This window comes from Pseudoalteromonas sp. P1-30, assembly GCF_001400005.1.
GTDB lineage: Bacteria > Pseudomonadota > Gammaproteobacteria > Enterobacterales > Alteromonadaceae > Pseudoalteromonas > Pseudoalteromonas atlantica.
This window is the reverse complement of sequence record NZ_LKBC01000009.1, coordinates 1-55,560: the sequence shown is the minus strand read 5'-3', so window position 1 is coordinate 55,560 and position 55,560 is coordinate 1. Positions and strand designations below refer to the sequence as shown.

The window sequence follows — 55,560 nt, the reverse complement described above, 5'->3', positions numbered from 1 at the left end:
GTTCTATGATCGATGTAACGCTTAAAGAAGGCATCGAGAAAGAAATGATTGTAAAGTTTGATGAAATCACCGGTGTTGCCGACATTACCGAGCACCAAGCGGGCGATCACTCTTATTACTAAGCAATAATGTTAAAGCCGCTTATTTATCGCTTAGGGAGCAACCCTAAGTTGAGTTTAACGCGCTTTTTTCGCGGCTTAGCACTGTTTGTGCTAGCCGTGATATTTATTGCCCTTGGCTACTACACTCACTTTAGTTTACAAATTATAGGTGTGGTTATTTTAATCCCGGCATTATTTTTTGCTGCATGGGGTTATAGCGGTATTTTTGCCAATCGTTTCTCGCAAGTTTTAAAAGATATGGGGCCAAAAGATCACGACCCCGACCTATGGAAATGACACGTTCGCTTAATCTAGCAGCTGATTAGTTGCTTTTAACTGCAAATACTTAATAATTAACGTAACGCCGCGCATAAGCATAAAGCAACTCATAGCCAGCCATAACGCATTATTTTGCCACTCTATAAACACCCAAAACACCCCAAAAAAGCCAACAGCAGCTGAAAGAATCATACTGTTACGCATATTTTTTGCCCGTGTGAGCCCTACAAATACGCCATCAAACAAAAAACAGCTCATTGCTAACATAGGCAATACTATTACCCACGGTAAGTAATTTGTCGCAGCTTCTATCACCTCGGGTACATTGGTTAAAAGCTTAATAATAGCGCTGCCAAACACAGCAAAAAATACGCTGTATAACACGCCAAAAAGCATACCCCAAAACACACTTATTTTTACCCACAATCTAATGTTATTAACGCTTCGCTGACCTTTAGCTTGACCAACTTTGGCTTCGCTTGCATAGGCTATTCCATCAAGTGCAAAGCTTACTAACATTAAAAAATTAAGTAACACGGCATTTGCTGCAAGCGTTGTTTCGCCTATGCGGGCGCCATAAAAGGTCATAAAGCTAAAGCATAATTGCAAAATTAAAGAGCGAATAAATATATCTCTATTTAAACTAAGTAGCTCTGCCATTTTGCTAACACTGAGCCAGTTGGGCACGCTTAGCTCCACGCCTTGCTTTTTAGCGAGCTTAATCACTAGTAGCAACGCAAAAGCCAACGCGCTGTAATCTGCAATTAACGACGCCCACGCAGCTCCCGCTACTGCCCAGTCTAAATACACCACAAAATATATATCGAGCACTATGTTGGTAATATTGGTCACTAACAGCAAGTAAAATGGCCCTCGCCCATAATGTACGCCAAGCATCCAGCCAAGCAGCACTAAATTACAAAGTGCGGCAGGGGCACTAAATATACGAATACTAAAATACTGATATGCTTGAGCAAGAACCTCACTATTTGCGCCTGATAAAAATGCAATGGCTTGTTTTATCAAGGGCGATAAGGCAATAAGCGCTAACGCCACACACACGGCAAGCAATAAGCTGCGTTTTAAAAGCGCTGCCAACTGTGTTAAGTTATTTTGCCCGTATGCTTGGGCCACTAACCCTGTGGTGCTCATACGTAAAAAACCGGCGAGCCAAAATAAAATAGAAATAACAGCTGAGCCAAGTGCGATGCCCGCTAAGTAATGTGCGCTACCTAAGTGGCCAATAACAGCGGTATCAACAATTCCTAACAGTGGGACAGTAATATTTGATAATATCATTGGACCCGCTAGCAACAGCAAGCTTTTATGGTGTGCCTTATTATGTTTAAGAAATTGTTTCATTTAGTTTTAATTACTCTCATTTGTTTATCAGTACGTGCTCATGCGGCGGTTATTTTACAGTATCACCATGTAAGCGAAACCCTTCCCGCTGTGACCAGTGTAAGCGCAAATACGTTTACCAAGCATTTGAGCTACTTAAAAGAGCATAATTTTAATGTTATTGCACTAAATGAGCTAATAAGCGCTATACAACAAGGCAAAACATTACCTGAGAAAACAGTCGCTATCACCTTTGACGATGGTTACAACAATAACTACGAACAAGCTGCGCCTATTTTAGAAAAATTTGGTTACCCCTATACTATTTTTGTAAACCCTACCCTTATTGATGAAGGCAAAGGCTACGTAATGGGGTGGGATAAATTAAAAGAGCTCGCAGGCAAAGGGGCGTTAATTGCCAATCACACTGCCCAGCATGACTACCTGCATATTAAGCTAAAAGATGAGAGCGATGCACAGTGGCAAGCACGTATAAAACAAGATATTTTGCATTCTCAACAGCGTATTAAAGAAGAAATAGGCCACGACTATAAATACCTAGCGTACCCGTATGGTGAGTTTAATAACAAACTACAAACGCTTGTAGAAGAGCTTGGCTTTATTGGCATTGGTCAGCACTCAGGCGCTGTAAATAAAAACGCTAACTTTACCCGCTTACCGCGTTTTCCAGCCTCTGGCTTTTACAGTAAATTAGATACGTTAATTACAAAATTAAACTCTCGGGCGTTTAGTATTAAAACCCTAGATTACCAAGACAGTGTAACCTCACAAAACCCACCAACGCTCAGCATTGAGTTTGAAATGGGTGATTTTCATAAAAGTCAGTTTGCGTGTTATGTATCAAGTGTTGGGCAGGCTAAGTTAACTTGGGTAAGCGACACAACTGTAAAAATTGACTCGCCAAAGGCGCTAAATAAAGGCCGTTCACGCTTTAATTGTACCGCCCCTTCTATTGAGCACCCTGGTAGTTACTATTGGTTTTCGCAGCCGTGGGTTATTCAGTAGCAATTACACTTTTATAGTCTGATGCAATAAGCGCTGGGTCACTTTATCAAGCGCAACAATTTCGTGAGCGGCACCTAAATCAACCGCCGCTTTGGGCATTCCCCACACCACAGAAGAAAACTCATCCTGTGCAATGGTGTAACCACCCGCTTGTTTAATACTAAGCAAGCCCTTTGCTCCATCGCTCCCCATACCGGTTAGTAACGCTGCCACAATGTTTTTTGCGCCGCACTCAAGTAAAGAGTTAAATAATACATCTACTGCCGGTTTATGGCGGTTAACAGGCTCAGAATCATCAAGCTCGCAATATAAACTTGCCCCTCTTTTTTTTATGCTTAAGTGCAAACCACCTGGGGCTATATAAGCCCATCCCGCAGTGAGCTTGTCGCCGTGCTGCGCTTCTTTTACGTTAATTGCACAGGTGCGGTCCATACGCTGGGCAAACGAGGTACTAAATACCGGAGGAATATGCTGGGTAATCACAATCGCAGGGCAATTGGTCGGCATTTTTATAAGCACTTCTTTTATTGCTTCTGTGCCCCCTGTTGAAGCCCCTATCGCTATTACCTTGTTTAATAAAAATTGTGCATTGCTAGGTAAAGGCTCACTTACGGTGCTTACCTTTTTAAAACTTCTTACCCTTGCACCTGCCGCCACACGCACTTTTTGCTGCACAACATATGCATATTGACTCATTTGCTGCTTAACATTCACAGTTGGCTTGGCAATAAAATCCACTGCACCAAGCTCAAGCGCTTCTAAGGTGATAGGCGAGCCTTGCTGGGTTAGTGTAGAAATCATCACAACGGGCATAGGTCTTAAGCGCATTAAGTTTCTTAAAAAGCTAATGCCGTCCATTTTTGGCATTTCTACATCGAGGGTAAGCACATCCGGATTGAGCAATTTAATCATTTCTCGTGCTTGATAAGGGTCTTCAGCACAGCCAACAACCTCGATATCGCTAGCCTGAGATAATATTTCGCTCAGCAAACGCCTTATCAGTGGTGAATCATCTATTATCAGAACTTTAACCATTACGGCTCCTAAAACAGCTCTATGTTAGTCTCGGTGGCTTTATCTTGTTGCTTAAGGTTTTGCAGGTAACGCACTTCGCGTTTTTCAATTGTATTGTTGTGCAAATTCTTCAGCTTTTTTACGTGGACTTTGCCCGTATGCGGATGAAAAAAAATTTTTCGAGGCCACGGCCCCCCCATATCTTGTGCAACAAGATTGAGCGACTCTTCCTGAATATACGCATTGGCAAAGCTAATATTACCTATCCCTATGTCGGTCATTGCGCTAATTATTTTGCCGCCACCAAAGAGTTTTATTTTTAAATTTTTTCGCGCAGCACCACCTTTGAGTACTTCGTTGATCAGGTATTCCATTGCCCAATTTCCGTAGCGGCAGCTCAAACTATGGGCACTGTTTGATTCTAGGCCTTTTTTTACCGGCAACATAAAATGATTTACGCCACCTATACCGGCTTTTTCATCGTAAACACACGCGGCTATGCACGACCCAAGCACTGTGGAAATAAGCTCATCATTTTTTGATACATAAAATTCGCCAGGTAATATTTTTGCCACCACGCTTGTGCGCCCTGCATCCCAGTAACGTTTTATATGTTCAAACCCTGGGAGCACCGGCCTAAACTGTGCGTGCATTGTGTTGCTTTTGATACATGGTTTTCCCTAAATTTTTAAACTCAGAATGCTCTTTTCCCATACTCTCTGAGTGCCCTAAAAACAAATAACCGTCACGATTAAGTGCATTTGCATAACGTTTAAACAAGGTGTCTTTTGTTTCTTTATCAAAATAAATAACCACGTTACGACATAAAATTAAGTCAAACTGCCCTTTCATAGGCCATTCTTGTAAAAGGTTAAGGCGTTTAAAAAAAATGTGCTTATTTAACTGTGGTTTTACTTTATATGTTTGCCCATCTTTGCTTTTTAGAAACCACTTTTTAAGTACATTGTTTTCTAAGCCATTTACATTAGCCGCGGTATAAATACCCGCTTGTGCTTTGGCTAATACATTAGAATCTAAATCGGTTGCTAAAATTTTTACATCCCAAGAACTTGGGAATAAATCGGCAAGGGTTATTGCTAAGCTGTAAGGCTCTTCGCCTGTAGAGCAACCCGCTGACCATACGCGTACTCGTTTTGTTACTTTGTTACTGCTAAGTAACTGCGGCACTATGGTGTTTTTTAAAAACTCAAAGTGGTGGGGCTCTCTAAAAAAGGAGGTTAAGTTAGTGGTAATAGCATTAATAAATGCGTCAAACTCAGCCTCTTTATTATTGTGTAAGTACTCTAAGTATTGAGAAAAGTTTTTAAGTTTATGCTCTCTTACCCTTCTTGCTAAGCGGGAATACACCATTTCGCGTTTATGATCGCCAAGCACAATTCCGCACGCGTTATAAACTAAAGTGGCAATGTCTTTAAAATCTTTATCGGTACATAAAAATTCTTTCATTGTCATACCATCCCTTGTAAAGCAGGCTTGCTAGGATATTAACTAGCAAGCCAGTAATGACTAAAACTCTTCCCATTCATCTGCTGAGTCTATAAAGTTTTCGCCTTTGGGTTGGGTATTTTTTAAATAGCCACTAGGTTGGCGCGCAGGGGGCGCTGAGCGTTCAAAGTGCGTATTTGGCAATGTGTTTATGCCTTGCTGCCCGAGTGAAAAAAAGTGCAATAACTGACGCATCTCGTTTGCTTGCTCAGCCATTGACTCGCCCGCCGCAGACGCTTCTTCTACAAGTGCCGCATTTTGCTGGGTCATTTCATCCATTTGGGCAACCGCTTTATTAACTTGCTCAATACCTGCGCTTTGCTCTTCAGAGGCTTCGGTTATATCCGAAATCATTTGCGTAACACGTTGTACGCTTGAAACAATTTCTCTGAGTGTTTCGCCCGACTCATTTACAAGCACAGAGCCATCGGTAACTTTTGCAACGCTGTCTCTAATAAGCTCTTTAATTTCTTTGGCTGCTCCAGCTGAGCGCTGCGCTAAATTACGCACCTCACCAGCAACAACGGCAAAGCCACGGCCTTGCTCACCCGCTCTAGCTGCTTCAACGGCGGCGTTAAGTGCCAGTAAATTAGTTTGAAAGGCAATTTCATCAATCACGCCAATAATGTCTGCAATTTTTTTACTCGACTCGTTAATGGCCGACATACTCGTTACAGCTCTATTAACTACTTCACCACCTTGAATTGCTTTCTCGCAGGTTTCTTCGGCTAAATCGTTAGCGACTTTTGCGTTATCTGCATTTTGCCTTACGGTACTGGTCATTTCTTCCATACTTGAGGCGGTTTCTTCAAGTGATGAAGCTTGTTCTTCGGTACGCTGGCTTAAATCAGCGTTGCCTTGCGAAATTTCCTCTGCGCCACTGGCTACTAACGTGGCCGATGAGTTAATTCGGTTAATCACATCGGTCAATTTATCTGCTGTGGTATTAGCATCTTGCTTGAGCTTATCGAACGAGCCTTGATACTCTTTTTCTATGCGTTTTGATAGGTCGCCATTGGCCATTGCATCAAGCATTTGCGCGGTATCACTAACGGCATCATCCACAATTTCAACTAAGCTGTTTAAGCCCTGCGCTAAGCGTAAGAAAAAGCCTTCTTTACCTTTTTCATCTACTCGGGTTTCTAAATCGCCATTACCTGCATCGCTGACTAATTGTGCAATTTCTTTTTCTATTGCAACTTCGCCCGTTCTATCTTCCCACTCAACTACGGTGCCTATGCGTTCTTGTTCTGGTGTAAAAATAGGGTTTGCAACTAAACCAAAGGTACGCCCGCCTACTTTTATTTCGGCTCGGTAAGTTGTTGTAAGCTTAGCTAGTAGGTTTTGTTGATGAGCCGGATTTTTATGGAATATATCAATGTTTTGCTGCATTAAATTGGTGCTATCAAAGTTTGGCAGCTCCTTTTTCAAATCATCTTCAGCAATATTCATCATCGATTTAACCGCGTTGTTCATGTATACAATTACATTTGAAGCATCGGCTATCATGGTGTTTGTTGCTACGGTATCAAGGGCTTGTTTTACTCGTAAGTTTTCTTGTGCTTCAGCACGTTCTTGCTCTGCTTTTGCTACGCTATCGGTAATATCTTCCCACTCAACAATGGTGCCTAAATGCTTACCTTCATGGTTTATCCACGGTGTAGCAATTAAACTAAAAATAAGCCCCGCTAAACGTAACTCAGTTTTATAAGGTTGTTTTAAGTTTTTTAATAGTTCGCGTTGATGAGCTGGGTGCTTATGAAAATCATCAACACACGTGCCTATTAAATTATCAACAGAAAAACTAGGTAGCACACCTTGCAACTCAGTTTCTCGCGCTTTGAGCATTAACTTAACCTGATCGTTTACAAATACAATATTTAGGTCTTTATCGGCAATCATCACATTGGCTTGGCAAACAGTTAACGCACTTGCTAAATCGGCAGCCTTTTTAGACTCTCGCTCTAGCTGTTTTTGCGCGGTGATATCACTGGCGTATTTAATAACTTTATAAGGCTTGCCGTTTAAATCGAAAATAGGGTTATAAGAGGCTTGAATCCATATTTCTTGCCCTTGTTTGCCTATTCGCATGTACTCGCCCGAGTCGTACTCGCCTCGTCCTAACTTATCCCAAAATTGTTTATACTCGTTTGTTTTAGCGTATTCTGGGTCGACAAATAATTTATGATGCTGGCCTTTTATTTCGCTAAGTTGATAGCCTAAACCATTTAAAAAATTGTCATTGGCAGTAATAATTGTGCCATCAAGATTAAACTCAATCACCGCCTGAGATTTACTAATTGCCTCAAGTTGGCCTTGCGCTTCAGCGGCCTGTTTCTTTTGTTCGGTAATGTCGGTAGCAAATTTAATTACTTTTAGCACTTGCCCTTGGCTATCAATAATTGGGTTATAGGTAGCTTGGATCCATACTTCTCGCCCTCCATTAGCAAGACGCTTAAACTCATTAGAAATAAACTCACCACCGCGCAAACGTTGCCAAAAATTTTTATACTCGCTGCTTTGTGCTTCATCTGGTTCAACAAACATAGAGTGGTGCTGCCCTTGCACTTCCTCTAAACGGTATCCCATTGCATTTAAAAAGTTTGAATTAGCCGTAATTATTCTGCCACTGGGTTCAAACTCAATAACCGCTAATGATTTATTTAATGCATTAACGATTAAGTCATTACTTGATTCTGACTGCTTCGGATTACTAAACCATCCCATGCCCATCACCACCTTTATGTTTGTTTTTGTTGCTACATAGCGCTGTGGCTATATATCCATTGTTCTTTGTAAATCTATTAACGAGACCATTTTTTCGCCCACGTTCACCAACCCTGCGACATATTCACAATTACTCGAATCAGACAGGCTAGGGACGGGCTTGGCGTCTTGCTCTGCAATGCTGTAAACATCTGACACCGCATCTACTGCGATGCCCATTATTTTTGAATCGTTTTCAAAAATAACTTTTACAACAATAACAACTGTTAATGGCCCATATTCAGTGCTTGGCAGGCCAAAACGTAAGCGTAAATCTATTATTGGCACTATGGTGCCGCGAAGGTTTATCACTCCTTTAACAAAATCCGGCGCGTTGGGCAGTACGGTAATTTTTTCCCAGCTCCTGATCTCTTGCACGGTTAATATATCTACGCCGTATTCTTCGCTAGCCATAATAAAGGTTAAAAACTGCTTAACGCCTTGCTGTTGCCCTAAATGAATTTTGTTGTTTAGCTCGCTTTGTTCACTAATCATGAAGCCTCCAGAGGTGTTTTAGATTCTATGATTAGCTCTTGGCTACCTGGTTTTTTAAGCCCTGATAATTTTATTAAGCCGCTAATATCAACAATTAACGATACACGCCCGTCGCCTAAAATAGTTGCTCCAGACACCCCATCTACTTTTTGGTAATTAGCCTCTAAACTTTTTATGACTACCTGCTGCTGCGAAAGTAAGTCATCTACCAGCAAACCCACTTTTTGGTTGTCGGTTTCAACAACCACCAACAAGGTTTTGTCTAATGACTCTATGGCGTTTTGATGATTAAAAATTTGATATAAGCGTAAAATAGGAATGTATTCGTCACGCAGCCTTAGTACATCTAAGTCTTTACCCACTCGGCTTACTTTAGTGATATCAATCTGTAGTGATTCAACAATAGAAATAAGCGGAATAATATAAGTATGCTGGGCAACTTTAACTAATTGACCATCTAAAATGGCAAGCGTAAGGGGCAGCCTAATTGTAAAGGTAGAGCCAACGCCAGGGGCTGATGAAACCTCAACCGAGCCATTTAAAGATTGAATATTGCGCTTAACAACATCCATTCCTACACCACGCCCAGATAAGTCGCTAACCGCATCGGCGGTAGAAAAGCCAGGCATAAAAATAAGCTCGTTAATTTCATCATCTGTTAAATTACAATCAGCGGTGATCAGCTCATTAGCAATGGCTTTTTCTTTAATTTTTTGCGTATTTAAGCCCTGCCCATCGTCCATTATTTCTATCACGATATTACCGCCTTGATGAAAGGCATTTAAGGTCACGGTGCCCACTGGGTCTTTACCTGCGGCAACCCGCTGTTCAATTGTTTCAAGGCCATGGTCGAGCGAATTTCTGACTAGGTGCACCATAGGATCAGATATTTTTTCCATTACCGTTTTATCTAGCTCGGTTTGCTCACCTAATAATTTTAACTCCACCTGCTTATTTAGTTTTTGCGCTATATCGCGTACTAAACGCGGAAACCGGCTAAATACAAAGTTAATCGGTAACATACGAATACGCATAACATTTTCTTGCAGGTCTCGGGTATTGTGCGCCAGTTGTGCCAAACCTTCTTGTAATGACGTAATGGTTGATTCGCTAATTTCTTGCTCGCTCAACTGATTTAACATGGCTTGTGTTATCACCAGCTCACCAACCATATTTATTAACGAGTCTACTTTGTCTATTCCTACTCTTATGGAGGTAGACTCTGGTGCTGATGTTGGCTTTTTATCGGCTGTGGGTTTGCTTTTAGGTTTGTCGGGTGCTTTTTTAGCATCGCTAATAGGCTGTGTTTGAGCTGTGCTGTCGTTGCTCTTTTCATCAGCGTTTGCGGTGTGAGACGTGTCTTCATCAAATAACCCGCCACAAAGCTCTATTTTTATATCGGCATCATCTTCTACCCATTCAAATACCTCTTTAATGGCGGCTTCTTTTTCGCTGGTATTTAAAAAAAAGCGCCAGTGTAAGTAGCACTCGTCACTGCTTAAATCTTTAATATCTGGGATATCGTCTAAAAAGGCCTGTGTTTCAAGCTCGCCGAGTTCAGCTAGTTCGCTGATCATAAATAAAGGCTCGTTGCCTGTTTTAAAAAGGTGATGATGCGGTTTAAAATCAATTTGAAAGGTATTTACCTCAGCAGCAGCCGTTACTTCGCTTGCCTCACTTGGGGCTGAATCAGCTTGCATTTCCAGTACAATTTCAAACTGTTTTTTTAAGGTTGTAGCGTGTGATAAATCAGGCTCTTGCTCTGCTTGCAGCTCACCGAGCAACCCACGCAAGCAATCAACAGCTTTAAGCAATAAATTAACGTGCTCGGTGGTGAGTTCGCGCTCACCTTGGCGTATTTGATCCAGTAGGGTTTCTAGCACATGGGTAAACTCAGCAACAGAGTTAAAGCCAAAGGTGCCACTGCCCCCTTTAATTGAGTGCGCAGCTCTAAAAATAGTATTTATTGTTTCTAAGTCTTCTTCGCCGGGCTCTAAATTTAATAGCTCGGCCTCCATTGTATCTAGGCCTTCAAAACTTTCTTCAAAGAACACTTCAAAAAATTGACTTAAATCTATACTCACGCCGCACTCCTCAGTTAACGAATTACTTTTTTAAGTACCGCTAGTAACTGATCCGGGTTGAAAGGCTTTACAATCCAGCCTGTTGCGCCAGCTGCTTTACCTTCTACTTTTTTATCTAATCCTGACTCTGTGGTTAGCATAAGTAGCGGCGTAAACTTGTAATCAGAAAGGCCTCTGAGCTCTCTGATAAGCGTAATGCCATCCATAATGGGCATATTTACATCTGAAATTACCGCATCAAAACTTTGCTGCTTGGCAATCGCGAGGGCTTCGCTGCCATCTTTTGCTTCGGTAACATCAAAACCTGCGGTTTTAAGCGTAAAGCTCACCATTTGACGCATTGACGCAGAATCATCAACCGCTAAAATTTTCTTCATATAAACCTCTAACCTTTACTTTCAAGTGTTAAATATTGACTTAAGCCAAGTTGATTAATGGCGTTTTGAAGTGCATCACTGCTGCCTACCCATACAATTTTATGATGTATGGTAAGTAGGTGTTTTTGTAAGGCACACAAAAGTTGAATTGACGCGGTATCGGCTGAAACAACCTCACTGACATCTAAACAAATATCGTTGTTGCTATTGAGTTCTTGTAATAAATCTTGGTGAAGAGTCTCTACTTGCATAATCGCAAGTTCGCTTGGAAGTTTTAGCATTTTTTCAGGACTTTCCCTGTCAATTCAATTCATAACAAAAGCTTAGCCTTAGTTATTAAAATTGCCATAAAAGGCTCAAAAAAATTAATAAAACTTTTAAAAGTGGCGCTAAAAAGCAAAAAAGGAGCCTAAGCTCCTTTTAAAATGCGTGAAAAGTTTAAAACTAGTTTTTATAGTAATCCGCTATTTGTTTAAATTCGCTAATAAGTTGAGTGGTATTAATAAGGGGCACATTTCCTTGTTGGAATTCAGGCTTAAATATGGCTCTTACCGCTCCATTTGCATCAACTAAAGCCACCGAAGCACTATGATCGACCGCATATTCTGATTCTTGCGAGTCACTAATGGCATAAATTAGACCAAGCTCTCTAACCACCGGGAATAGGTTTTTGTGCTCACCCGAAACAGCTAAAAAGTCAGGGTTAAAATAATCAATATACGCTTTGCGCTTTACCGGCGTATCGCGTTGAGGGTCTACCGACATAAACCAAATTTGCAGTGGGTATTCGTTATGTAACTTTTTATACACGCTGTTTAGTTTAGCAAGCGTTAATGGGCAAATATCTGGGCAACTGGTATAGCCTAAAAACACTAAGTTCCACTGCCCCAAAAATTGCGCTTTGGTGACTAACTCAGCGTTTTGGTCGTTAAGTGTAAAATCAGAAAGAGGCTTTGCTTGCTCATACACTAAGGCTTGCACATCGGGTGCACTATTTTGTTCTGAGCAAGCGACTAATAAAAACGAAAAAATTACAACTAAGCTAATCCGTAACTGCTTCATAAAGGGAGCCATTTATCTATAAATAAGATCACGAAGAGTACCATTAAATGCACAATTGAAAAGCGAAATAAGTCCATTGCGGTATCATCGCTAGGGGCTAATTTAAGCTTAACCGCTTTATACAAAAAGAGTGCATTGAGCACACATGCGCCTGCTAAATAAATACCGCCCGACATACCAATTAAATAAGGTAATACACATACAAGCGCCAGTAATATGGTGTAAGCCACAACACAGGTTTTGCAAAAATCGATACCGTGAGTTACTGGCAACATAGGAATTTTAGCGCGTTCGTAATCGCTTTTGCGTGCTATTGCCAGTGCCCAAAAATGCGGTGGGGTCCACGTAAATATAATCATTACGAGTAACCATGGCGCGGCTGCCATTTGATTGGTTTCAGAAACCCAGCCCAATAAAGGCGGCATTGCCCCAGCCAAGCCACCAATTACAATGTTTTGCGGTGTGGCACGCTTTAAAAAAGAGGTATAAATAAAAGCATACCCAACTAATGCAAACAAAGTAAGTACGGCTGTTAGAGTGTTTGCCCAAAGCATTAGCATTATAAAACCAGCAACCCCTATCACGCCTGCAAAGCTTAGCGCATGGGTTTTACTAAGCCGGCCTTTGGCTACAGGGCGGTGGCGTGTACGCGCCATTTTTGTATCTATTTCGCTATCAACAACATGATTTATTACCGCCGCAGCGCCAGAGAGCAAACCAATGCCTAATAAACTAATAAATTGTACCGCAATGCCTCGCCCTACATCAGGCGCCAGTGCCAAGCCAACCCAAGCAGTAAGTACCAACATAGCCACTACTTTAAACTTGCTAATAGCTAAGTAATCTTGCAGTAAATTATAAGCACGCTGAATAAAAGGGTGTGCGCTAATAACCTGTAGTTCTTTTTTGTCGAGTGTGAGTGCCATAATTATTCCCCTTTAAGTGCGTGCTTTTAGGTAGTAACACAACCTAACCATAGTCAATAACAAGATAGCTGCCATTAAATTGTGCGCCAGCGCCACTCCAAGCGGAAAGTGCCAATGCACCACCGCAAGCCCCAAACTAATTTGGCAAAGTAGCGCAACAAGCACGCTGACAGTACAGTGTTTTATTTTTGCAGATTGCGCCTGACTGTATATACGCCACATAATTAGCGCCAACACAATACATGTAACTAGCGCCCAAATTCTGTGTAGTAGATGAATAGACATACGCGCCTGTTGCGATAGCACTCCGTACTCATAATTACTGTGCTCAAGCGGCAACTGAAACACACTACTGAGTGAAAATGGCTGCGCATAACTACATAGCGGTAGGCCATTACAGTGTGGCGCCGCATAATTTGCTGCAAGCCACCCACCTAATGCAATTTGAATAACCAACACAGCCAATGCAACTAAGCTCAATGAAAAATAGCCTTTAGCGCTACTATCTCCGCCCTCTATGGGTTTAGTAGTTAAACGTAGGTATAAAAGAGTGATTAGCGATAAAATACTAAATCCCCCCAGCAAATGCCCCATTACAATGAGCGGTTGTAAGTTCATAGTAACGGTCCACATACCCAGCGCAGCCTGAAATATAACTAACAATAATAAGGCTAGCGGTAACTTAACCGGCGTGTTTGAGTAATGGCGCTTTACAAAAGCCAATACAAATAGCGCTAAAATAAGCAACCCCAGCGCGCCTGCAAAGTAACGGTGGATCATTTCTTTCCACGCTTTGGCGGTTTCAAACATCATATCTGGATAACTTTGGGTAGCTAGTGCGATATCGGCTTCATGCTTTGGTACAGTTAAAAAGCCATAGCAACCGGGCCAATCTGGGCAACCAAGACCTGCGTCACTTAAACGTGTATAAGCACCTAGCCCTACCACCAACAGCGCAAGTAACCCCGTTGCAAGTACCCAGTTTTTATAATTTTTATACATAGGAATCTCCCATTAACAATGCCCTATTAATTAGCTTGAACGAGAATAGTTAAGTAGTTTTTTTAAATCTTTTAATAAACCTTTTTGCACTAAACGGTTTTCTTGTGGCTGCTCTTTAAACGGATACTCAAGCACCACTAACCCCATATGATCGATTAAATATAGGCTAGCGGGCTGCAAATTTTGTTGCGCGTTAAAGGTTTTCCAAGGAATGTTTTTAACTTTAGGCGCTCCCATTACAGCCATATCAACCTTGCCCTGATTTTTTCCTAAGGCGATATATAAGTTATTAAGCGCATTGAGCTGTTCATTGCACGAAGCGTTACATTTATTGGAGTAATTAAGCGCAATTGTCCATTGCTTAGGGTTATGTTGCTGCCAGTTTTCAAGCTTTACTTCGTGCTGTAAAAACTCGCCATTATTGGTAATGGCGCTTGGCAACCAGTCTAGCTTTAGCGCACCGTATGCAAGTATTAGCGGTACAGCGCAACATACAACAAACAAAACTAAGGGGTTATTTTTCATTGTTAGTCCTCTTTTTACTGGCAAAAATGGCCACCACTACACAGGCTAAGGCTATTAAAAACCATTGCACTGCATACGCTTGGTGCTTTTGCGGACTCATCACCACCGCTTTATAATGCGGTATAGCTAGCGCATCTCCTGCACCTTGACGATAAGCCATAAAATTAAATAACGATTGATTACTCTGCTCACTTAGCTTTTGTAAATCTATTGATTGGATTCGTTTTTGAAGGTCTTGTTTTGTCGCATTGGTTTGTAAGTTAAAGCTCGTTAAATTTCGCTCTTTTATCTGCGCTTTAAAGGTAATATTACGTTTAGGAAGTTGAATGTTAGGTAATTCGCTGCGTGAAATAGGCGCTTTTACCCACCCTAAATTAACGAGTAAAGCGCCACTTGCTTGGCTTGGCTTAAATAAAACCAATAAATCGTAACCGACTTGCCCTTGGTAAACTTGGTTATCTAAAAGCCAGTATTGCTGATTTATTATTTTTCCGACAAGCTCAACCACTACACCTGTTTTATTCCACTTTGAAGGCATTGCCTGTAATTGCTGCCAGCTCATTACGCCTTGGGTTTGCATGTTAGCTATAGCTGTTAGCTGTTGCTGCTTTTGCTCAGCCCTTGCTAATTGCCAATACCCTAAACGTACACATACCAGCACCACAGCTACCACAACGCAAAGTGCGATAAATGAGCTAAGCTTTTGTTTACGCCTTAAAATTAACTGCATAAAGGGTCAACCCAGTGATTATTAAAATTATTATTGTGCTGCTGTTACTATTTATACTTTTCAACTTGTTTAGAGCGCTATTTATTATGGTGACCGATAAATCTGGCGGTCGGCCTATGTCGCATTTTTTAGGCCGTCGCGTGCTGTTTTCTGTGGTGGTTTTGGTGATGGTGATAGCCGCTGTAAAACTTGGTTTTATAAAGGCTAATCACTCACCATTAGCCGTTACAACACATACACAAAAACAAATAAACACAGCCACACCACATCAACAAAATGCCAATACCAAGCCGCTGCTTGAAACGCAAAATGTTTATCTTTCGTAAAGTGGCCTTTTAAAATACGCACAAAAACAACAAACAAAATAATGGCGCCAAGGGTCACATGCATGCCATGAAAACCTGTCAGCAAAAAGAATGTATTCCCGTAAATGCCTGCATCTAGTGTTAAGTTTAAGTCGTTGTAGGCATAAATATATTCTTCTACCTGCAATGCTAAAAAGCACACACCCAATAAAATGGTTGCCCCTAGCATCACTTTTAGCGGTTTACGTTTATTGTTTTCAATGGCTACGTGAGCAAAATGCAAAGTAACCGAAGACGCTAATAAAATAAGCGTATTAATAAGGGGTAAGCCTTGCCACCCCATAGCTTGCGTGGTTTCACCTGCTGGTGTGGTTAGTAGTGGCCATACGGCCTCAAAGGTAGGCCAAAGCACCTCGTTGGTCATCGCATTATTCCCAGCGCCGCCAAGCCAAGGCACCGACAGTATGCGGGCGTAAAATAATGCGCCAAAAAAGGCCATAAAAAACATAACTTCAGAGAATATAAACCAGCTCATTCCTTGTCGAAATGAGCGGTCCATTTGCGCTGAATATAAGCCCTGATCAGACTCGCTAATTACATTTTTAAACCAGCTAAAAATCATATACAGCAGCACTGCAATGCCTGCATATAGCAAGTACACACCGCTGCCCCCTTCACTTTCTAAGTTCATGACTGTTAAAGCCGCACCCACTGCAATAAAAAATAACGCCACCGCGCCCACTATGGGCCAAGGACTTTGCTCGGGTACGTAGTAGTTTTCATAATCTTGATTCATGTTACTTGCTCCTAGTTTTACACTAGACATGCAGGCTAGTTATTACTTGCTACTAGCTGCTCACTAATATCAAATACGGTGTAAGATAAAGTTAGCTCTTCTACATCGCTCGGCAGTGCAGTATCAACATAAAACAGCAGCTTAAACTCAAGCTCTTCACCCGCTTTTAGGGGTTGTTGATCAAAGCAAAAGCACGCTATTTTATGTAAGTACTTGGCTGCCTTTCCGGGCGATACAGAAGGCACCGCTTGCATTACTTTATCAATATCACTGGTGTTTTTTGCGCTAAACATCACCTCACGCATGGCACCTGGTTTCACATCAACACTGTATTCTTTAGATTTAACAATAAACGGCGCACCACTTTGCGCATGGGTTGTAAAGCTCACACCTATTTCTCGATTTTGTGCAACCTGTGTACTTTGTTTAGCTTGCTCAAGTGATGGCTTGCCATTAAGCCCAGTTATGTCGCAAAACACGTCATATAAGGGCACTAAGGCAAATGCAAAAGCAAACATACCTATACAAATAAGAATTAGGCGCTTTAATAGCGGTGCATGTGTCATTATTTAATTTCCGGCGGCGTAGAAAAAGTATGATACGGCGCAGGAGAGTCCACTTCCCACTCTAAACCTTCAGCACCATCCCATACTTTTGCAGGGACTTTATCGCCCCCTCGGGCACATTTAATTACCACAGCCACAAAGAGTAACTGCGATAAACCAAAGGCAAACCCACCTATGCTTATGATTGCGTTAAAATCAGCAAATTGCAGGGCGTAATCGGGAATACGGCGCGGCATGCCTGCCAGCCCTACAAAATGCATAGGGAAAAACAATACATTTACGCTTACCAGCGATAACCAAAAATGCCACTTAGCCAAGGCAATGTTGTACATATTGCCCGTCCACTTAGGCAGCCAATAATAAGCCCCCGCCATAATCGAAAATATTGCCCCCGTAACTAACACGTAATGAAAGTGCGCCACCACAAAGTAAGTATCGTGATACTGAAAATCAGCAGGGGTTATAGCCAACATCAGCCCCGAAAAGCCCCCTAAGGTAAACAGCACAATAAAGGCAATACTAAATAGCATGGGCACTTCAAAACTTATTGACCCTCGCCACATAGTGGCTACCCAGTTAAATACTTTTACCCCTGTAGGCACCGATATCAGCATGGTCGCGTACATAAAAAATAGCTCGCCAGCAACGGGCATACCGGTCGTAAACATATGATGCGCCCACACTATAAAGCTCAGTAATGCAATAGAGGAGGTTGCGTAAACCATTGAGGCATAACCAAATAGTTTTTTACGTGAGAATGTAGGCACTATGGTCGAAATAATACCAAAGGCGGGTAAAATCATGATGTACACTTCGGGATGGCCAAAAAACCAAAATATGTGCTGAAACATCACCGGATCGCCGCCACCTGCCGCATCAAAAAAGCTGGTTCCAAAGTATTTATCGGTGAGCACCATAGTGACCGCTCCGGCCAGTACGGGCATAACAGCAATTAATAAAAATGCGGTTATTAGCCATGTCCAAACGAATAATGGTAGCTTCATCCATGTCATGCCTGGGGCACGTAAATTAACAATGGTCACAATAACGTTTATTGCGCCCATAATTGAGCTAATCCCCATAATGTGCACTGCAAACACAAACATTGCGGTGTTGTCGTTACTGTACGTTGTTGAAAGCGGCGCATAGAACGTCCAGCCAAATGCGGGGCCGCCTCCAGGCATTAATAACGAGGCCAATAAAATTAAAAAAGCGAAGGGTAAAATCCAAAAGCTCCAGTTGTTCATTCTGGGCAGTGCCATATCTGGCGCGCCAATCATAAGCGGTACCATCCAGTTAGCAAGTCCCGTAAAGGCTGGCATTACAGCACCAAACACCATAATTAAACCGTGTACTGTGGTCATTTGGTTAAAAAAGTGTGGGTCTACCAATTGTAATCCTGGCTGAAATAACTCAGCCCGAATAACCATGGCCATTGCACCGCCAATTAAAAACATAGTCAGCGAAAAAATTAAGTACATGCTGCCAATATCTTTATGGTTTGTTGTGTATAACCAACGTTTAAAACCTTTGGCTGGGTGATGGCCGTGGTGAGCGTCATTGGCGTTAGGTTGTTCTACTATGCTACTCATTAGTTCGCCTCCGCATCAAGTGCTGCCTGAATTTCACTAGGTTGGATGACATCACCCGTTTCATTACCCCACGCATTACGTTTATAGGTAATTACCGCTGCAAGTTGTTTAATTGAGAGCTGCTTTGCAAATGCCTGCATTGCAGTTCCTGGGCGGCCATGAATCACTACATCAATGTGATCTTTTATATCACCCAAAACAATGGGGCTGCCTTTTAGCGCAGGAAATACTCCCGGTAACCCCATACCAGTAGGTTGATGACACGCAGCGCAACTTGCCATATACACTTGCTCACCTAGTGTCATTAGCTCTTCTTTAGGAATTGTTGTCTCAAGCAATGCGGCATCAGCAAGTGCAGCTTTTTGCTTAGCTTGCTTAGCATCTGCAAGCCATGCGTTAAAGTCCTCTTGCGATTTAGCTTCAACCACCACGGGCATAAAACCATGATCTTTACCGCACAGCTCTGCACACTGTCCTCGGTAAATACCTTCTTCGTTAATGTTGGTCCACGTTTCGTTGATAAACCCCGGATTGGCATCTTTTTTAACGGCAAAATCGGGTACCCACCAAGAGTGAATAACATCATCAGAGGTCATTAAAAAACGCACCTTTTGATTAATTGGCAGTACTAAAGGTTTATCAACCTCAAGTAAGTAATTAGGGTTTTTATTAGCAAGGTTGGCTATTTCGTCTTGAGGGGTAGATAAAATAGAGTAAAACTCTACGTCTTCTCCCATATATTCATAATGCCATTTCCACTGTGACCCTGTAATTTTAATGGTTAAGTCGGCCTTACTGGCATCTTCCATCGCAATGAGGGTTTTAGTGGCAGGGATTGCCATGGCAATTAAAATAACAAACGGAATGGCAGTCCAAAGAATTTCTACTTTGGTACTTTCATGAAATTGGGCAGGAACTGCCCCTTTAGATTTACGGTGATGAATCAGTGCCCAAAACATTATTGCGAACACTATCACCCCAATCACACAACATATTAAAAATATGGTCATGTGTAGCTGATATACATTATTACTTATATCGGTTACGCCCTTGCGCATATTGTATTGGCTATTAGCCAGCACTTGCTGCGGGAACATAATCAACACAAGCCACAAGGTAGAGGTCAGTTTACCCATGTGACGGCTCCTTTGATGCTATTGCGAATGCAAAGCGAAGAGGCATACGGCTTAAACGCCAATTCGTTATTTTTATTTTTTAACCAATCTTATTTTTAATTGGTATCGCTAGGACAACAAAAGGTTTGTGTATATTGTGTGTTCTCATAACTAAAAAGCTGTGAGTTATTGTTAGTCCAGCACATTAATGATTAGCTAAAAAACGTACAACAAGCAAGTTTTAGTATAAAAAACAATCAAGTGATATTTTAAGATTGACTAAATGACGGCGTATTAAATTGTTATTTAACAGCCAAGACACGAGCAAAATTAAGGGATGTAACACGCCTAGGAAGATAAAAGTATGAGTGAAAAAAAGTTTACAGCCTAAATAATTTTAGGGCGCTTTGAGATGGTGGAAGGTTTGTTTCTAAAACAAAAATGCACACTAAAAAGTGCGCATTTATAGATATTACTTAAAAATAGTTAAAAATTACATCCAGTCGGCATTTCTTATTACGCCAACGGCTAACCCTTCAATATTAAAAGATTCGTTTTCAAGGTCTACCTCTATAGGCGTAAACTCTTCGTTTTCAGCGTGTAATAATACTTTTCGGCCTGCTTTTTCTAGGCGTTTTACGGTTACGTCTTCATCTACTCGTGCAACCACAACTTGGCCGTTTTCTGCAGTTTGAGTACGGTGTACGGCAAGTAAGTCACCATCCATAATACCTATATCTTTCATACTCATGCCGTTAACACGCAGTAAAAAGTCGGCGGCTGGTTTAAACATAAGTGGGTCTATTTTACAGTGACTCTCAACATGTTCTTGCGCCAAAATAGGCGAACCCGCTGCAACTCTACCAATTAATGGTAGCCCTAGTTGCTCTGGCTCTTCTTCTTCAACCAATTGAATACCACGGCTTGCGCCTGGTTTCATTTTAATAACACCTTTTTTGGCAAGCGCTTTTAAGTGCTCTTCTGCGGCATTGGCACTTTTAAAACCGAGTGTTTGCGCAATTTCGGCACGTGTAGGAGGCATACCAGTGTCTTTAATAAAAACTTTTATTAGTTCGAGTATTTGAGCTTGGCGTTTAGTTAATGGTCGCATACAACTGGTTTTCCATACAGTACATTTAACTGTGAGTATATACAGTTAAATAAAAATCGCAAATTTAAATTGTGCTTTAAAATAGCTAAATACACCGCACCTGGATAAATTTTAGGTAATTACAGACGTTCAGTATTTAAAATGCTATAAATTTGCTTTCAATATAAAGGAGTAATTATGAGTATTTGGCATCAACCCATTACATTAGAGCTTTGCAAACAGTTAGATGAGGGAATAAACGGCCAAGGCACGCTAATGAAAACTATGGGCATAGAAATAACCGAAATAGGAGATGATTACCTAGTGGCTACCATGCCTGCTATTCCTGAGCATCATAATCCTATTGGTATGGTACATGGTGGCGCAAATGTGGTACTTGCCGAAACCGTAGCAAGCTACGCCGCTAACTTTGTAGTGGACTTTACAAAATTTTATTGTGTTGGACAGGAAATTAGCGCCAGCCACTTAAAGGCCTCTCGAAATGGCACTTTAACCGCCGTTACTCGTGCATTTCATATTGGTAAGCGCAGTTCTGTATGGGAAATAAAAATAACCAATAGCCGCGGCGAGCTTTGCTGCGTATCAAAAATGACCGCAGCGGTTGTCGAGCGCAAATAATTAACTATGGCTACTTTTCGATAGGGTAAATCGTTATTTCCATACCAGCGCCAATTGCAGATATACGTAGTAGTGTATCTGCATGTAGAGCTTGGTTAAAACACTTAGGTGACGTGCCCGACTCAAAGCCTATATCAAACGTTCTGCGCGAACAGCTTAGCCACTGCTTAAGCGCATTACGTGAACACGACTCTATTAATTCACATAAGTGGTTGATTGCTTTGTCTGGCGTGGTTATATCACCTGAGGCTTCAATACGCGCCAATTGACGATATTCGTCTTTGTCATAATGCAAAACCATCGCGTTTTTCTTTAAGTCTGCCACCAGGGCGCTAATATCTTGTTTAGACTCAAGCTCTAGATCTACATTTAAAAATTGAATTTCCGACATTGTCTGCTTTTTACCCTCTTATAGTTTCATCGCAAACTTTAACGCAGTTTTACTTTTATACCAAATCAACTAAGCGCTAAACATGGCTTTATTCATAGAAAATACCTGTTTAAACGCCATTGGCACCTAATTTGCCTTATAAAACGGGTTAGGCTAGTTACGCTTAATTTTACCGTTTATGTATGAAAGTTATACACACACACTGTGTAATTAAACGCTTCAGGAGGACAATTATGGTAGGTCATGGCCCGCAAATTAAAAATGACGATCAGTACGATGCGCTTCGAGATGAAGGCATGAGCAAAAAAAAGCCGCGCGCATTGCTAATAGCAATACTCATAAAACTGCTGTCAAAGGCGGCAAAGCCTCAAAGTATGAGCTACGCACTAAAAAGCAGCTGTACAATAAAGCTAAAGAGCTCGGCATTAGCGGCCGCTCAAAAATGAGCAAACAAGGGCTAATAAATGCCTTACGTGAGCATTAAACACAGCCTCACTGATTTTTTACCGCTCCTTTTTATTATTTTTATAAAGTTAGAGTAAGCTTATGAATAACTGCGACAAAATGCCGCAGTAAAAGCATGGGCTGCTGTAATACACTAACGCTAAAAATAATAAGAAGCACAAAATGAAAAAACAACTATTTAAGCGCGCTCGAAAACTACATAAGTGGCTAGGCTATTTACTTGCCTTACAAATTTTAGCTTGGCTTTTAGGCGGCTTAGTAATGAGCGCGATACCACTTGAATACGTACACGGTAAGCACCTTGCTAAGCGCATACTTACAAACCCATTTACTCAAGCAGATTACCCCACATCACTCGATAATATTACTGCCCAAGTACCTAACCCCACGCAAATAGTGTTTGAGCACTTTTTAACGACCCCGCTTATTACTGTTATTAATACTGACGAGCAGCAAAGCTTTAATGGTTTAACGGGGCGCCCTTTTCAGCCACCCACCAAAATACAAATTACCGCTAATGCACAAGCGCATTTACTCATCGACGCTAAGCCAATTAGCACTACACTTTTAAAACAAGGCACTCGAGAGGTGGGATACAAAAAAAATGTGTGGCAAGTACAATTTAACGACACCTTTAATACTACGCTGTATTTAAACGCAATTAACGGCAAAGTTATCACCGTTCGCAGCACATTATGGCGCATATTCGACTTTTTTTGGATGCTACACATAATGGATTACGACGAGCGTGAAGATTTTAACAACCCGCTTCTCATCAGTTTTGCAGCCACCAGCGTACTATTTTGTTTATGCGGTATTATTTTATTAATACAAAACGTTAGGCTAAAAAAACTTACACGTGTTGGTCAATCAAAATAGGGTTGCCGTCTGGGTCGGTAATAATAAAACTTTTATCACCCACAGGTTCAACCTGGATATGAGCGTTTTGAAAATATTCGCTAAGCGCATCAACATCCTTAAACTCTGTAACGGTTTGTGCGTTTTGATCCCAGCCAGGATTGAAGGTCAGCATGTTTTTATCAAACATACCCGAGAACAAGCCAATTAAATGCTCACCGTTTTTCATCACTAGCCAGTTTTGCTCTATCTCACCTGCAAACTCGCTAAAGCCCAACTTTTCGTAAAACGCTTTTGAGGCTCTAATATCTTTAACTGTTAAACTTATTGAAAAAGCACCTAGCATAGTCATCTCCTCGCTATTTTTTATATCAGTATAGAGTGTACTAAGCATTGCGGATTAAAATTTGTTCAGGCTTTATCTTTTAGCAGCAAAACTTTAGACTAGCGCCTCCTGTAGTTCACGTATGTGATGGATATGCTTAAATTTATTTTGGCCTTTGTGGCTTGTTGTATTTGTTTTTCTGCATCGAGTGAAGAATTTACCCGTTTTTCAACGGCTAAAAGGCACTTAATTAAAACCCTACCCGAAAACGCCAAAAGCCTTTACTGCGGCTGCGACATTAAAAAACAAGGTAAAAAGCTAATCCCCGACCCTAGCAACTGTGGTTATATTCCACGTAATACGTTAACTTCCTCTGGCAAGGTTAATGTACGTGCACTGCGTATAGAGTGGGAGCATATAGTGCCGGCGTGGGAATTTGGTCACCAGCTACAATGCTGGCAAAACGGTGGTCGTAAAAACTGTCGCAAGGTCAGTGCTAAATTTAGAAAAATGGAAGCCGATATAAACAATTTAGCCCCCGCAATTGGCGAAATTAACGCAGATCGCTCTAACTATCGCTTTGGTATGCTTAGCGAAAACGCTACCCAATATGGCCGCTGCCAAGTAAAGGTTAATTTTAAACAACGCGTTGTAGAGCCTCCTTTTTATGCCCGTAAGCGCATTGCCGACACCTACGCCTATATGCAAAAAACATACGGCTTAAAAATATCAGCTAAACAACAAAAACTATTTGATGCCTGGCAAAAACAAGCATTTGCAGATAAAAACAGCGCAAGTAAGCTGTAGCACACCTAAGTGTATACACTCATTTACATAATTTAGGGCCTAATACGTTGAATAAATGAGCGGGTGTTGTAGTATTTTAAACAACTTATTTACAAAAAGTAGTTTTGTATGTTTAAAAATAATAAAGCAACACTCGCTATTATTGCTGCACTTTCAAGCCTAACGCTTGTGGGCTGTGGCGGTGGTAGCAGCATGAATGAAACGCCCGACCCAGTCGTCACACCTCCTGCAAACACAGCCCCGACATGGACGGCAGGTGTATTTGAGCCATCGGAGGAGTTAAAAAACTTTTGCGAAAACCCACGCACAGGTAACGATCCGTTTAATAATAATGAGCCCTACCCTGACCAAGCCGGTTCGGCCCTTTACGAAAAGCTTTGGCTTCGCTCGTGGAGCGACGAAACCTACCTTTGGTATGATGAAATAGCCGATAACGACCCTGAAAACTTTGCTACAGTGGCCGATTATTTTGCCCAACTAAAAACCGAAGAACTAACCGACTCTGGTGCTAAAAAAGATAATTTTCATTTTTCAGAGCCTTCTGAGGACTACTTTCAAGAAGCGCAATCAGGTGTAACCTCAGGCTATGGTATAAATTGGGCATTTATTGGCGACCCAGCTGATAGAATTTTACGTGTTGCCTACCTAGAAGACGACTCACCAGCAAGCCAAATTGGTTTTCAACGTGGCGATACCGTACTTGAAGTTGATGGCGTAAGCATTAATACCAGCACACAAGCAGGCGTAGATACCTTAAACGAAGGATTATTTAGCCCCACTAATGGCGACTCGCACACCATCGTTGTGCGCAGTAACAATGGCGCTGAAAAAACCTTTAACGTAACTGCCGGCAACATAGAGCAAACACCGGTTCAAAACGTAAAAACCATTACCACTGCAAATGGCACTAGCGTAGGGTACATGCAGTTTAATAGCCATATAGGTATTGCCCAAGAAGGGTTAATTGCTGCCGTTAATAAATTTAAAACCGATAACGTAGAAGAGCTTGTTATCGACTTTAGATATAACGGAGGCGGTTTATTAGCGCTTTCTTCGCAGCTGGCTTACATGGTGGCGGGCAGCGCCAACATTCAAAACCGTATTTATTACCAAACTCAGCAAAACGATAAACAACCGGTAGAGTCGCCTTTTCCGTTTATAGATGAAGAAATTGATTACTCAACTTTTTTTAGCACTGGCGAAAGCCTCCCCGATTTAAACCTATCTAAGGTATATGTGCTTAGTACATCGGGTACGTGTTCAGCCTCAGAAGCCTTTATTAATGGCTTAAAAGGCATTGACGCCGAGGTGGTGCTCATTGGCGACACAACCTGCGGTAAACCATACGGTTTTACCCCAACACATAACTGTGGCACCACCTATTACACCATTCAATTTAGCGGTATTAACAGTAAAGGGTTTGGTGAATATGCAGCAGGCTTTACGCCAACGCCTACACCACAGTTTGATGCTGATGTAAAAGGCTGTGTAGTCAGTGACGACTTTGATAATCAATTAGGCGATCCAAACGAAGGGATACTCTCTACTGCGCTTTATCATATTGATAATAACGGCACGTGCCCTGTTAGCACTGCCTCTGCGAGTATTAAAACGCAAGTACAAAGCGCTGCTGGCGATAGCAAGCAGCTATTACCTTTAAACGCACCTAATAACGTTAACCGTGGCAATATGGATTTAACATGGCCTACGTTAAATAAGGATAAGTAATGGCTAAACTACTGGCAATATTAACCTTATTATTTATTGGAGGCTGTAACAGTATGAGTAATGCCACTGCTAAGCCTGCACTACTAACCGAGGTAAACCCAGGCGTTATAGCCACGCTCCAGCAAGCGATTATAAAAGCAAAGGGCGGCACACTAGTTACACTGGCCGACACCGTTTTTACTAAACGCAGCGAGCTATTATTAAGCCATGGAAATAGTAAAGACTCAAATGGTATGCCCATAATGGGCGCGCATAATATCAAGCCAGAAAAGTTTGTTTTACAAATAATCGGCAAGCAGTGCGTGCTTTATTATCCTAAAAAAGATATGTCTATTGAGCTTAAAAACGTAAGCTGTAAAGCACAATAAAATACCTTTAAAAAAGGCACAGAGCATTTATGCTATGTGCCTTTATCGTTTTTCACTTGGTTTATAAGTCTTGATGCGGACCAAACACTTCGTAATGAATATGCTCGTTTTTAACACCGAGTGCCAGTAATTGGCTTTTCACAAACGCCATAAACCCAGCGGGGCCACATAAGTAAAAATCGCCATTTGTAAGAGGTAACTGTGTTTTTATGGCAGCTAAGTCCATTAACCCTGTAAAATCAGCCCTATCACTACTTTGATTAAACCACGTAATAGTTTGCAAGCTGTTATAAGCCGCACTTAATTCATTTAAATAGTGTGCAAATGAGTGCTGCTGCGTATTTTCGCACGCATGTAAATACATAATATTTTGCTTAGGGTTATCGCTTAATAGCGTTTCGAGCATCGCAAGCATTGGGGTTTGCCCTACACCTGCTGAAATAAGTACCGCTGGGTTTTTACTATTTCGTAAAAAGAAATCACCTGCAGGCGGGTACAGTTCAACTATGTCACCTTGAGCTAGTGAGTGTAAATAATTAGACACCATGCCAGGCTTTGGCTGTAGCTCTTTTTTAACGCTAATACGGTAGTTTTTACCATTGGCTTTTTGTGAAATAGAATACTGGCGAATTTCTTCATATTCAGCGCCCGCTGGTTTAACTTTAACCCCTAAATATTGGCCAGGTTTATGGGTAATCACCGCTTTGCCATCGATAGGCGTTAGTGTAAAACTTGTGACGAGTGCTGATTCAACCTGTTTGTTGGTTATTTCAAATTGGCGCGTGCCCGCCCAACCACCGCGTGTATTTTTACTGTGCTCATATAAAGCCACTTCTTCGGTAATACAAATATCAGCAAGCAGTGCATATGCTTCACGCCAAGCGTATTCTACATCCGGCGTAAACTGCTCTGGTATTAGCTCTTTTAAGGTGCCAATTAAGTGATCACCAACAATGGGGTAGTGCTCTGGTAAAATATTTAAACTGGTGTGTTTATGGTTAATGCGCGCTAATGCCTCTTTTAACACCGCTAAGTTATCAATGTTTTGGGCGTATGCAGCTAATGCGTTAAACAAAGCAAATTGCTGGCGCCCAGTGTTTTGGTTAGTCATATTAAAAATATTTTTGAGCTCTGGGTTATGGCTAAATAGTCGCTTATAAAAATGATCGGTCACAACCGTGCCGGCTTGCGCTAATAACGGAACAGTGCTTTTAACAATCTCAATGGTTTTATCAGATAACATAATGTAGTCCTGTAGGTAAACTAACCACGGCGCCCATCAACACGACGCCGCGTTAATATAGGTGTGCAGTAAATTAAAAATAACAAAAAAGCCACTAACCACAGCAAGGCGCTGATCTGCCAAGCAAAGTGTGGCGCAATAATTAAAGGGAGTATGGAGCGAGTAATAGCTGCCACCAGCACAAGCGCAAAAGCAACAGATATATATTTAGGTGTATTAAGCGTACGCCCTGTATGCCCTAGCGATACACGGGTCATCATGGCTAAAATCATCATCCCTATTGTGCCGATAGTGATAAGGTGGAGCGCATCTTTGAAAGGTATTACGCTTGTGTAAAAGCTAAATTCAATCATCATTAAGCCAACACCTAAAGCAGAATAAGAAAAATGCAAAGACCATAATAAAGGCACTTTTAGCACGTTTGCATGCCACCAAAGTTTTGCTCGAATTAAGTGAAGCACAGCCACTATTGCAACAATGAATGCAGGGCTAATTGAGCTTAAAAATAATTTACTGATAAAAAATAAAGTAATTGCCAAAATTGATAAATACAGCAGTGCTTTATCAATTTTAGGAGTGCGTACTTGCTCGCTAAGCGCTAGGCCTTTAGCAGTAAAAAAAGGAATAACCCGCCCTGCTACAATGCCGACCAGTAAACTGACAACCAGTACCGCAGTGTCAACCACAGCTAATGCAAGCTGCATGTTGTTATTTAAAACAAGGAGTAAATAAAGAGTATTAAGGGCGCACAACACGCTTAAAATAACTAAAAACGGGTAATTATTTTTACTGCGTGCTGTTAATAGCATATTAGCCAGTGCCGTAATTGCCCCAAGCCACCATGCTAGCTGTAGCAAAGTAACAAGCCATAAATTAGCATTAGCAAAATCAGGCAGCTTTATAAAAAATGCTAAACGAGCACTTATCCATACAAAAGTAAGTAGCATAAGTGCTTTGCCACTTATACTTTCAACGCCCGTCCAATTTTGTGCCGCCGTAAGTAAAAAACCGACGGCTACCACTCCTGCAAAGCCAAATAGCATTTCGTGCGCGTGCCAAAGTGTGGCTGGCATGGTTAAGTGCCAACTAGCATAGCCCGTTAAAATAAGTAACCAATACCCTATCGATAAAAATGCCAGCAAACCGCCTGCTAAAAAGTAGGGTCTAAATGCAAGCATCCATAACGGCCATTTTGTTACGTGATGAATAGCTATGTGCGCTGGCATTGGCTCTGTTAAATTTAGTGGGCGCATTAGCGTACTTCCTGCCCTAAACCATGTTGCGCAACACAACGCAGCACATAACTAACTTTTAAAATAGCTGCCACTACAATCGTACTAATATGCGCTGATATTTGTACCTGCATCGAAAAGTGCTCTGCGTACGGGTAACTAATTAAAATGCTCACAACCATACAAATAGCGCTAAGCCCTAATACTGCATTAGCAGTAAATAATAGCGATTTAAAAAATGCGCCTAACTCAACCTGGTTGTTTACATTATTTAGTGTAAGTGTGTTCATAACTACCTCAGTAACCATTAACGTTACTTAGCTATTACACATAGCGTGCCAATAAAATAAAACATTAATATTCAGCAAGTTAAATATAAACACTTTACAAATTGAGTCTCTATGACACACTCTAATTTAAATAATAAAAACACAAATAGGTCATTTTGACATGAACCCACAATTCAACCTTACCCAAGTGGCTTTAGAGCTTGCCCAAAGCACGCTGCACGAGCACAGCTTTGATCAATTATTGGCAACGGTTGAACGTGTAATACCTAGCGATGCCAGTGCGTTACTTGTTGTGCAGGGCGAGCAACTTAAGCCCTTAGCCATCAAAGGTCTGATGCCCGATAGCCTTGGTAGGCGCTTTAAAATAGCAGAGCACCCTCGATTAGCGGCCATTTGTAGTGCAAACCACGCATTACAGTTTGCACACGACTGCCCCCTGCCCGACCCATACGACGGCCTGCTGCTGGCCAAAACGGGCGATATTCCTGTGCATGCCTGCTTAGGTTTACCCCTTTACGATAAAAGCACTTTGCTAGGCGTGCTTACATTCGATAGCTTAAACGCAAATGCCTTTTGCAGTATTAGCGCAGATACGCTCAGCACATTACAAACGCTGTGTAGTGCACATTTTAAAACGGCTCTGGAGCTTGCCCACTACAAACACCATGCACAGCATTCAAACGCCCTTGTGCAAGAGTTAACGCGTGATGCGCTTACTCGCGATGGCGGCGAAATTATTGGCCAAAGCCCTGTAATGCAAACGCTTAAAAATGAAATAAAACTCGTAGCGGCCTCTAATTTTAGTGTATTGGTGTTAGGAGAAACGGGCGTAGGAAAAGAGCTAGTAGCGCGTAATATTCACTTAAATTCTGCCCGAAAAGATCAACCGCTGATTCACTTAAATTGTGCTTCACTCCCCGAAAACCTTGCAGAGAGTGAGTTTTTTGGCCACGCCAAAGGCTCATTTACTGGCGCACAAAATGCCCGCCAAGGTAAGTTTCAGCTAGCTGATGGTGGCACGTTATTTTTAGACGAAATTGGTGAGCTACCATTGGCTATGCAAAGCAAATTATTGCGGGTGTTGCAAAGTGGTGAAATACAAACAGTGGGAGAAGACACGCCAAAATATGTGGATGTAAGGGTAATAGCAGCCACTAATCGTGATTTAAAACATGAGGTAGCACAAGGTCGCTTTAGAGCCGATTTATATCACCGGCTAAGTGTTTACCCTATTACCGTGCCGCCACTTAATAAACGCGAGCACGACATAACTTTACTGGCTGGTTATTTTATTGAACAAACTGCCCGTAAATTAGGTATTAAACAATTAAAGCTAAGCACTGAAGCGCAAGTATTGCTCAACCAATACAGTTGGCCTGGTAATGTACGCGAGCTTGAGCATGTTATTAGCCGCAGCGCATTAAAAGCTAAACAAAGCCAGTGGCAAAACCCAATAATAACAATTACAAGCGAGCACTGCGATTTAGCCCAACAACCAAACAACACCGCGCACGTTAGCACGCCAATTACCGCCCACATTGCTCATCATCAGCCATTAAAGCAGGCCGTTGAATCTTTGCAATTTACAGTTATAACCGAGCAACTAAAGCAGCATAATTATAACTGGGCAGCAACTGCAAGAGTGCTGGAACTCGACAGAGCAAACCTTGTACGCCTTGCTAAGCGTTTAGGTATTGAGGTTAAAAAAACTATTTAACGTGTGGCATGTTACTAAAGTAGGTTTTTAATAACGCAGCAAAGGCTTGCACTTTGGCCGTGCGGTGTACTAAATGGTGAGTAACCAACCAAGAGTCAAACTCCCAATGTAATTTGTCGTGCAATATAGGCACTACGTCGGGGTTATTTTCTATCGCGCTTTGGTGCAACCCCCCTATGCCTAAGCCTTTAATAACCGCGCGCGCCGCTTCTGAGGTTTCTGATACTCTTAATTTAATTTGCGACTGAGGAATAAACTCATCAACCCAGCTAAAGTACGGTACCCGCGCATTAAACCCCGCAATACCCGATATAAAATTATGCTGCTTTAAGTCATCTAAGGTTTTTGGCATGCCGTGTTTAGCAATATAACGTTTGTGGGCATAGAGGCCGGCCGATAGCTTAGCTAAGTGCTGCGCTATATAGTCGCCTTCATCAGGTTTAGGGCCTACACGTATTGCTATATGAGCTTGTCCGTGGTCAAGCCTTAGGCGCTTTTGCTCTAAAATCACTTCTAGCTGCACTTGCGGGTGCAATGTTTGAAACTGCTCACACACGTTGCTTAGCATATCCATAAAACCACTTACGGTAGTCAGTAACAAGCTCCCTCTGAGCTCACTATCGGCTGCGGCAATGGCATTATGTAAACCTTCGAGTGAGTTATCTATTGCTTGTGCGGTTTCAAATAATTTTGCCCCGCTTTCGGTTACTTTATATCCGCGCGCATGGCGATGAAATAACCGTACATTTAAGTTTTTCTCTAAGTTATTTATGCGTCTCAACACTGTGCTATGGTGCACACTTAATGCCTCTGCTGCTGCGGTCAAAGTACCTAGCCTTGCCACTTCAAAGGCAACTTTTACGTCTTGCCAGTCGTCAAATTTTATTGCCACGCTACCCGCCTTCTACTTATGTGCATATACGCACATAAGTGTTGCGTTTATTCGGGTTTTCTACAAGCAAAAATTTGCTACATTAGTGTCATACCCAACTAATAAAAGGTCTTAATCATGTCAGCACCAAAAATTATCGCGCTCGCGGGTAGCCTGCGTAAAGATAGCTTTAACCAAAAACTCATTAACGAAGCAGCTCGTTTTGCTCTGCAAACCGGTGCTGAAGTGGAAGTAATTACACTCGCCGAGTTAAATTTGCCATTATTTAGCGAAGACATTGAAGCGCAAGGCACACCTACCGATGCACAACTATTAAAAGATAAACTGCGTAATGCTGATGGTATTTTACTAGCAAGCCCAGAGTACAACGGCTCAATTACTGCTGCACTTAAAAATGCAATTGATTGGGCATCGCGAACTGAGCAAGGCGCAGTACCCGCATTTCGCAACAAAGTAGTGGCGTTATTTGCTACATCACCAGGTGGTTTAGGTGGTTTGCGCGGCTTAAACCATGTACGCGATATTTTAAGCGGGATTGGCTCGTTAGTACTTGCCGATCAGCTCGCTATCCCATCTGCATTTACTGTATTTGACGAAGATGGAAAAATTAGCGACCCAACCACTGCAGAAAAAGTGAGCGTATTAACGCAGCAGCTCGTTTCTGTTGCTAGTAAATTAAGCTAATTTTTACGATTGTGTCGCTGCTAATTTAGCAGCGATAAAATCGGTGTGCGCTACATATAAAAGCCCAGCCACTTTGCGTATTACATACTCTTCTTGAGGATCTATCTCTCCATCGGCATACGCCAATCGCCATAATAGCTCAATTATTTCAATGCGCTGCGCCGCACTGCAGTGATCGTTAATCTGCTTAGAAAATTGAAAGTAATCAATAGCCCCATCTAAGCTACCAGCGGCATTGTTGGTGAGCTCATCAACTTCCGATTCTGTTAAATTAAAGTATTTTTTTAAGGTTACAGTCAGGGTGTGTTGTTCATTATGGTCGAGCTTAGAATCAGCACGCATTACTTCAATAAGCAGCGCAGCAACCGCTGTTTTTAGATCATGCTGCTCTATGCTTGGCTGTTGCTCGTCAAAAGCGGCAAACAGTTGTTTTATTTGTTTGAACATCACATATTCTCTTTTTGGGTGTTAAACTTAACTTAAATACATCGCACTTAATGCTTTATTAATGGGTATTAAGTTCGCAAATTAAAGGATACATTTTTATGAAAGGCTTATACACACCGCATTTAGTTGTTGGCGCTGCATTGCTAGCCTTTTCTGGTATAGGGAGCGCCTTTGCAGAAGTGGGCGAAAAAGAAAAGTCATACGACTTTGATAACAAAGTACATTACTACCAAACCAAAATTGGTGAAGACAACTATAAAATAGAAATACAATCAGACGATTACAAACACTTTGCTAATCAAAGTATGTTTTTACTGCGCCACGCAGACAGATTATGCCGCGGCAGAACCTTTATGTTAAAAGTGCTTGAAGGCGTGCAAGAGTACGAACGTTTTCCTATCAAACCACGCGCTTATCAACCACCATTAAACGTTTTACTACAATGTGACGCACCCGAGAAAAAAGAAAAATAGTTTATTTTTCGTAGCCCCACGGCGCTGCTGGTGGAGTAATTGGTTTAGTTAAATCAAAGTCCACCTTAAACTCGCGCCCTTGGCGAATTAACCGATACGTAAATACTTCAGGATAAATATACATTTGCCATGTATTACCTGCCGACTGTGCAATACCTTGTGCTACAAATAACTCTTTAGAGTATTGATCGGCCGGGAAAGACTGCATTTGTGCAAAACCCGCATCAAGGGTATGACCGCCATACATAGTTGAAGCATCGTCGCTGCCATTTTCATGGCGATGATCATGCTTTAAGCTCAAACCACTGCCCGTTTTAGTAATGATCCATGTACGCGATGCATCATCTCCCACATGAAATGGTACTTGTAGCTCGCTATCTGTGCATTTACGAACATGCATAATTAGTTTTTTATTCTCGAATGAGCTTGGGCCTTTTGCGTTATCTACGCTTACTTTGCCCTCAAACGCTTTACCACAATGCGCAGCTATATTATTAAAAAACGCATCGTGTGTAGGTATAGATACTAAAGGCGCAGGACGCGCGATAGCCGCTGATGAGGCAAGTAATAACGTTGCTGCCGTTAATAATTTCATAAAGTACTCTTATAATAGTTTTTTAATACCATAGCGGTTTAAGTTAATAATGGGAAATAGCTGCGACAAGTGGCTTTTCTGCTCTGTTTTTCATTAATGTTAAAAGTGAATAATGGAAGTCTTGAAAAATCACCTCACCCCATATTCGCGAATAAACACCAAAATTTGTATTATCTTGCACAGTCGTTTTTAAAGTTAAAATCGTATTGCCGCTTTTATCTTCACTTAACGCATACCCACCATACAGAGGTGAAAAGTATTCGCCGCCTAGTTTTACGTGTTTATCGAGTGCATCATCGGGAATAGCATCAGGGTCTATCTCAAATCTATAAAGCATCTGTTTATTTGGCTGCCAATCCGTAATCACTTCTTTAAATGTAACTCCTTTTTGCCATTTACTGGTTCTAACAGCCCCAACCCCCGTAGCATTCATATTTGCCTCTAAAGGTTTAGGTACACCTATTAATTGGGTAAGCGAAAATGGCAATTCTTGTGGCTCTATGGTGCTTACATTAGCAAGCTGCTGCCACACACGGTTTATAGGCGCTTCAATAACTATAGAGTTGGTGACTTCATACGTTTTTGATAAGTGTAAATAATTTACCTCAATAGGTGAGAGCAATACAGGAAGCAAAACTATTGAAAGTAAAGGCCTGTTAGCGTTTTTTGTTTGACGGTTTTTAATAAAGCCTGCCATTAAGCCACCCATACTTGCAAAGAGCATAAAGGCAGGCAAAGCCATTGCCACACAAATACTGCCTTCAAGCAGTGTAATAACGCTTACAAGTAAAAAAACAAAAATTGGCTGCCAAGCAATTGTCACCATTTGCCTTTTAGTTAATGTATTTGAACTTTTAAATTCAAAATGAATACGAATATAGCCAATTGCAACGGGCACTAAAAACATAAATGAAATAGATACAAGGCTACTTAAATTATAAGTATCAAGCAGCTCCACAAACAGCCGCATAAATATGCCGTAAAGCGTACCAAGTAAAATACCAATTGATTTAGGAGATTGAATTTGCATTGAATTTCTTATTATTTGAGTAACCGTTGAACCTAGCAGATGCGCTATTTCAGTTCAATTAAAATACATAAACCACTACTTAGACTAAAGGATAACAGCCTTGTTTTTGCAATGTTTCACCAAATTAGAACACATAAAAAAACAAATCAACATACTGATTTTAAACAAAATATACTTTACATTTAAGAATGCCAACACAATGATTTAGCATAAAATAAAGCCATACACGACCTTTTGCCTATACATTCCTGAGTAAAAGCTGATCTACTCTGCTTGTTCACTATTCATTTGCTTTAACAAAAGCCGTATTAATAAATAAGCAACGAGTAACAGGAGGGACTATGTCAGTAACCCCAAAGGGTAACGAGCCAGGAAAAACAAGCGCATCCCACGTAGATGATGCCAACAGCTATCAAAATAAGCATAAAGCTAGTTCAGAGTTTAATACCCGCGACGAATACCTAGAGCACGAGCTGCAAATTATGCAGCCTAAGCGCTGGCGGCCTAATTTACCATTTAGAGACTACCGCTTTGAATTTGAAGACACAATTCCTGCCATGGCGGGCACCATTGGTAAAGTCGTTATGGTGGGTGCTATTGCCGCTACTTTTGCAGCGCCACTGGGTTTAAGCGATGCGTTTGTGTTAGAAAACGTACGCTATGAATTACTGATTGTTTCTATTTTTATTATTTTGTTTTCAGGCTTTATTTTACCCACCGCTAACTTAGCGGGTACTCATGGGCCACTTATTCCTCTTATTCCTATTGTGGTTGCCGCTGGCGGCCACCCTATGGCATTTGGCTTACTGATTGGTGCCTTTGGCTTTATTTTAGCCATAACCAAAGGAGGGAGCTTGCTGGCACGCTTAACCAGTAAAGGCGTGTGCGGGGGCTTACTTATATATTTAGGCTTTATTGGCACAATTTCGCAGGTTAAAAAGCTGTTTGCATGGGCTGAGGCCATTGATATGGCGCACATTGCATTTATTGTTATTTTGGCGACCATTTTATTGTATGCGTTACTTGAGCACTTTAAAAAGCGCTGGTTGGCTGTGCCGCTTAGCTGCCTTATTGGCGGTGTGGTTGCATTTGCACTCGGTGCGCCGTTTGAATTTAATACTGCGCCGGGCTTACCAAATATGAACCCAGCTTATTGGTGGGGCGAAAACACAGGCTGGATGCTTGGCTTACCTACGCTTGAAAGCTTTGTGGTTGTGCTGCCGTTTGCGGTATTGGCTGTGGCTATGTGGTCACCGGATTTTTTAGGGCATCAAGTATTTCAAAAAATTAGTTACCCGCAACGCACTGAAAAAGTTCAAATGAACATAGACGACACCATGCTAAGCGCATCGGTTAGACAAACCTTTGGCTCGCTGGCCGGTGGTGCTAACTTTACCTCATCGTGGGGGACTTACATTGTCCCTGCCGCTATTGCTAAACGCCCTATCCCGGCGGGCGCCATTTTAACAGCCGTATTTTGTATTATTGCGGGTTTATGGGGCTACCCAATGGATTTAGCCATTTGGCAACCTGTGCTGTGTGTTGCGCTTATTGTAGGTGTGTTTATTCCGCTGCTTGAGGCGGGTATGGAAATGACACGCGAAGGTAAGACAACGCAATCGGCCGCTATTGTTGTATTTGCGTCAAGCTTGGTTAACCCTGCTTTTGGTTGGTCACTGACTATGCTGCTTGATAACTTAGGCTTAATTGGCTGTAAAGAGCGCAGTGCTAATTTAACTAAAATGAGCCGTTGGGTTATTCCGCTAATTATGTTTGTTATTTTAACTACCGTTATGGCTATTGTTGGTATGCTGCCAGGCATACCTGCGCTAATGACAGATTTTAGACATTAATAATTTGAAGAGTTAAACATAAAAAAAGCGCGGCTTATATACTCAGCCGCGCTTTGTTTTCATATGTAATTAATTGCTTTTCGTTACTGCCAAGGGCGCTCAGCAGCAAGTTGTTTTTCAAACGCATCAATTTGTGGATTTAGCGTTTCGGTCACACCAATAAAATCTAAGCCACTTAATAAACGCTCTTTTACGTCTTTACGAATATCAAAACTAATTGGCGCAAACTTATCGCTTGTTAGTGTTTGGTTTTCAAGATCGATTTGAATGTTTATATCGTCGTGTTGCTCGCTAAGTACAAACAATTGCTCAAGCGTATCAGCGGGTAGCGCAATGGCTAGCATTTGGTTGTTGCCACAGTTATTAAAGAAAATATCAGCAAAGCTTTCCGCTAAAATTACTTCAAAACCATATTGCTTAAGCGCCCATGGTGCATGCTCGCGTGATGAGCCACAACCAAAGTTGTCGCGCGTTAATAATATTTGCGCGCCTTGGTAGCATGGGCGGTTTAAAATAAAATCAGGATTTGGTTCGCCGTTTTCTAGGTAACGCCAATCGTAAAACAGTGCTGCATCAAAGCCATCACGGCTAGTTGATGTTAAAAACTGCTTAGGAATAATTTGGTCTGTATCTACATTGTTTTTATCAAGTGGGGCCATTAAGCCACTAAAAAATACGCTCATTAGGCTTCTCCTCTTATATCAACAAAGTGACCATGTATTGCAGCAGCCGCTGCCATTGCAGGGCTTACTAAGTGCGTACGCCCGCCACGGCCTTGGCGGCCTTCAAAGTTACGGTTAGACGTAGATGCACAGCGTTTGCCCGCTTCTAAGCGGTCGTCGTTCATTGCTAAACACATTGAACAGCCCGGCTCGCGCCACTCAAAACCTGCCGCTTTAAAAATATCGGCTAAGCCTTCGTCTTCGGCTTGCTTTTTAACAAGGCCAGAGCCCGGTACAATAAGTGCTTCAATGCCTGCGACTACTTGCTTGCCTTCAACAATTTTTGCCGCGGCACGTAAATCTTCGATACGACTATTTGTACATGATCCAATAAAGACTGTATCTACTTTCGCGCTTGATAATTTATCGCCGGCTTTTAAGTCCATGTATCTAAGTGCGCTGCGTATAGCATCAGCTTTAATTAAATCTGGTTCTTGGTCAGGATCTGGTATGCATTCATCAACGCCAATTACTTGCTCTGGGCTTGTGCCCCACGTAATTTGCGGCTGAATGTCGTCAGCTTCAAGCTCAACACTCAAGTCAAACTCTGCGCCTTCATCTGATTTTAAGGTTTCCCAGTATTCAACTGCAGCGTCAAAGTCAGCGCCTTTAGGTGCAAATGGGCGACCTTTTAAGTAATCATACGTGATTTGATCTGGTGCTATTAAACCTGCTTTTGCACCCATTTCAATACTCATGTTACATAGCGTCATACGGGCTTCCATTGAAAGTGCTTCAATGCCTTCACCACAAAATTCAGCAACATAACCTGTACCGCCAGCTGTACCTAACTTACCAATAACCGCCATAATTAAATCTTTAGAGGTTACAGTTGGGCGAAGCACACCGTTAATTTGAATTTTTAACGATTTTGCCTTTTTTTGCTGTAGCGTTTGCGTTGCTAATACGTGCTCAACCTCAGAAGTACCAATACCGTGCGCTAATGCGCCAAACGCGCCATGCGTAGAAGTATGGCTATCACCACATACAATGGTAGTGCCAGGCAAGGTAATACCTTGTTCAGGCCCCATTACATGCACTATGCCTTGGTTAATTGAGTTTAAATCGTAAAGTACAATGCCAAACTCTTTACAGTTAGCATCAAGTGCCATTAACTGGTTTTTAGATACTTCGCTTGCGGCATCAAGTGATCGGCTTTTAGTCGATACGTTATGATCCATTGTTGCAAAGGTTTTTTCTGGGCAACGTACCGTACGGTTTTTTTCACGTAGGCCTGCAAAAGCCTGTGGTGATGTCACCTCGTGTACTAAATGACGGTCAATATAAAGTAAATCAGTTTGCTCGTTTATGCTGGCAACGGTATGTGCTTGCCAAATTTTGTCGTATAACGTTTGGGCCACTTGCTAATTCCCTACTTTGTTAAGTCGCAGCATAACGGTGCTGCGGCTTTAATAATTAAATACGTGAAACGATGGCAGCTGCCACATCGCTTGTGCTGTATCCACCTTGTGGGTAGATATCTGGCGTGCCAACGCCTGCTTCTACGGCTTCGGCTACGGCTTTTTCAATGGTGCGCGCAGCTTCGTCTTGCCCTAATGAGTAACGTAGCATAAGTGCAGCACTTAAAATTTGTGCAATCGGGTTTGCAACGCCTTTGCCTGCAATATCTGGTGCTGAGCCACCGGCTGGTTCGTATAAACCAAAGCCCGATTGATTCAAGCTGGCCGATGGTAATAAGCCCATTGAGCCTGTGATCATTGCACACTCATCTGACAAAATATCACCAAATAAGTTATCGCAAAGTAGCACGTCAAACTGGCTAGGCTGTTTAACTAATTGCATAGCTGCGTTATCTACGTATATGTAATCTAGGCTTACTTCTGGGTAGTCTTTGCTTACTTCAGTAACTACTTCACGCCATAATACGCTTGATGCAAGCACGTTTGCTTTATCAACCGACGTTACATGGTTACTACGTAATTTTGCTGCTTCAAAGGCAAAACGGGCAATGCGTTCAATTTCTTTACGCGAGTAAGTTTGTGTATCAAATGCAGCTTCTTCAGCGCCTTCGCCGCTTCGGCCTTTTTCACCAAAGTAAATGCCGCCTGTAAGCTCGCGTACACATAAAATATCAAAGCCTTTTTCGCTAATATCTGCACGTAATGGCGATGCTGCGCTAAGCGCTGGTAAAAGTTGTGCTGGGCGTAAGTTACAAAACAAACCAAAGTGCTTACGAAGCGGTAAAAGCGATGCACGCTCAGGTTGCTCGTTAGGGGGTAGGTTTTCCCATTTTGGGCCACCTACTGAGCCAAATAAAATGGCATCGGCGTTTTCACACGCACTTAGCGTTTTTGGTGGTAATGCTTCACCAAATTCGTCAATAGCTGCGCCACCAATAGCATGATGCTGACGGTTCAGGGTAAAACCAAACTTATTGCTTACAGCATCAAGTACTTGCTCTGCTGCTGCCATTACTTCTGGGCCAATACCGTCGCCTGCTAATACGGCAACGCTGTAGTTTGTTTTACTCATCCTGCTTTCCTTTGTTGTTTTAAATCAGACACTTTTTGTGCACGATAAATTAAGTTGTAAACACGGATCATGGCGCGTACCGACGCCTCTACCACATCCGCAGCAATACCCGCACCGTGATAAGGGCGACCATCGTATTTAGCAATAATGTTTACTTGACCAAGCGAACTTGCGCCTTGACCAGTGGCTTCTAAATTGTATTCAATCATTTCAACGCTCATACCAGTTAAGCGCTCAATAGCCGCAAATGAGGCTTCAACAGGGCCATTACCTGTAGCCGCTTCTTGTTTTGCTTCGCCATCAATTAACATTCCAATGGTAGAGCTGGCTACCGACTGTGAGTTAGACGCTGAGTTTACAAACTCTAATTGGTATTTTTCGTCTTTGTCGTTAATTTGATTAAAGTAAATCATGGCTTCAAGGTCGTAATCGTATACGGTGCCTTTTTGATCAGCTAACGCTAAAAAGCTTTCGTATAAGCTGTCCATATCGTAGTCAGCTTTTTGATAACCTAACTCTTCTAAGCGGTGCTCAATAACATGACGACCCGAACGCGAGGTCATATTTAACTGGTTATTTGGCACACCGACGCTTTCTGGCGACATAATCTCATAAGTATTTTGCGCTTTTAATACGCCATCTTGGTGAATGCCCGAGCTATGTGCAAAGGCGTTTTCGCCCACAATAGCTTTATTTGGCTGTACCGGCATATTGCATATTTTTGCCACTTGGCGAGATGCACGATAAATTTCTTCGCTTTTAATATCGGTGTGAACGTTTAAGTGGTCTTTGCGCATTTTCATGATCATCGCCACTTCTTCAAGCGAGCAGTTACCCGCACGCTCACCTATACCATTTATTGTACATTCAATTTGGCGAGCACCGGCTTGTACCGCGGCTACCGAGTTAGCTACAGCTAAACCTAAATCGTTATGACAATGTACACTTAAACGCGCTTTATCTATATTCGGCACGTTATTCATTAAATGGCGGATCATTGCGGCGTATTCGTCTGGCGTTACAAAGCCAACGGTATCAGGTAAATTAATAGTAGAGGCACCGGCGTTAATTGCCTGCTCAACAATTTTACATAAATCCCAGTGCGGCGTACGCCCTGCATCTTCACACGAAAACTCAACATCATCAGTGTAGTTACGCGCTAATTTAATTGATTTAACCGCCATGGCCGTTGCATCGTCTAGGCTCATACGTAATTTGTGTTCAAGGTGCAAAGGGCTTGTGGCAATAAAAGTATGAATACGACTTTGCTGTGCTGTGCGAAGTGCCTCACCACAGGCTTCAATGTCTTTTGCTACTGAACGTGCTAAACCACAAATAATTGGGCCTTTAACTTCGGTTGCAATACGTTGTACCGAGCGAAAATCAGCGGGGCTCGAAACCGGAAAACCCACTTCCATCACATCCACGTTCAAGCGGCTAATAGTATGCGCTAGCTGAATTTTATCGTCTTCTGTAAGGCTTGCTTTAAGTGCCTGCTCGCCATCACGTAAGGTGGTATCAAAAATCCATACTTTATCTTTGTCTTGCATAACTGCCCCTCATTCCTCTGTTACCCAAATTTCAATTTATCCCAGCCGCGAGATAATAAAAAACCCCGCAATTGCGGGGTTTTTAGTGTTTAACTCGATGCAAACACACTAATCCCCGCTCACTGACCATAGCAGTAAGAGGTTAAGTTTTAGTGTAATTAAACGAATATTTTGCATCTTGTTTCTTGTGTGTGTGTTCAGTGAGGCCTATTTTTAACATTACAAAGCAGTTGGTGCAAGCATAAACATTCCAAACAAAGGAATAAAAACCCCACATTAAAGAAATTTATATACCTTAAAATAGCATATTCAGGTTTTATAAATCACACAGCTACACTTTTTAGCTTAAATTAATGTGTTGAGTAAACTTGCGTGCTTAGATTAACTTATTGCTAATTTTTTAAGCTAAACCTGATTATTTGTTTCACGAATATAATGACCTGCACCGCGGGTAATATAACGTAGCTGCCAAATAACCCGCTCAATGAGTTCTTCGCGTTGTTGACCTTCTATATCAAGTGCTTCAGCGCCGGCATTAAATACCAGTGTTACCATGGCTTCGGCCTGAATATAAGCATGGATTGAATCGCACTTGGTTTCGCTTTCTAAATAATGCGCAAGCTCTAAAATAAAGTGTTTTACCTCACGCGCTACGGCGGCTCTAAAGGCTTTTGAGGTGCCAGAACGTTCTCGCAGCAGTAATCTAAATTGGTTGCTTGAGTTATCAATAAACTCCATAAAGGTAACAACCGAAGTATTTATTACGCTGCCGCCACTGGCTATACGTCTGCGGGCTTGGCGCATAAGCTGGCGAAGGGTTAAGCCTGCTTCGTCTACCATGGTTAAACCTAGCTCGTTCATATCTTTAAAGTGGCGATAAAAAGAGGTGGGGGCAATACCTGCTTCGCGGGCAACTTCGCGTAAGCTTAAATTAGAAAAACTATGATCAGCACTAAGCTGATTAAATGCCGCCTCAATTAAGGCTTGTCGTGTTTTTTGTTTCTGTTGTGCTCTAACACCCGACATCCACAGCTCCCTGAGTAATTTTATATGAAGTTTTAATGATAATTAGCCGAATTGTCTAGTCTAATACTTGACGCCAAGAGATTGAAACACTATTTTAGCTTACAGTTGTACGCTGAGAGTAAAAACGATGAATAAACCACCGATTATTTGGACAAACGTCCTATTTTTTAGCCTAACCTTTTTGGCGGCTGTCACACTTGTACCTTGGTACGGCATTAGTTACGGATTTACCAGCGCGCATTGGATTGCATTTGTAGGCTGTATGTTTTACGCAGGCCTATCTATCACTGCCGGATACCACCGATTATGGGCGCATAAAGCCTATAACGTACACCCTGCAATAGAATTTATTTTTGCTCTTGGTGGCGCATTTGCTTTGCAAAACAGTGCGTTGCACTGGAGTAGCGATCACCGTATACACCACGGCCAAGTAGATGACCCAGTAAAAGACCCTTACGCCGCAACTAACGGCTTTTGGTACAGCCATATTGGCTGGATGCTCCGTGATTACCAAGGCGACAGTTATAACGATTACAGTAATTGTCGCGATTTACAGCGCAATAAAATTGTTATGTGGCAGCATAAACACTACTTAAAGCTTGTTATAGCCATGAATGTCGGTTTACCGCTTGTGCTTGGTTTATTAGTAGGCGATGTGTGGGGTATGCTACTACTTGCAGGTTTATTACGCTTAGTATTGAGCCAGCACTTTACCTTTTTCATTAATTCATTGGCTCATATTTGGGGCTCACGCCCATACACTGAAAAAAACACCGCACGCGATAATGGCTTTTTAGCGTTATTTACTTATGGCGAGGGTTACCATAACTTCCACCATATTTTTGCAAGCGATTACCGTAACGGTATTAAGTGGTTTCATTACGACCCAACAAAATGGATGATCCGCTCTTTAGCAGCGCTCGGTTTAGCCAGTAAATTAAAGCGCACCCCGGTTGAGCGCATAGAAAAAGCCAAAGCCGAAACGCTAATGAGTAAAACGCAAACGCGCCTTTCAAAATTGCCTTTAGCGCAAGATAAGCTTACATTATTACAACAAGAGTACGATTTACTGCTGAAAAAGCTGCAAAATTACTGTTCACTACAAAAACAAGTGTTAGAAGCTAAAAAAAATAACATGGCAAAGCAGTGTGAACAATCAGCATTAATGACACAATACCATGAGCTGGAAGCCGCCTGGGAAAATCAAAAACAGGCATGGCTAGCACTTAATGCGAGGTTATTAAAAGCCTCTTTTAATTAATTTAGGAGTGGCTGTGGCCAAACAACCAGAACAAAAAAAAGCACCCGTAGTTTACCAATATGACGCAATAATTATTGGTACGGGCCCTGGCGGTGAAGGCACCGCCATGAACCTATCTAAAAACGATAAAAAAGTAGCGGTTATTGAGCGCCAACAAGCTGTTGGCGGTGGCTGTGTACATTGGGGAACAATTCCTTCAAAAGCATTACGCCACTCGGTTAGCCGCTATATTGAATACAAAGCAAACCCACTTTTTAATGTTGGCGAGCGCCCTAGCCGCTTAACGTTTCCTGATATTTTAAGTCATGCAAGTTCTGTTATTTCTAAGCAGTCAAACTTACGTAGCAGCTTTTACGACCGTAACCGCATTCATATGTACCAAGGCGATGCGAGCTTTGTAGATAAACACACGGTTGAAATTAAGCGTCTTGATGGCTCAGCAGAGCGTATTACCGCTAAAACCATTGTAATTGCTACTGGCTCACGCCCATACCGCCCACCTGAGGTCGACTTTAGCCATTCACGTATTTACGACAGCGATACTATTTTAGGCCTAGAGCACGACCCACAACGTGTACTTATATACGGTGCGGGTGTTATTGGCTGTGAATACGCTTCAATCTTTAAAGGCTTAGGCGCTAAGGTAGATTTAGTAAACACACGCGACCGCTTATTAGCCTTTATGGATGCAGAAATTTCTGACGCGCTTAGCTACCACTTTTGGAACAGCGGTATTGTTATTCGTCATAACGAAGAGTTTGACCGTATAGAAACGCGCTCAGATTGCGTTGTAATGCATTTAAAATCGGGCAAGCGTGTAAAAGCCGACTGTATTTTATTTGCTAACGGGCGCACAGGTAATACCGATACGCTAAACCTTGAAGCTATTGGTTTAAAAGCCGATGGTCGAGGCCAGCTTAAAGTCAACGAAATGTACCAAACCGAGGTAGATAACGTTTACGCAGTAGGTGATGTAATTGGCTACCCAAGCTTAGCGAGTGCTGCATTTGATCAAGGCCGTATAGCTGCCGATGCTATTGCCTGCGGTAATTGCGAAGATAAGCTAATTATAGATATACCGGCCGGTATTTATACCATTCCTGAAATGAGTTCGGTAGGTAAAACAGAGCAACAGCTAACCGCTGCAAAAGTACCGTATGAAGTTGGTCGTGCTCAATTTAAGCACTTAGCTCGTGCGCAAATTGCGGGCACAGAAGTTGGTAGCTTAAAAATATTGTTTCACAGTGAAACAAAAGAAGTACTTGGCGTGCATTGCTTTGGTGAGCGTGCCTCGGAAATTGTTCATATTGGCCAAGCCATTATGGAACAAAAAGGGGCAGGCAACACTGTTGACTACTTTGTAAATACCACATTTAACTACCCAACGATGGCAGAAGCCTACCGTGTTGCGGCGTTAAATGGATTAAATAGGTTATTTACTTAACCCGATTACTACACAGCAAAAAGCCCGCTAATTAGCGGGCTTTTTAATAGCTATTAATACCACTGCTGTTATTTGTGGTATTGCGCGCTTAGCTCATGTACTGCATTAATAAATACACCGGCGTTTTCTGGGTCTACATCTGGTGTAATACCGTGGCCTAGGTTAAACACGTGGCCATCACCTGTGCCAAAGTCTTCTAAAATAGTGCCTACTTCTTGGCGGATACGATCAGGCGTACCGTGAAGCATTGACGGGTCCATATTACCTTGCAATGCAACTTTATCGCCTACACGGCGTTTAGCGTCGCCAATATTAATAGTCCAATCAAGACCTACTGCATCACAGCCTGTTGCTGCAATTGCTTCAATCCACTGGCCACCATTTTTGGTAAATAGCGTTACCGGCACTTTACGGCCGTCGTATTCGCGAATTAAACCATCAACAATTTTATGCATGTATTGCAGTGAGAATTCATTGTAATCGCGCGGGCTTAATACGCCGCCCCACGAGTCAAATACCATTAACGATTGCGCACCAGCTTTTACTTGTGCGTTTAAGTAATCAATGACTGAATCAGCTAGTTTATCTAGTAGTAAATGTAGTGTTTGCGGCTCTGCAAACGCCATTTTTTTTATTTTACCAAATACTTTACTGCTTCCACCTTCAACCATGTAAGTTGCTAGTGTCCACGGTGAACCCGAAAAACCAATTAGTGGCACTTCGCCTTTAAGTTCACGGCGAATAGTACTTACTGCGTTCATTACATAACCGAGCTCGTCAGTTGGGTCTAGCTTAGGAATCTTTTTAACATCAGCAAGTGACGAAATAGGGTTTTCAAATTTAGGGCCTTCACCGGTTTCAAAGTACAAACCTAAACCCATAGCATCGGGAATAGTTAAAATGTCACTAAATAAAATAGCAGCATCTAACGGGTAACGGCGAAGTGGTTGTAGTGTTACTTCACACGCAAGCTCAGCATTACGGCACAGGCTCATAAAATCGCCCGCTTGTGCACGTGTAGCACGGTACTCTGGTAAATAGCGTCCTGCTTGGCGCATCATCCATACCGGTGTTACATCAACGGGTTGTTTTGCAAGTGCACGTAAATAACGGTCGTTTTTTAATTCGCTCATAGCGTAAATAATCCTGAGGCCTATAGAAATTGTTCAAGATTGTACCACCATATTCTCCGGCTCTCTATCGCTAAGCTCTTAAAACATGTGTTACAGCTAACAGAACCTAGTTTGTTGCTTATTTAGTCACATTTGAGTGTTAAATAACCAAAAAGAACTAACAATAAAAACTTTTTGTTAATATGTTTGCAACATAACAAAAACCTTGGTATTGTTTGTCCCGCGTTAACAAGAACAATAATAAAAATCTTAAACAACAATAACAAAAATATTTATAATAAAAATAACAAAAATCTTCTATAACAATAAGAAAGCTTGTATTAACAGGCCAAAACAAGAAATTAAGCCACCTTAACCGGTGGTTTTTTCTTGCCTGCAATAAAATAATAATTTACCTACAATAAATACACACATGCACCAGCTCATACCTTTTACTTGTTGATATACACTTAAATAAAATATATCTTGATGTATAAGAAAATTTAAATTTAACCATAAAAGTGACCCAGCTTAGGAGAACAGTAATGCTGACGCGCGTAGAGAAAGCTCAACAAAAATGGGGTGGTAGCCATACTGTCATTGATAAATGGTTAAACGAGCGCCAAGAGTTAATTGTACTTTATTGTAAAATGGCTGGGTTTTCGCCATACGACAAAAAAGATCACGCCTTACCAGAGCCAGAACAAATTCAATCATTTTGCCAAATTTTAATGGATTACTTATCTGCCGGCCATTTTGAAGTGTACGATGACATTGCAAAAGCCTGCGAAAGCAAGGGCCTTGAAAGCCAAGAGCTGGCAAATACAATTTACCCGCGCATTTCTAGCACAACAGATATTGCTTTAGATTTTAACGATAAATACGCAGAAGTAGATAAAGAAGACTTATTAGCAGAGTTTGATAACGATTTGTCGGTACTTGGCGAAACGTTAGAAGCGCGTTTTGAACTAGAAGATGAGCTAATAGATAATTTGTTTTCTAACCACACAGATTAATAAAATTGCCTACAAAAAAGGGACCGTTATGGTCCCTTTTTGCGTTATAAGCTACCGCTTATTGCGCAGGTGCTTCGTCATCTTGTATTTCAAGTAGTTCTACTTCAAAAACAAGCGTTGAGTTAGCTGGAATTTTACCTAGGTCACGATCGCCGTAAGCAAGTTCAGAAGGAATAGTGAACTTGTACTTAGACCCTACTGACATAAGCTGTAAACCTTCAGTCCAACCCGCAATTACACGGTTAAGAGGGAAAGTAGTTGGCTCGTTACGCGCATAAGAGCTATCAAACTCAGTGCCGTCTAATAAAGTACCTTTGTAATGTACTTTAACTACGTCTGTTGCTGCTGGCTTTTCGCCTTCGCCTTCGCTAAGTACTTCGTACTGTAGACCTGACTCAGTTACTGTTACGCCTTCTTTTTTAGCATTTTCTTCTAGGTATTTTTTACCTGCTTCTTTGCTTTTTTCAGACTCAACTTTAGCTTTAGCTTCTTGCTTTGCACGCACTGATGTATCTAGCTCAGTTAGCACTTCACGGATTTTTTCTTCATCGATTTTTGCATTACCAGCAAGCGCGTCTTCAAAACCACGAATTAATAGTGCTTGGTCTAGTTCAATACCAATCTCTGATTTATCAGCTAGGTCTTTATTTAAAAAGTTACCCACTGATGCACCAATACCGTATGCTTGTTGCTGCTCTACAGTGTCTAATTTAACTTCAGCTTGTTCTTGTTTTGCTTCTTGATTACAAGCTGTAAGCGCTAAAACCGACGCTGCAATCAATGACAATCTAATCGTCTTTTTCATTTTAAATCTCCGACACACTTTGCAGTTGTCATTTATTGTATTATTACTAGTTAAAGATTAACGGCCTACATGATAGGCTGCTTGTTTAATAACTAACTAAATTAAAACCTAACCTATTATAGTGATTAGACAAACACCCTAGGCCTTCAACGTGACCTAGTCTAACCTCTCAGTCACTAAGAGTTAAGAGGAAATACCTGTAATATGTCGATATTTCGTACTTTTTTAATCGCTTTTAGCTGTTTATTAGCCCTAGCTTGTAGCGATCAAAAACAGCAAGCTGCACAACGCTTTGAACACGCAGCACAGGGTGCGTTTTCCTCGGCAGTATCTAACGATGGTAAATACAGCCTAGTCTCCTCCATTCACCATGGGGTCGCCCTGTGGGATAATCAACAGCAGGTACTAAAATATCAATGGTTTCAACAGCAATCACAAGAAAGCCTAGTGTATGCTGTGGCTATTGCCTTTGATAATAGCGTGGCCGTTACCGCCGAAAAAACCACCTTTGCCGTGTGGGATATTAGCAGCGGCGAAAACCGCGGCTATTATAAAATTCAACAAGCCACTATTCGCGATATTGCGATAAGTAACCAAGGCCGCAGTGTTTTATACGGCAGAAGCGACGGCGTAGTGGTATTTTTAAACCTAGAAACCGGACGCCGCATTGAGTTTTTAGGCCACCAAGACAAAGTAAACACCGTTGATTTATCGCCTAATGGACGCTATGCCTTAAGCGGCTCAAACGATTACGTTGCTTATTTTTGGGATACACGTACAGGGCAAGTAATTCATCGCTTTAATCACCCGACGCGTGTTACCCAAGTAACCCTAGACCCACAAGGTCGCTACGCATTTACCGCAGATAGTATGAAGCAAGCACATGTATGGAAGCTGACTACAGGTGATCTTGTGAGTAAACTGGCGTATATTGCGCGTCAGAAAATTTTTACTGCGGTACGCTTTAACGAACAAGGCACATTGCTGGCCACAGGCTCGCCTAATAAGCGCGTTGACTTATGGCAGTTACCCAGCGGAGAGAAAATTCAAACTTGGCAAGTCACACCACGTGAAGGCAGTAAGCCTAAATCGGCTGTGGTGCTAGATGTAACGTTTATAGATAACGGCAAGTCGTTGTTAACCGAGAGCTCGAGCGGAATTGCAGAGCACTTTACAATACGAGAAGCAAATGAACACAATTGAAAATCGTTTAATGGAGCTTGAGGCAAAAGTTGCTTTTCAAGACGAAACAATAGAAATATTAAATGACGAGCTAAAAGCACACCAACAGCAGCTTGCAAAAATGAAGCGCCAAACTGAGTTACTAGCAGAAAAACTTAAAGAAGCGCAGCAGCCGTCGCTAATGTCGCAAATGCAAGAGCCGCCTCCGCCACATTACTAAGCACACGACAAAATAAAACCGGGTTAATCGCCCGGTTTAAATACACCAATTACTTGTTCAAATTGGCGAGTAGATGCCTGAACAGCGTTATCGGGTTGCGCCATTTTGTGGCCGCACTCTACACACTCTACTTTTTCAACATCATGTTCTCTGTACAGCATCATGGTATCCATGGCTTTACACTCAGGGCACGATGCACCAGCAATAAATCGCTTCTTTTGTCTCACAACATTTTTCCTGTGGTTTGAACTGCACATATTTTATCGTATAACTTCCTATGTTGATACGCTTGATAAGAGCAATACGTTCTATGGTATGATAGCGCTAACTTAACCAGGGCACAGTAAAGTAACGCATTCATGATCCAAATCTCAGAAATAGAACTACTTCGTGGCGGAAAAGCCTTATTAAAAAATGCCTCGGCTACTTTATTTCCACAGCACAAAGTGGGCTTAGTGGGCGCTAATGGCTGTGGTAAATCTACCTTATTTAGTTTATTAAAATCTGAGCTGCAACTCGATGCGGGTGATTGCAATATACCTAAAGATTGGTCTATTGCCTCTGTGAAACAAGAAACCCCAGCCCTTGAAATAAGCGCCATTGATTACGTACTACAAGGTCACCCTGAATACTATGCATTGCGCATTGCCCTGCGTGAAGCTGAGCAAACAAACGATGGTGACACCCAAGCCAAAGTACATATTCAGCTTGAAAATATTAAAGGCTACAGCATAGAGTCAAAAGCGGGCGAATTGCTGCACGGCTTAGGCTTTGCTAATCACCAAATAGAAAACCCTGTAAGCGCATTTTCTGGTGGTTGGCGTATGCGTTTAAACCTTGCACAAGCACTTATTCGCGATGCCGACTTACTATTACTCGATGAGCCTACTAACCACCTTGATTTAGATGCCGTTTACTGGCTTGAGCGCTTTTTACGCGCCTACACAGGCACCTTGGTACTTATATCTCATGACCGCGAGTTTTTAGACGCCGTGGTTGATCAAATTTGGCATGTCGATAAACAGCTTATTAATGTGTACAAAGGTAACTACTCACAGTTTGAACGCCAAAAAGCAGAGCGCTTGTTACAACAACAAGCAATGTTTGAAAAACAACAAGAGCAAATTGCCCATCTTGAGCAGTTTATAACTCGCTTTAAAGCCAAAGCCAGTAAGGCCAAACAGGCACAAAGCCGTGTTAAAGCACTCGAACGTATGGAAAAGCTGGCACCTGCACATGCCGACTCACCATTTGACTTTGAATTTGCCGAGCCAACAGCCCTGCCTAACCCGCTAATGACCCTAGATAAAGCAAAAGCAGGTTATGGCGATGTCACTATTTTAAATAATATCGCGCTAAACCTAGTTCCTGGCAGCCGTATTGCGTTACTCGGTCGTAACGGCGCGGGTAAATCAACGCTTATAAAGCTATTAGCGGGCGAGCTTGAGCCGCAAGCAGGTAAAGTGGTTCAACACCATGGCTTAAATATAGGTTACTTTGCGCAGCACCAACTTGAATCGCTTGATTTAAAAGCCAGCGCAGTGACCCATATTCAACGCTTAAACCCACAAGCCACAGAGCAATCATTACGTGACTTTTTAGGTGGCTTTGCATTTATTGGCGATAAAGCACTTGAACCCGTGGCGCCGTTTTCGGGCGGTGAAAAAGCCCGCTTAGTGCTAGCCATGTTGGTGTATCAAAAACCCAATTTACTACTACTTGATGAGCCAACTAACCACCTTGATTTAGAAATGCGCCACGCGCTAGTGATGGCACTGCAAGGCTTTGAAGGCGCCATGGTTACCGTATCGCACGATCGCCACATGCTTAAAAACACCGCCGATGAATTTTATTTAGTCGATGATGGCAAAGTCACTCAGTTTGGTTACGACTTAGATGCGTATTACCAATGGTTACTCAATGCCAATAAAGAAGCCGCTAAAAGCCAGCAACCTGACGAGCCAAAAGCAAACCCAAGCGTTAATCGTAAAGAGCAAAAGCGCCTAGAAGCTGAGTTTAGAAAAGCCATTCAACCGCTTAAAAAGCAAATTGAAAAGCTTGAAAAGCAGCTCGATAAATTTACTGCAGAGCTTAGCGAAGTTGAAGTAGCCCTTGGCGACAATACACTCTACAACGACGACAATAAAGTGCAATTAAAAGAGTTAATTGCTAAGCAAGCCACGCTTACCCCTAAAGTAAACGACACTGAAGAAGAGTTACTGATGGCGCTTGAAGAAATGGAAGAAAAAGAACAGGCCTTTGCCGATGAACTTGCTCAATAAAAACGACTTTTGGCAATTTGCCTGCGCTTTTTACGCAAAGCCAGGGCAACAACAAACCTTGCTGGCACTGCAAAACCAGCAAGGTAAAAACGTTAATCTGTGCTTATTTTTGCTGTACTTAGATTCACTTAAGCTAAGTATTAATGCCGAGCAGCTCAGTGTTTTAATAGACTCAGTTAATGAATTTGATACACAAGCACTTAAACCTCTGCGTGCCACACGCAAGTATTTAAAAGCCAACCAACATACTATTAGCGACTACGCAAAAATACGTGAAGAGTTACTAAGCGCAGAGCTAAAGCTTGAAAAGCAACAACAGCAAATACTGATTGATACAGCGAATAAACTTAGCTTTTTAGAAGCTGTAAAGCCAAACAATATCGAGCTGTATGTGAAAGCCACTTAGGCTGTCAGTTTTTACACCCTCTTCTAAATGTTCATTCTATTTTCTTTGTGCAAAAGATCTTTAAGCCAATTGATTATTCAAAGCCTATAGGCGCTGTAGTAGGAACTGAATAACCCCAAAAACATGATCTACATCAACTTTACTTGGTTACTTTTTCCACGCAGGGGAATTGTTTGATCTCGATCACATTATGCTTTGCAAAGTCACTTTATGATGTCTCCATCAACTGAACGAGGAGATTAATCATGAACGTATTCTTTAGAGACTTTTTTAGCGACCCAGTTTTATTTATGTCTTTTGGGATTTTAGGCGTCGTGATTTCTCTTTGCCTATTTTACGCTTTTTACTTTATTAAAAAAATTAGCGAGGCTGAAGTTCCCGAGCATCATTAAGCACGACGCACAAAGCGCCTACTCAGGTTACTGATTAGGCGCTTTTTATTTTATAAAGCGAAAAATTTGGTACACTAACGTTTCGTTTTTTTCATAGTGCGTAGTACAAACATGATCAATAAGTTTAAACCAGCATGGTGGATGACCAATCGTCACGTTCAAACCATAATGCCGCGTTTTTTCCGTCCATTTCACAATACGTCCTACGAACTTGAGCAACTTGATACGCCCGACGGCGATTTTATTGAACTTGCATGGTCGCTGCCTCATAACGAAAACGCTCCCCTTGCTGTGGTTTTACATGGCCTTGAAGGCAACATAAATAGCTTTTATGCCAAAGGCATGATGAAAGCCTTAAAAAAGCAAGGTTATGCCGTAGTACTTATGCACTTTAGAAACTGCTCAAGCGAAGTTAACCGCTTACCGCGTGCTTATCATAGTGGTGATACCGCCGACTTAGCTTTTTTTATAAATCATTTAAGGGAGCAATTTCCCAGCCGCCCTATTATGGCTGTTGGTTTTTCATTAGGGGGCAATGTACTGGCTAAATACCTAGGCGAAGAGCGCGAAAACTGCCCGTTAAGTGCTGCAGCCGTGGTTTCGGCGCCTTATGATTTATCATCATCAAGCGATGTTATTCGTAAAAGCTTAGGCAAAATTTATCAAAAATATTTGCTCGATAGAATGAAAAAATCAATGCAGCGTAAATTGCCACAAATCAAGCAGCAAATACCTATTACCTCTGAGCAGTTAATGAAAATTGACGATTTGCTAGAGTTTGATAATCAACTAACCGCTCCACTGCATGGCTTTGAAAACGCACACGATTACTATCGCCAAGCCAGCGCAATGCCTTACTTAAAGCATATTGCGATTCCTACGTTAATAATTCATGCCAAGGACGATCCAATGTTGTCGATTAAAGCCGTGCCAAGTAGGCAAGATGTGAGTGAGCATGTTACCCTGAGCGTCTCTGAAAAAGGCGGCCACGTAGGGTTTATTAGCGGTAATAATCCGTTTAGGCCGGTATTTTGGCTTGAACAAGCCGTCCCTCATTATTTTGGCCAGCACGTCCCCACTAAAGCGAGCAGTAAGCAGTTATGATTATCCCTTTTGAACAACTTGATAAAGACACCCTCTATAACCTAATTGAAAGCTACGTGCTTCGTGAAGGCACCGATTACGGTGAGCAAGAAGTGAGTATTCAAAGTAAAGTAGCGCAGGTTAATCAGCAGCTTAGAAATGGTGAAGCCATGGTATTTTTTTCTGAGCTACATGAGTCAGTCACTATTATCTCAAAAAATGAATTTAAAGCACTGCAAAGCGAAGAGCATGAAGCGCAGTAGTTTGATTAGCGCCTAACACTTGTAACTTTTGAGCTGAACGTACACAATGGCTTTTTACCCAAAGAGCCAAAACATGATAAAACTCAGCACTCTAGTGGTAGCCATATCACTAGCTTTAACACCACAAGCCTTTGCAGAGCAAGTAAAAAGCCCGTCAGACAAAGCAGTAAAACTAGCAAAAGACACTATTTTAATCGACACCCATATTGATGTACCTTATCGTATCCACGAAAAATGGGTTGATGTAACTAAAGCCACCGACGGCGGCGACTTTGACTACCCTCGCGCAGTACAAGGGGGGTTAAACGCCCCTTTTATGTCGATTTATATTCCTGCTCACTTAGAATTTGAAGGCAAAGGTAAAAGCTACCAGCTAGCCAACCAAATGATTGATAGCATGGAAGCCATTGCACAGCGCGCCCCTGAAAAATTTGCTATTGCTAGCTCAACAGCGGATATAGAAGCGCAATTTGAGCAAGGCAAACTGTCAATTGCGATGGGCATGGAGAATGGCTCGCCAATTGAAGGAAAAATGGAAAACCTTCAGCACTTTTTTGACCGAGGTGTACGCTACATCACGCTTGCGCACTCGCAAAGCAACCATATTTCTGACTCGTCGTACGATATTCGCCGTAAATGGAAAGGTTTAAGCCCATTTGGTAAAAAGCTAATTACTGAAATGAACAACGTCGGTATGCTAATTGACGTATCACATATATCAGATGATGCGTTTTATCAGGTAATGGAGCTATCTAAAACGCCGGTTATTGCTTCACACTCTTCACTTCGCAAATACACGCCAGGCTTTGAGCGTAATATGAATGATGACATGTTATTAGCGCTTAAAAAGAATGGCGGGGTTATTCAAATTAACTTTGGCTCAAGCTTTGTAACCTCTAAAGCCGGTGCGTGGTACAAAGACCTTAAAAGCACTAAAGAGACCGTTAAAAAAGAAGGCACTAAGCCAAGTAAAGACTTTGATGCAGCGTACCGCGCTAAAAACCCATTCCCGTTTGCAAGCCTTGAGCAAGTACTTGATCATATTGATCACGTTGTAGAGCTTATTGGCATTGATTACGTGGGTATTGGCTCTGACTACGATGGGGTTGGCGATTCGTTACCGATTGGCTTAAAGGATGTATCTAGCTATCCTAACCTAGTGCAAGGCTTAATGGACAGAGGTTACAGCGATTCAGACATTAAAAAGATTTTAAGCGAAAATACGCTAAGGGTTTGGAAGCAAGCCGAAGCATATGCGAAAAAGCACTAAGCTGTAAGCTGTAAGCTGTAAGCTGTAAGCTGTAAGCTGTAAGCTGTAAGCTGTAAGCTGTAAGCTGTAAGCTGTAAGCTGTCAAAAAGTTTAATTAATAGCACGGCCTAAAGTCGTGCTTTTTTATGTGTTAAGTATAATTTAACACCAAGCTACTAAAAGCTGATAACTGAAAACTAAACACTTTTCTTCAGGCATTAAAAAACCCGAGGCTAAGCTCGGGCTTTTTTAGTATTAATTAACTTAAATGTTAACTATTACTCTACGATAGTTGCTACAACACCAGCACCTACAGTAC

General features: G+C 41.8%; 62 protein-coding genes (1 of these 62 only partly in view). 26 read left to right on the top strand and 36 right to left on the bottom strand.

The genetic code is table 11. The features are described 5' to 3' along the window. On the top strand, nucleotides 1-122 hold the 3' portion of the coding sequence (gene nfuA / locus AN395_RS13740; RefSeq protein ID WP_054983330.1) for a Fe-S biogenesis protein NfuA. Its footprint begins 454 nt before the window's first position; the window shows 122 of its 576 coding nt (coding positions 455-576); its start codon lies beyond the left edge, outside the window; the stop codon is at nucleotides 120-122. Nucleotides 123-128: 6 nt separating this feature from the next. Next, nucleotides 129-398 (top strand): hypothetical protein, encoded by a 270-nt coding sequence (locus AN395_RS13735; protein ID WP_029774191.1) that lies wholly within the window; start codon nucleotides 129-131, stop codon nucleotides 396-398. Nucleotides 399-407: 9 nt separating this feature from the next. Here the strand turns inward: AN395_RS13735 and AN395_RS13730 are convergent, their stop codons facing one another. Continuing rightward, nucleotides 408-1,679 (bottom strand): MATE family efflux transporter, encoded by a 1,272-nt coding sequence (locus tag AN395_RS13730; RefSeq protein ID WP_054983329.1) that lies wholly within the window; start codon nucleotides 1,677-1,679, stop codon nucleotides 408-410. A gap of 42 nt (nucleotides 1,680-1,721) precedes the next feature. Here AN395_RS13730 and AN395_RS13725 point away from each other — a divergent pair, with 42 nt between their 5' ends. Then, nucleotides 1,722-2,747: a polysaccharide deacetylase family protein gene (locus tag AN395_RS13725; protein ID WP_054983357.1), complete on the top strand. Its 1,026-nt coding sequence runs from the start codon at nucleotides 1,722-1,724 to the stop codon at nucleotides 2,745-2,747. A 3-nt stretch (nucleotides 2,748-2,750) separates the two neighbouring features. On the opposite strand, the gene AN395_RS13720 is transcribed toward AN395_RS13725, so the two are convergent. From AN395_RS13720 to AN395_RS13660, 13 genes are all read right to left on the bottom strand, one after another. Continuing rightward, entirely contained in the window at nucleotides 2,751-3,782 is a 1,032-nt protein-coding gene (locus AN395_RS13720; RefSeq protein WP_054983328.1) for a chemotaxis response regulator protein-glutamate methylesterase, read from the bottom strand. 8 nt (nucleotides 3,783-3,790) lie between these two features. Beyond that, nucleotides 3,791-4,414: a chemoreceptor glutamine deamidase CheD gene (gene cheD, locus AN395_RS13715; RefSeq protein WP_054983327.1), complete on the bottom strand. Its 624-nt coding sequence runs from the start codon at nucleotides 4,412-4,414 to the stop codon at nucleotides 3,791-3,793. Then, nucleotides 4,398-5,228: a protein-glutamate O-methyltransferase CheR gene (locus tag AN395_RS13710; protein ID WP_054983326.1), complete on the bottom strand. Its 831-nt coding sequence runs from the start codon at nucleotides 5,226-5,228 to the stop codon at nucleotides 4,398-4,400. Before AN395_RS13710 ends, cheD begins: the two co-directional genes overlap by 17 nt. 60 nt (nucleotides 5,229-5,288) lie before the next feature. Then, nucleotides 5,289-7,994 (bottom strand): methyl-accepting chemotaxis protein, encoded by a 2,706-nt coding sequence (locus AN395_RS13705; RefSeq protein ID WP_054983356.1) that lies wholly within the window; start codon nucleotides 7,992-7,994, stop codon nucleotides 5,289-5,291. Between the two features lie 48 nt (nucleotides 7,995-8,042). Further along, entirely contained in the window at nucleotides 8,043-8,528 is a 486-nt protein-coding gene (locus AN395_RS13700) for a chemotaxis protein CheW (RefSeq protein ID WP_054983325.1), read from the bottom strand. Further along, nucleotides 8,525-10,612: a chemotaxis protein CheA gene (locus AN395_RS13695; RefSeq protein ID WP_054983324.1), complete on the bottom strand. Its 2,088-nt coding sequence runs from the start codon at nucleotides 10,610-10,612 to the stop codon at nucleotides 8,525-8,527. The genes AN395_RS13700 and AN395_RS13695 overlap by 4 nt, the downstream gene beginning before the upstream one ends. Nucleotides 10,613-10,626: 14 nt before the next feature. Then, entirely contained in the window at nucleotides 10,627-10,989 is a 363-nt protein-coding gene (locus AN395_RS13690; RefSeq protein ID WP_024033909.1) for a response regulator, read from the bottom strand. Between the two features lie 8 nt (nucleotides 10,990-10,997). Further along, the gene (locus AN395_RS13685; RefSeq protein ID WP_004588224.1) at nucleotides 10,998-11,270 is read right to left on the bottom strand and encodes an STAS domain-containing protein; all 273 of its coding nucleotides are present in this window, start codon (nucleotides 11,268-11,270) and stop codon (nucleotides 10,998-11,000) included. Nucleotides 11,271-11,433: 163 nt separating this feature from the next. Beyond that, complete coding sequence (locus AN395_RS13680; protein WP_054983323.1) at nucleotides 11,434-12,051, bottom strand: SCO family protein; 618 nt, start codon at nucleotides 12,049-12,051, stop codon at nucleotides 11,434-11,436. Further along, a complete protein-coding gene (cyoE, locus tag AN395_RS13675; protein WP_054983322.1) occupies nucleotides 12,048-12,977 on the bottom strand; it encodes a heme o synthase in 930 nt (309 codons plus the stop codon). The genes AN395_RS13680 and cyoE overlap by 4 nt, the downstream gene beginning before the upstream one ends. A 12-nt stretch (nucleotides 12,978-12,989) precedes the next feature. Continuing rightward, nucleotides 12,990-13,979 carry a heme A synthase gene (locus AN395_RS13670; RefSeq protein ID WP_024033913.1) on the bottom strand — a complete coding sequence of 330 codons (990 nt, stop codon included), beginning with the start codon at nucleotides 13,977-13,979 and terminating at the stop codon, nucleotides 12,990-12,992. A 30-nt stretch (nucleotides 13,980-14,009) separates the two neighbouring features. Further along, nucleotides 14,010-14,504, bottom strand: coding sequence for a hypothetical protein (locus AN395_RS13665; RefSeq protein ID WP_054983321.1), 495 nt, complete (start codon nucleotides 14,502-14,504; stop codon nucleotides 14,010-14,012). Beyond that, a complete protein-coding gene (locus AN395_RS13660; RefSeq protein ID WP_054983320.1) occupies nucleotides 14,494-15,234 on the bottom strand; it encodes an SURF1 family protein in 741 nt (246 codons plus the stop codon). Before AN395_RS13660 ends, AN395_RS13665 begins: the two co-directional genes overlap by 11 nt. A gap of 14 nt (nucleotides 15,235-15,248) precedes the next feature. Here AN395_RS13660 and AN395_RS19800 point away from each other — a divergent pair, with 14 nt between their 5' ends. Then, entirely contained in the window at nucleotides 15,249-15,560 is a 312-nt protein-coding gene (locus AN395_RS19800; protein ID WP_095206665.1) for a DUF2909 domain-containing protein, read from the top strand. On the opposite strand, the gene AN395_RS13655 is transcribed toward AN395_RS19800, so the two are convergent. The 5 genes from AN395_RS13655 to lexA all read right to left on the bottom strand — a co-directional run bounded on the left by AN395_RS13655 (nucleotide 15,460) and on the right by lexA (nucleotide 20,719). Next, nucleotides 15,460-16,335 (bottom strand): cytochrome c oxidase subunit 3, encoded by an 876-nt coding sequence (locus AN395_RS13655; protein WP_004588217.1) that lies wholly within the window; start codon nucleotides 16,333-16,335, stop codon nucleotides 15,460-15,462. The two genes, AN395_RS19800 and AN395_RS13655, sit on opposite strands and share 101 nt — an antisense overlap. A 35-nt stretch (nucleotides 16,336-16,370) precedes the next feature. Further along, on the bottom strand, nucleotides 16,371-16,901 hold the full coding sequence (locus tag AN395_RS13650) for a cytochrome c oxidase assembly protein (RefSeq protein ID WP_004588216.1): 531 nt from the start codon (nucleotides 16,899-16,901) through the stop codon (nucleotides 16,371-16,373). Further along, on the bottom strand, nucleotides 16,901-18,493 hold the full coding sequence (gene ctaD, locus AN395_RS13645) for a cytochrome c oxidase subunit I (protein WP_004588215.1): 1,593 nt from the start codon (nucleotides 18,491-18,493) through the stop codon (nucleotides 16,901-16,903). Before ctaD ends, AN395_RS13650 begins: the two co-directional genes overlap by 1 nt. Next, nucleotides 18,493-19,629, bottom strand: coding sequence for a cytochrome c oxidase subunit II (gene coxB / locus AN395_RS13640; protein ID WP_004588214.1), 1,137 nt, complete (start codon nucleotides 19,627-19,629; stop codon nucleotides 18,493-18,495). The genes ctaD and coxB overlap by 1 nt, the downstream gene beginning before the upstream one ends. Before the next feature lie 472 nt (nucleotides 19,630-20,101). Next, a complete protein-coding gene (lexA, locus tag AN395_RS13635; protein ID WP_004588213.1) occupies nucleotides 20,102-20,719 on the bottom strand; it encodes a transcriptional repressor LexA in 618 nt (205 codons plus the stop codon). Between the two features lie 177 nt (nucleotides 20,720-20,896). Between lexA and AN395_RS13630 the strand changes: the two genes are divergently transcribed. Further along, nucleotides 20,897-21,337 carry a PaaI family thioesterase gene (locus tag AN395_RS13630; RefSeq protein WP_004589367.1) on the top strand — a complete coding sequence of 147 codons (441 nt, stop codon included), beginning with the start codon at nucleotides 20,897-20,899 and terminating at the stop codon, nucleotides 21,335-21,337. A gap of 10 nt (nucleotides 21,338-21,347) precedes the next feature. On the opposite strand, the gene AN395_RS13625 is transcribed toward AN395_RS13630, so the two are convergent. Then, nucleotides 21,348-21,728, bottom strand: a complete 381-nt coding sequence (locus AN395_RS13625; protein ID WP_004589368.1) for a hypothetical protein — start codon at nucleotides 21,726-21,728, stop codon at nucleotides 21,348-21,350. Between the two features lie 233 nt (nucleotides 21,729-21,961). Between AN395_RS13625 and AN395_RS13620 the strand changes: the two genes are divergently transcribed. The 3 genes from AN395_RS13620 to AN395_RS13615 all read left to right on the top strand — a co-directional run bounded on the left by AN395_RS13620 (nucleotide 21,962) and on the right by AN395_RS13615 (nucleotide 23,072). Further along, nucleotides 21,962-22,174, top strand: coding sequence for a Rho termination factor (locus AN395_RS13620; RefSeq protein WP_235576581.1), 213 nt, complete (start codon nucleotides 21,962-21,964; stop codon nucleotides 22,172-22,174). Further along, entirely contained in the window at nucleotides 22,153-22,212 is a 60-nt protein-coding gene (locus tag AN395_RS19795) for a hypothetical protein (protein WP_327078103.1), read from the top strand. Before AN395_RS13620 ends, AN395_RS19795 begins: the two co-directional genes overlap by 22 nt. 143 nt (nucleotides 22,213-22,355) lie before the next feature. Beyond that, entirely contained in the window at nucleotides 22,356-23,072 is a 717-nt protein-coding gene (locus AN395_RS13615) for a hypothetical protein (protein WP_054983319.1), read from the top strand. On the opposite strand, the gene AN395_RS13610 is transcribed toward AN395_RS13615, so the two are convergent. Further along, nucleotides 23,047-23,397, bottom strand: a complete 351-nt coding sequence (locus tag AN395_RS13610; RefSeq protein WP_054983318.1) for a VOC family protein — start codon at nucleotides 23,395-23,397, stop codon at nucleotides 23,047-23,049. The two genes, AN395_RS13615 and AN395_RS13610, sit on opposite strands and share 26 nt — an antisense overlap. A gap of 126 nt (nucleotides 23,398-23,523) precedes the next feature. On the opposite strand from AN395_RS13610, the gene AN395_RS13605 reads away from it, so the two are divergent. The 3 genes from AN395_RS13605 to AN395_RS13595 all read left to right on the top strand — a co-directional run bounded on the left by AN395_RS13605 (nucleotide 23,524) and on the right by AN395_RS13595 (nucleotide 26,279). Then, the gene (locus AN395_RS13605; protein ID WP_054983317.1) at nucleotides 23,524-24,183 is read left to right on the top strand and encodes an endonuclease; all 660 of its coding nucleotides are present in this window, start codon (nucleotides 23,524-23,526) and stop codon (nucleotides 24,181-24,183) included. 108 nt (nucleotides 24,184-24,291) lie between these two features. Continuing rightward, entirely contained in the window at nucleotides 24,292-25,911 is a 1,620-nt protein-coding gene (locus AN395_RS13600; RefSeq protein WP_054983316.1) for a S41 family peptidase, read from the top strand. Further along, the gene (locus AN395_RS13595; RefSeq protein WP_004589374.1) at nucleotides 25,911-26,279 is read left to right on the top strand and encodes a hypothetical protein; all 369 of its coding nucleotides are present in this window, start codon (nucleotides 25,911-25,913) and stop codon (nucleotides 26,277-26,279) included. The genes AN395_RS13600 and AN395_RS13595 overlap by 1 nt, the downstream gene beginning before the upstream one ends. A gap of 61 nt (nucleotides 26,280-26,340) precedes the next feature. Here AN395_RS13595 and hmpA read toward each other — a convergent pair whose 3' ends face one another. From hmpA to AN395_RS13580, 3 genes are read right to left on the bottom strand one after another with little or no spacing between them, the layout of a single operon-like run. After that, complete coding sequence (gene hmpA, locus AN395_RS13590; RefSeq protein ID WP_054983315.1) at nucleotides 26,341-27,522, bottom strand: NO-inducible flavohemoprotein; 1,182 nt, start codon at nucleotides 27,520-27,522, stop codon at nucleotides 26,341-26,343. A 20-nt stretch (nucleotides 27,523-27,542) separates the two neighbouring features. Continuing rightward, nucleotides 27,543-28,775, bottom strand: a complete 1,233-nt coding sequence (locus tag AN395_RS13585; RefSeq protein WP_054983314.1) for an NnrS family protein — start codon at nucleotides 28,773-28,775, stop codon at nucleotides 27,543-27,545. Then, complete coding sequence (locus AN395_RS13580) at nucleotides 28,775-29,044, bottom strand: hypothetical protein (RefSeq protein WP_054983355.1); 270 nt, start codon at nucleotides 29,042-29,044, stop codon at nucleotides 28,775-28,777. The genes AN395_RS13585 and AN395_RS13580 overlap by 1 nt, the downstream gene beginning before the upstream one ends. Before the next feature lie 160 nt (nucleotides 29,045-29,204). On the opposite strand from AN395_RS13580, the gene norR reads away from it, so the two are divergent. After that, on the top strand, nucleotides 29,205-30,761 hold the full coding sequence (gene norR / locus AN395_RS13575; RefSeq protein WP_054983313.1) for a nitric oxide reductase transcriptional regulator NorR: 1,557 nt from the start codon (nucleotides 29,205-29,207) through the stop codon (nucleotides 30,759-30,761). Here the strand turns inward: norR and AN395_RS13570 are convergent. Then, nucleotides 30,754-31,653 (bottom strand): LysR family transcriptional regulator, encoded by a 900-nt coding sequence (locus AN395_RS13570; RefSeq protein WP_004589379.1) that lies wholly within the window; start codon nucleotides 31,651-31,653, stop codon nucleotides 30,754-30,756. The genes norR and AN395_RS13570 overlap by 8 nt on opposite strands. Nucleotides 31,654-31,770: 117 nt before the next feature. Between AN395_RS13570 and AN395_RS13565 the strand changes: the two genes are divergently transcribed. After that, entirely contained in the window at nucleotides 31,771-32,337 is a 567-nt protein-coding gene (locus AN395_RS13565) for an NADPH-dependent FMN reductase (protein WP_029773331.1), read from the top strand. A gap of 3 nt (nucleotides 32,338-32,340) precedes the next feature. Here the strand turns inward: AN395_RS13565 and AN395_RS13560 are convergent, their stop codons facing one another. Continuing rightward, entirely contained in the window at nucleotides 32,341-32,784 is a 444-nt protein-coding gene (locus AN395_RS13560; RefSeq protein WP_024033928.1) for a TerB family tellurite resistance protein, read from the bottom strand. A gap of 98 nt (nucleotides 32,785-32,882) precedes the next feature. On the opposite strand from AN395_RS13560, the gene AN395_RS13555 reads away from it, so the two are divergent. Beyond that, nucleotides 32,883-33,257, top strand: coding sequence for a hypothetical protein (locus tag AN395_RS13555; protein ID WP_054983312.1), 375 nt, complete (start codon nucleotides 32,883-32,885; stop codon nucleotides 33,255-33,257). A gap of 1 nt (nucleotide 33,258) precedes the next feature. On the opposite strand, the gene AN395_RS13550 is transcribed toward AN395_RS13555, so the two are convergent. Together AN395_RS13550 and AN395_RS13545 are read right to left on the bottom strand one after the other, a co-directional pair. Beyond that, entirely contained in the window at nucleotides 33,259-33,852 is a 594-nt protein-coding gene (locus AN395_RS13550; protein ID WP_054983311.1) for a hypothetical protein, read from the bottom strand. 43 nt (nucleotides 33,853-33,895) lie between these two features. Beyond that, the gene (locus AN395_RS13545; protein ID WP_054983310.1) at nucleotides 33,896-34,882 is read right to left on the bottom strand and encodes a hypothetical protein; all 987 of its coding nucleotides are present in this window, start codon (nucleotides 34,880-34,882) and stop codon (nucleotides 33,896-33,898) included. Nucleotides 34,883-35,223: 341 nt separating this feature from the next. Here AN395_RS13545 and AN395_RS13540 point away from each other — a divergent pair, with 341 nt between their 5' ends. Beyond that, nucleotides 35,224-36,735, top strand: a complete 1,512-nt coding sequence (locus tag AN395_RS13540; protein ID WP_054983309.1) for a DUF3360 family protein — start codon at nucleotides 35,224-35,226, stop codon at nucleotides 36,733-36,735. An 83-nt stretch (nucleotides 36,736-36,818) separates the two neighbouring features. On the opposite strand, the gene leuD is transcribed toward AN395_RS13540, so the two are convergent. The 5 genes from leuD to fabR form a co-directional block, all read right to left on the bottom strand. Continuing rightward, nucleotides 36,819-37,418 carry a 3-isopropylmalate dehydratase small subunit gene (leuD, locus tag AN395_RS13535; protein WP_004589386.1) on the bottom strand — a complete coding sequence of 200 codons (600 nt, stop codon included), beginning with the start codon at nucleotides 37,416-37,418 and terminating at the stop codon, nucleotides 36,819-36,821. Then, nucleotides 37,418-38,818: a 3-isopropylmalate dehydratase large subunit gene (gene leuC, locus AN395_RS13530; protein WP_024033932.1), complete on the bottom strand. Its 1,401-nt coding sequence runs from the start codon at nucleotides 38,816-38,818 to the stop codon at nucleotides 37,418-37,420. The genes leuD and leuC overlap by 1 nt, the downstream gene beginning before the upstream one ends. Nucleotides 38,819-38,873: 55 nt before the next feature. Then, nucleotides 38,874-39,950 (bottom strand): 3-isopropylmalate dehydrogenase, encoded by a 1,077-nt coding sequence (leuB, locus tag AN395_RS13525; protein ID WP_004589388.1) that lies wholly within the window; start codon nucleotides 39,948-39,950, stop codon nucleotides 38,874-38,876. Continuing rightward, entirely contained in the window at nucleotides 39,947-41,500 is a 1,554-nt protein-coding gene (leuA, locus tag AN395_RS13520) for a 2-isopropylmalate synthase (protein WP_004589389.1), read from the bottom strand. The genes leuB and leuA overlap by 4 nt, the downstream gene beginning before the upstream one ends. A 405-nt stretch (nucleotides 41,501-41,905) precedes the next feature. Further along, nucleotides 41,906-42,526, bottom strand: coding sequence for an HTH-type transcriptional repressor FabR (fabR, locus tag AN395_RS13515; protein WP_004589390.1), 621 nt, complete (start codon nucleotides 42,524-42,526; stop codon nucleotides 41,906-41,908). Nucleotides 42,527-42,653: 127 nt separating this feature from the next. On the opposite strand from fabR, the gene AN395_RS13510 reads away from it, so the two are divergent. Together AN395_RS13510 and sthA are read left to right on the top strand one after the other, a co-directional pair. Next, entirely contained in the window at nucleotides 42,654-43,787 is a 1,134-nt protein-coding gene (locus tag AN395_RS13510) for a fatty acid desaturase (protein ID WP_054983308.1), read from the top strand. Between the two features lie 13 nt (nucleotides 43,788-43,800). Beyond that, nucleotides 43,801-45,231, top strand: a complete 1,431-nt coding sequence (gene sthA, locus AN395_RS13505) for a Si-specific NAD(P)(+) transhydrogenase (RefSeq protein WP_029774151.1) — start codon at nucleotides 43,801-43,803, stop codon at nucleotides 45,229-45,231. A 68-nt stretch (nucleotides 45,232-45,299) separates the two neighbouring features. Here sthA and hemE read toward each other — a convergent pair whose 3' ends face one another. Beyond that, nucleotides 45,300-46,364, bottom strand: a complete 1,065-nt coding sequence (gene hemE / locus AN395_RS13500) for a uroporphyrinogen decarboxylase (protein ID WP_024033935.1) — start codon at nucleotides 46,362-46,364, stop codon at nucleotides 45,300-45,302. 524 nt (nucleotides 46,365-46,888) lie between these two features. On the opposite strand from hemE, the gene AN395_RS13495 reads away from it, so the two are divergent. Next, on the top strand, nucleotides 46,889-47,359 hold the full coding sequence (locus tag AN395_RS13495) for an Rsd/AlgQ family anti-sigma factor (RefSeq protein ID WP_004589394.1): 471 nt from the start codon (nucleotides 46,889-46,891) through the stop codon (nucleotides 47,357-47,359). Between the two features lie 58 nt (nucleotides 47,360-47,417). Here the strand turns inward: AN395_RS13495 and fkpA are convergent, their stop codons facing one another. Then, the gene (gene fkpA, locus AN395_RS13490; protein WP_004589617.1) at nucleotides 47,418-48,164 is read right to left on the bottom strand and encodes an FKBP-type peptidyl-prolyl cis-trans isomerase; all 747 of its coding nucleotides are present in this window, start codon (nucleotides 48,162-48,164) and stop codon (nucleotides 47,418-47,420) included. 204 nt (nucleotides 48,165-48,368) lie between these two features. On the opposite strand from fkpA, the gene AN395_RS13485 reads away from it, so the two are divergent. Both AN395_RS13485 and AN395_RS13480 read left to right on the top strand, forming a co-directional pair. Then, nucleotides 48,369-49,367 carry a WD40 repeat domain-containing protein gene (locus tag AN395_RS13485; RefSeq protein WP_024033936.1) on the top strand — a complete coding sequence of 333 codons (999 nt, stop codon included), beginning with the start codon at nucleotides 48,369-48,371 and terminating at the stop codon, nucleotides 49,365-49,367. After that, complete coding sequence (locus AN395_RS13480) at nucleotides 49,354-49,566, top strand: SlyX family protein (RefSeq protein WP_004589619.1); 213 nt, start codon at nucleotides 49,354-49,356, stop codon at nucleotides 49,564-49,566. The genes AN395_RS13485 and AN395_RS13480 overlap by 14 nt, the downstream gene beginning before the upstream one ends. Nucleotides 49,567-49,589: 23 nt before the next feature. On the opposite strand, the gene AN395_RS13475 is transcribed toward AN395_RS13480, so the two are convergent. Beyond that, on the bottom strand, nucleotides 49,590-49,793 hold the full coding sequence (locus tag AN395_RS13475) for a YheV family putative zinc ribbon protein (protein WP_004589620.1): 204 nt from the start codon (nucleotides 49,791-49,793) through the stop codon (nucleotides 49,590-49,592). A gap of 132 nt (nucleotides 49,794-49,925) precedes the next feature. Here AN395_RS13475 and AN395_RS13470 point away from each other — a divergent pair, with 132 nt between their 5' ends. The 6 genes from AN395_RS13470 (at nucleotide 49,926) to AN395_RS13450 (ending at nucleotide 55,262) form a co-directional block, all read left to right on the top strand. Next, nucleotides 49,926-51,848, top strand: coding sequence for an ATP-binding cassette domain-containing protein (locus tag AN395_RS13470; protein WP_054983307.1), 1,923 nt, complete (start codon nucleotides 49,926-49,928; stop codon nucleotides 51,846-51,848). Beyond that, nucleotides 51,832-52,254, top strand: coding sequence for a TIGR02444 family protein (locus AN395_RS13465; protein WP_054983306.1), 423 nt, complete (start codon nucleotides 51,832-51,834; stop codon nucleotides 52,252-52,254). The genes AN395_RS13470 and AN395_RS13465 overlap by 17 nt, the downstream gene beginning before the upstream one ends. A 245-nt stretch (nucleotides 52,255-52,499) precedes the next feature. Further along, a complete protein-coding gene (locus AN395_RS19680; protein WP_004589623.1) occupies nucleotides 52,500-52,646 on the top strand; it encodes a hypothetical protein in 147 nt (48 codons plus the stop codon). Nucleotides 52,647-52,757: 111 nt separating this feature from the next. Beyond that, nucleotides 52,758-53,750, top strand: coding sequence for a hydrolase (locus AN395_RS13460; RefSeq protein WP_024033940.1), 993 nt, complete (start codon nucleotides 52,758-52,760; stop codon nucleotides 53,748-53,750). Beyond that, on the top strand, nucleotides 53,747-53,992 hold the full coding sequence (locus AN395_RS13455; protein ID WP_054983305.1) for a YheU family protein: 246 nt from the start codon (nucleotides 53,747-53,749) through the stop codon (nucleotides 53,990-53,992). The genes AN395_RS13460 and AN395_RS13455 overlap by 4 nt, the downstream gene beginning before the upstream one ends. 73 nt (nucleotides 53,993-54,065) lie before the next feature. Next, nucleotides 54,066-55,262, top strand: a complete 1,197-nt coding sequence (locus tag AN395_RS13450; protein ID WP_029773025.1) for a dipeptidase — start codon at nucleotides 54,066-54,068, stop codon at nucleotides 55,260-55,262. The last annotated feature ends 298 nt before the right edge of the window (nucleotides 55,263-55,560 follow it).

What these genes read in the sequence shown, in the direction of transcription:
- AN395_RS13735 (WP_029774191.1), top strand. Translation starts at nt 129, where the DNA reads ATGTTAAAGCCGCTTATTTATCGCTTAGGGAGCAACCCTAAGTTGAGT.
- AN395_RS13730 (WP_054983329.1), bottom strand. Translation starts at nt 1,679, where the DNA reads ATGATATTATCAAATATTACTGTCCCACTGTTAGGAATTGTTGATACC.
- AN395_RS13725 (WP_054983357.1), top strand. Translation starts at nt 1,722, where the DNA reads ATGTTTAAGAAATTGTTTCATTTAGTTTTAATTACTCTCATTTGTTTA.
- AN395_RS13720 (WP_054983328.1), bottom strand. Translation starts at nt 3,782, where the DNA reads ATGGTTAAAGTTCTGATAATAGATGATTCACCACTGATAAGGCGTTTG.
- cheD (WP_054983327.1), bottom strand. Translation starts at nt 4,414, where the DNA reads ATGCACGCACAGTTTAGGCCGGTGCTCCCAGGGTTTGAACATATAAAA.
- AN395_RS13710 (WP_054983326.1), bottom strand. Translation starts at nt 5,228, where the DNA reads ATGAAAGAATTTTTATGTACCGATAAAGATTTTAAAGACATTGCCACT.
- AN395_RS13705 (WP_054983356.1), bottom strand. Translation starts at nt 7,994, where the DNA reads ATGGGATGGTTTAGTAATCCGAAGCAGTCAGAATCAAGTAATGACTTA.
- AN395_RS13700 (WP_054983325.1), bottom strand. Translation starts at nt 8,528, where the DNA reads ATGATTAGTGAACAAAGCGAGCTAAACAACAAAATTCATTTAGGGCAA.
- AN395_RS13690 (WP_024033909.1), bottom strand. Translation starts at nt 10,989, where the DNA reads ATGAAGAAAATTTTAGCGGTTGATGATTCTGCGTCAATGCGTCAAATG.
- AN395_RS13685 (WP_004588224.1), bottom strand. Translation starts at nt 11,270, where the DNA reads ATGCTAAAACTTCCAAGCGAACTTGCGATTATGCAAGTAGAGACTCTT.
- AN395_RS13680 (WP_054983323.1), bottom strand. Translation starts at nt 12,051, where the DNA reads ATGAAGCAGTTACGGATTAGCTTAGTTGTAATTTTTTCGTTTTTATTA.
- cyoE (WP_054983322.1), bottom strand. Translation starts at nt 12,977, where the DNA reads ATGGCACTCACACTCGACAAAAAAGAACTACAGGTTATTAGCGCACAC.
- AN395_RS13670 (WP_024033913.1), bottom strand. Translation starts at nt 13,979, where the DNA reads ATGTATAAAAATTATAAAAACTGGGTACTTGCAACGGGGTTACTTGCG.
- AN395_RS13665 (WP_054983321.1), bottom strand. Translation starts at nt 14,504, where the DNA reads ATGAAAAATAACCCCTTAGTTTTGTTTGTTGTATGTTGCGCTGTACCG.
- AN395_RS13660 (WP_054983320.1), bottom strand. Translation starts at nt 15,234, where the DNA reads ATGCAGTTAATTTTAAGGCGTAAACAAAAGCTTAGCTCATTTATCGCA.
- AN395_RS13655 (WP_004588217.1), bottom strand. Translation starts at nt 16,335, where the DNA reads ATGAATCAAGATTATGAAAACTACTACGTACCCGAGCAAAGTCCTTGG.
- AN395_RS13650 (WP_004588216.1), bottom strand. Translation starts at nt 16,901, where the DNA reads ATGACACATGCACCGCTATTAAAGCGCCTAATTCTTATTTGTATAGGT.
- ctaD (WP_004588215.1), bottom strand. Translation starts at nt 18,493, where the DNA reads ATGAGTAGCATAGTAGAACAACCTAACGCCAATGACGCTCACCACGGC.
- coxB (WP_004588214.1), bottom strand. Translation starts at nt 19,629, where the DNA reads ATGGGTAAACTGACCTCTACCTTGTGGCTTGTGTTGATTATGTTCCCG.
- lexA (WP_004588213.1), bottom strand. Translation starts at nt 20,719, where the DNA reads ATGCGACCATTAACTAAACGCCAAGCTCAAATACTCGAACTAATAAAA.
- AN395_RS13630 (WP_004589367.1), top strand. Translation starts at nt 20,897, where the DNA reads ATGAGTATTTGGCATCAACCCATTACATTAGAGCTTTGCAAACAGTTA.
- AN395_RS13625 (WP_004589368.1), bottom strand. Translation starts at nt 21,728, where the DNA reads ATGTCGGAAATTCAATTTTTAAATGTAGATCTAGAGCTTGAGTCTAAA.
- AN395_RS13620 (WP_235576581.1), top strand. Translation starts at nt 21,962, where the DNA reads ATGGTAGGTCATGGCCCGCAAATTAAAAATGACGATCAGTACGATGCG.
- AN395_RS13615 (WP_054983319.1), top strand. Translation starts at nt 22,356, where the DNA reads ATGAAAAAACAACTATTTAAGCGCGCTCGAAAACTACATAAGTGGCTA.
- AN395_RS13610 (WP_054983318.1), bottom strand. Translation starts at nt 23,397, where the DNA reads ATGCTAGGTGCTTTTTCAATAAGTTTAACAGTTAAAGATATTAGAGCC.
- AN395_RS13605 (WP_054983317.1), top strand. Translation starts at nt 23,524, where the DNA reads ATGGATATGCTTAAATTTATTTTGGCCTTTGTGGCTTGTTGTATTTGT.
- AN395_RS13600 (WP_054983316.1), top strand. Translation starts at nt 24,292, where the DNA reads ATGTTTAAAAATAATAAAGCAACACTCGCTATTATTGCTGCACTTTCA.
- AN395_RS13595 (WP_004589374.1), top strand. Translation starts at nt 25,911, where the DNA reads ATGGCTAAACTACTGGCAATATTAACCTTATTATTTATTGGAGGCTGT.
- hmpA (WP_054983315.1), bottom strand. Translation starts at nt 27,522, where the DNA reads ATGTTATCTGATAAAACCATTGAGATTGTTAAAAGCACTGTTCCGTTA.
- AN395_RS13585 (WP_054983314.1), bottom strand. Translation starts at nt 28,775, where the DNA reads ATGCGCCCACTAAATTTAACAGAGCCAATGCCAGCGCACATAGCTATT.
- AN395_RS13580 (WP_054983355.1), bottom strand. Translation starts at nt 29,044, where the DNA reads ATGAACACACTTACACTAAATAATGTAAACAACCAGGTTGAGTTAGGC.
- norR (WP_054983313.1), top strand. Translation starts at nt 29,205, where the DNA reads ATGAACCCACAATTCAACCTTACCCAAGTGGCTTTAGAGCTTGCCCAA.
- AN395_RS13565 (WP_029773331.1), top strand. Translation starts at nt 31,771, where the DNA reads ATGTCAGCACCAAAAATTATCGCGCTCGCGGGTAGCCTGCGTAAAGAT.
- AN395_RS13560 (WP_024033928.1), bottom strand. Translation starts at nt 32,784, where the DNA reads ATGTTCAAACAAATAAAACAACTGTTTGCCGCTTTTGACGAGCAACAG.
- AN395_RS13555 (WP_054983312.1), top strand. Translation starts at nt 32,883, where the DNA reads ATGAAAGGCTTATACACACCGCATTTAGTTGTTGGCGCTGCATTGCTA.
- AN395_RS13550 (WP_054983311.1), bottom strand. Translation starts at nt 33,852, where the DNA reads ATGAAATTATTAACGGCAGCAACGTTATTACTTGCCTCATCAGCGGCT.
- AN395_RS13545 (WP_054983310.1), bottom strand. Translation starts at nt 34,882, where the DNA reads ATGCAAATTCAATCTCCTAAATCAATTGGTATTTTACTTGGTACGCTT.
- AN395_RS13540 (WP_054983309.1), top strand. Translation starts at nt 35,224, where the DNA reads ATGTCAGTAACCCCAAAGGGTAACGAGCCAGGAAAAACAAGCGCATCC.
- leuD (WP_004589386.1), bottom strand. Translation starts at nt 37,418, where the DNA reads ATGAGCGTATTTTTTAGTGGCTTAATGGCCCCACTTGATAAAAACAAT.
- leuB (WP_004589388.1), bottom strand. Translation starts at nt 39,950, where the DNA reads ATGAGTAAAACAAACTACAGCGTTGCCGTATTAGCAGGCGACGGTATT.
- leuA (WP_004589389.1), bottom strand. Translation starts at nt 41,500, where the DNA reads ATGCAAGACAAAGATAAAGTATGGATTTTTGATACCACCTTACGTGAT.
- fabR (WP_004589390.1), bottom strand. Translation starts at nt 42,526, where the DNA reads ATGTCGGGTGTTAGAGCACAACAGAAACAAAAAACACGACAAGCCTTA.
- AN395_RS13510 (WP_054983308.1), top strand. Translation starts at nt 42,654, where the DNA reads ATGAATAAACCACCGATTATTTGGACAAACGTCCTATTTTTTAGCCTA.
- hemE (WP_024033935.1), bottom strand. Translation starts at nt 46,364, where the DNA reads ATGAGCGAATTAAAAAACGACCGTTATTTACGTGCACTTGCAAAACAA.
- AN395_RS13495 (WP_004589394.1), top strand. Translation starts at nt 46,889, where the DNA reads ATGCTGACGCGCGTAGAGAAAGCTCAACAAAAATGGGGTGGTAGCCAT.
- fkpA (WP_004589617.1), bottom strand. Translation starts at nt 48,164, where the DNA reads ATGAAAAAGACGATTAGATTGTCATTGATTGCAGCGTCGGTTTTAGCG.
- AN395_RS13485 (WP_024033936.1), top strand. Translation starts at nt 48,369, where the DNA reads ATGTCGATATTTCGTACTTTTTTAATCGCTTTTAGCTGTTTATTAGCC.
- AN395_RS13480 (WP_004589619.1), top strand. Translation starts at nt 49,354, where the DNA reads ATGAACACAATTGAAAATCGTTTAATGGAGCTTGAGGCAAAAGTTGCT.
- AN395_RS13470 (WP_054983307.1), top strand. Translation starts at nt 49,926, where the DNA reads ATGATCCAAATCTCAGAAATAGAACTACTTCGTGGCGGAAAAGCCTTA.
- AN395_RS13465 (WP_054983306.1), top strand. Translation starts at nt 51,832, where the DNA reads ATGAACTTGCTCAATAAAAACGACTTTTGGCAATTTGCCTGCGCTTTT.
- AN395_RS19680 (WP_004589623.1), top strand. Translation starts at nt 52,500, where the DNA reads ATGAACGTATTCTTTAGAGACTTTTTTAGCGACCCAGTTTTATTTATG.
- AN395_RS13460 (WP_024033940.1), top strand. Translation starts at nt 52,758, where the DNA reads ATGATCAATAAGTTTAAACCAGCATGGTGGATGACCAATCGTCACGTT.
- AN395_RS13455 (WP_054983305.1), top strand. Translation starts at nt 53,747, where the DNA reads ATGATTATCCCTTTTGAACAACTTGATAAAGACACCCTCTATAACCTA.
- AN395_RS13450 (WP_029773025.1), top strand. Translation starts at nt 54,066, where the DNA reads ATGATAAAACTCAGCACTCTAGTGGTAGCCATATCACTAGCTTTAACA.